Below are 57,245 nucleotides of genomic sequence, written 5' to 3'. Positions count from 1 at the left end.
CGCGCTACAGTAAAGGCTGGAATCGTCCTAAGGAGTAAAAAGCATGTCTGCTAGCCGTAAATCATTGTTAAGCGCCGCGCTGCCCGCTCTGGCCTGCACTGTCGCCGCGCTGAGTTTTTCCGTCCTGGCCGCGCCCGCGGCGCCGGACCAGGGGCCTGCCGCCGCCATGCACCAGGAAGGACCGGGCGCGGGTTATCCGGTGCCGATGCTATTCCAGCCCCCGGGCCGGCTGCCGCCGCATGAGCCGGGCTTCTGCCGCGGCGGGGAACTGTTCTGCGCGGCGGTGCAAACCGATAACCCGGCCGACACCCTGCAAAAGCTTAACGGCATTTTACCGGCGGCCAACGGCGGCCATTATCGGGTGCGGGTTTCGGTGGAGCGCGTACCCGAACATCCTATGGACAAGGGGCCTCATCCGGCCGCGGATACGCCGCCGGCGTCAGCCGGCTAAGCGCCGGCGTTATTCACCGGGTATGCGTATGCGGGACGGGCCGTATTGCAAACTCCACCATGAATAGGCCACGTTAAACAACACCACCAGCGCGGTTACGCAAAATACCGCGCGGTAGCCGTAGCTGGCGGAGACGACGGCGCCGATCAGCGGGCCGCTGACGTTGCCCACATCGCGGAAAGATTGGTTATAGCTGAATATCCGGCCGGCGACCTGATTGGTGCAGTTATAGATAAGCAGGGTCTGTACCGCGGGCAGCAGGGCGCCGTCGGTGGCGCCGAGCAAAAAACGCAGTATTCCCAATTGCAGGGGAGACTGCACGAATGCCATCGGGATCAGCAGTACGATGGAAAGCCCCAGCATGGCGATCAATATCCGCTCCGGACCGATTTTATCACCCAAGCGTCCCAGTCTCGGTGCGCTGATAAGGGCCGCCACGCCAGGTACCGCCGCAATCAGTCCGCTGATAAACGCCAGGTTCTGGATATTGCCCGCCAGTTCGCGGACATACAGCGTCAGGATGGGCGCGATGGAACCCGTGGCCACCTGGATAATCATGGTAGTGACAAACAGGCTCAGCACCAGGCGGGGTTTTTTCAGCGAAGCAAACACCTGCCGGGCGGTAAGCATGTCCTTTTTCAGCACCGGCGTGAAGCGCTCCTGCACATAGATAAGCGTGGTGATAAAGCAGATAAACAAGACCAGCGCAGTGATAAAAAATATCAGCCGCAGGCCGTAATGGTCCGCCAGCAGGCCGCCTATCAGCGGGCCAATCAGCGCGCCGCTGACGGCGCCGGTGGAGAGCGTGCCCAGCGCCCACCCGCTTTTATTGCGCGGCACCTGGGTGGCGATAAGAGCGTTGGCGTTGGGCACAAATCCCCCCAACAGGCCCAGCAGCGCCCGCAGGATCAAAAATTGCCACACATTCTGCGCCATGCCCATCAGCACCATCACGATCGACATGCCCAGCGCCGAACGCAGCAACATCAGCTTACGTCCCCTCCGGTCCGCCAGCGCGCCCCAGAACGGGGACGCGATGGCCGAAAACAGAAAAGTAATGCTGAATACCGCCCCCGACCAGATATTGAGTTCCCGGGCATCGGTTACGCCGAGCATTTCAACATAGAGCGGTAAAAAAGGCATGATCAGGCTAAAGGCGGCGCCGGTGAGAAAACAGCCGAGCCAGGCAATATACAGATTACGTTTCCAGTTGATGGGTTCCGGTACCGGCGTCATAACATCCTAATAACAAAGATAACGGCGGTCAGATACGTTGACAGGGCACGAAGGCGTTCTCGCCGGGAATTGAGCAGTAGCGTGAAAGTATGCGCTCAAACGGGGCATGGGGCAATTTGCGGGGCATGTTTTGCACCATCCGGCGGGGGCAAAACGCCGCGCCCGGCGTCCTTGGCAGCCGCAACGCCCGCGGGTAAAACGGGTGTCCGGACAGCGCCGCCGCTTCGCCGTCAGTATAGCGACGGCTGGCCCGGCGGCCGGGTCTTGAAGCGGCGGTGGAGCCACATATACTGCTCGGGCGCCAGCAGGATGGCCTGCTCCAGCACCTTATTCATGTGGGTCGCCGTGGCCACGTCGCTGTCAACGGGCAGGGCGTCCTCATCAGGCAGGATAAGCAGCTCATAGCCCCGGCCGTTCGGTAAACGCCGCGGCACAAAAGGGATAACCGCCGGTTTGGCGAGTTTGACCAGCACATGGGTGCCCGACGTGGTCGCCGCTTGCTCAATGGCAAACAGCGGCGCGAAGACGCTGCTTTTCGGGCCGTAGTCATGATCCGGCGCGTACCAGATAATTTCGCCGTTTTTCAGGGCGCGGATCATGCCCTTGACATCCGAGCGGTCCAGCATTGATTTATTGGAGCGCATGCGCCCCCAGGTTTGCAGCCAATCAATCAGCTTGTTGTTGTTGGGGCGATAGACGCCGATGCCGGGATTGTAAATGCCGAAGATGCGCGCGCCCAGCTCCAGGGACAAAAAATGCAGGCCGATTAGCAGTACCCCTTTGTTATGCTGGCGGGCCAGATCGATATTTTCCAACCCGGACACGTGAAATAAGCGCTTGACGCGCCAGTCGGGCCAAAACCACCCCATGCCGGTTTCAATCAGGCCCATCCCGACGGATTCAAAATTTTTGATGAGCAGCGCTTCTCTTTCCGTACCTGAAAGATGGGGGAAGCAGAGCTCGAGGTTGCGTCTGGCGATATGGACGCGGCGCTTGAGAAAATGCATCGACAGGCGCCCCAGGCTGGTGCCGAGACGATAAAGCAGCGGATAGGGCAACAATACCACCAGGTATAACAGGCCGATGCCAACCCAGGTTATCCAATAACGGGGATGCAGCAAAGAACGGTTAAAAGTTGGAATATGTGTCATGGGATCTCGGCATCTTAGGTGTAAAAAGCGGAATTACCGGCCAAAGACGATATTTCCGCCATACTACATTTTATTCTGGCATCTTTTTCAAAAAGGGGAAATAAACAGCCCGGCAAACAAAGTTAAATTTTCTCAAGTGAGCACATGTTGCGCCGGGCATACGGCGCTGTGCCGCCGGGTTATTCCTTGAGAAATAAATCCTTCACATAATGCGGCTCGCTGCGCCAGTACTGTTTGGGGCCGTGGACCTTGGCGCCGAGTTTCGCCGCCGCATGCCAGGGCCAGCGGGGATCGTAAAGTACGGCGCGCGCCAGGGCAATCATATCCGCCTCGCCGGTGGCGACAATGGCTTCCGCCTGCTCGGGTTCGGTGATAAGCCCGACCGCGATAGTATTCATGCCGGTGGCTTCTTTAATCTGCCGGGCAAAGGGAATCTGGTAGCCGGGACCGACCGGGATTTTCTGCTGCGGCGACAATCCGCCGCTTGAGACGTGGATGTAGTCGCAGCCCAGGTCTTGCAGCGCCCTGGCCAACGCAATGGATTGCTGGATATCCCATCCGCCGTCCACCCAGTCGGAGCCGGAAATACGCACGCCCACCGGGATATCGGCGGCTACCGCCGCGCGTACCGCCTGGAATACTTCCAGCGTCAGGCGCAGCCGGTTCTCCAGGCTGCCGCCGTATTGATCGGTACGCCGGTTGGCGAGCGGCGAGAGAAATTGATGCAACAGATAGCCATGGGCCGCATGTAGCTCAATCAGGTCAAAGCCGATGCGCTGCGCGCGCAGGGCCGCCGCGACAAAATCGGCTTTCAGCGCCTCGATGTCATCGCCGGTCATGGCCCGCGGTGGAAAGTCGGACGCGGCGAACGAAAGGGCGGATGGCGCCAAGGTTTGCCAGCCACCCGCGTCGGGATGGATATTGTCCCCGCCTTCCCAGGGGACCCGGGTCGACGCCTTACGCCCGGCATGAGCCAGTTGTATCCCCAGCGCGATGGACGAATGCTGCCTGACGGTTTTTACCACGTCCGCCAGCGCCTGTTCGGTACCGTCGTCCCAGAGGCCGAGATCCCGCGGTGATATGCGCCCCGCGGGCGCGACGGCGGTGGCTTCCACGATCAGCAGGGACGCGCCGGACAGCGCCAGGTGCCCCAGGTGAATCTGATGCCAGGAGGTTGCCTTGCCTTCATCGGCGGAATATTGACACATCGGCGCAATAACGATGCGGTTGGCCAGGGTAAGCCGGCCGATGTCATAGCGGGAGAAAAGCTGGCTCATTGCATTGCCTCTATATAGTAACCCTAATAAACATTTGATTAACAATGTTCGCTATAATGGCGATTTGTTATGTCATAACCATGGTATTATGTAACGTTAGCAAGTTAATGTGCTTTTAAACCAACGATAAATGCTTTTTTTCCCCAGCGACAGGAAAGTACACCATGCCAGTGTTACATAACCGCGTATCGAACGACGAGCTCAGGGCGCTGATGCTGGCCGAAACCGAGCCGCGCGTTACTCTCTCTTTTTACAAATATTTTCGTATTGCCGACCCGCGGGCCTTCCGTGATGATTTGTATCAAGTCATGACGGGGTTGCGCGTGTTTGGCCGCGTCTATATCGCCGCTGAAGGGATAAATGCCCAGGTCAGCGTGCCGCAAAATCGCTTTTCCGCCTTTAAAACCGCCCTGTATGCCGCCGATGCGTCGCTGGACGGGCTGCGGCTGAATATTGCCCTGGATGATGACGGCAAATCCTTCTGGGTGCTGCGCATGAAGGTTCGGGAACGCATCGTTGCCGACGGCATCAGCGATCCGACCTTTGACCCATCCAATGTCGGCCATTACCTGAATGCCGAGCAGGTCAACGCCATGGCCGGCGATCCCGAAACGGTATTTGTCGATATGCGCAACCACTATGAATATGAGGTCGGCCATTTCCAGGACGCCATCGAGATCCCCTCGGATACTTTCCGTGAGCAGTTGCCGAGGGCGGTAGAGATGCTGGCAAAGGACAAAGACAAAAATATCGTCATGTATTGCACCGGCGGCATTCGTTGCGAAAAAGCCAGCGCCTATATGCGGCATCATGGTTTTGCCAATGTCTATCATGTGGAGGGCGGCATCATCGAGTACGCCCGGCGGGCCAGGGAGCAGGGCTTGCCGCTGAAATTCACCGGCAAGAATTTTGTCTTCGACGAGCGCCTTGGCGAGCGTATTACGCCTGATGTCATCGCCCATTGCCACCAGTGCGGGGCGCCCTGCGATACCCATGTTAACTGCAGGAACCAGGGGTGCCATCTGTTGTTTATCCAATGCCCGGACTGCGCGCAACGTTATCAAGGCTGCTGCAGCCCCATCTGCCGCGACGAACTGGCGCTGCCGCCGGAAGAACAGCGGGCGCGGCGTGCGGGCCGCGAGAACGGGATGAAAATCTTTAATAAATCGCGGCAGCGTTTATCGTTGACCCGGCCCGAGGATCGGCCTGAGGAAAACGGCGGCCGTTAAAGCCGCACGCGGCGCAAGGCACGGGCTGCCCGCCAGCGGCGGGTAAGCCTTATCCGAAGCGCCGCAGCCGGAAGGGTGAAAGGTCAAAGCCGCTCTCGCGTCCGGCGGCAAACCCGGCGGCGATTTCGCCCAGCACGCTGGCGAATTTAAAGCCGTGGCCGCTCAGGCCGCTGATGATCAGCAGGTCGTCGTTGCCGGGCAGGGTATCGATAATAAAATCCTCATCCGGCGAGAGATCGTAGGTACAGGCTTCGCCGCTCAGGCAAACGCCGACCCCCGGCAAGAAATAGCGTAGAAAACCAAAGGTTTCATTGCCGTCCGCCGCATGGCTGCCGAAAGGCGTGCGCTGTCCCGGCTCGTCGATCATCTGCCCGCCGTCGTGTTTACCCACCTTGAGTTCGTTTTTGATGGCCGGGAAGCCATAATATTGACTGCCGTCCGGCGTCAGGGCGGTAAACGCCGGGAAATGATTGTCCTCGCTGAAGCGCCCGTCGGCCTGATGCCAGGAAAACACCTTACGCACCGGTTGCACCGGCAGCGACGGCAGCAGGGTTTTCACCCACGTGCCGGCCGAGACCAGCAGCTTATGCGCCTGGTAGTGGCTGCCTTCCACCGTGGTGATGTCGAAGGTCATGGCGCCATGGCTGATATCGGTAACGCCGCAGTTAAACAGCTGGGCGCAGCCGGCCTGCTCGGCCAGGCGGATATAAGTGGCCACAGCCAGCTCCGACTTGAGATAACCCGCCTGGGGTTCAAAGACCCCAAGATAATCATCCGGCAGGCTGAACGCCGGCCAGCGGGCGACAACCTGGCCGGCATTGAGTATTTCGCACGGCAGTTTATAGGCGTGGGCGCTGTCGATGGCCCGTTTGATAAACTCCGCCTGGCGCGGTCCCAGATTAAGTACGCCGCTGCGGTGAAACACCGGCGTGCCGCCCCGCGCCGAGAGCTCTTCCCAGAGCGTTTGCGCCCGCAGCGCCAGGGGAACGTATTTTTTCCCTTCGCCATAGGCATGGCGGATAATGCGTGTATCGCCATGATGGCTGCCGCCGCGGTGGGGGGGGAACGCGGCGTCAATCATCAACACATTGAGGCCGGCTTCGGTAGCGTAAAACCCTGCCGCGGAACCCACGGAACCGCTGCCGATAATAATCAGATCGTATACCATGCTCATTTTTCCTGCTGGGCCCCGCTCAAACCCTCAGGTCGAGGATACGGGGAAAAATCTGGAATTAGGAGGGCATTGTCATCTGGCGGAAACATGGCCCCAGCATAATAAAAAAAACACCCGGTGCAAAGCAGCGGGTGCCTGAGGGGTAGTGGTCGAGATTAATGTTTTCGGTGATCAATATCGTGATATTCCGTTGCTTCAATTTTGGCGATGCCCGCTTCAAGGATCGAAATCAATTGCTTCGCGACATCTGTGGTCAGCCATAGGGTTCTGTCCACTTCCGCATCTTCGGTGGCCTGGCTGGGGGAATTGATGTAATGCAGGCGGATCATCATGGCATTGTAGGCGTCTACGGTGCTGATGTCCCAGCCGACCAATGGATGGGTATGGATTATCTCGTTTTTTCTGTCCATAAATACCCCTTTTTCTGACTCGTTTAATAAAACAAAGAGTGTCTTTGAGGCTCAGTGCGGCTCCATTTTAGCGAGCAATTTAAGTATACCCTTGTTTGTCACTTTTTTTGCTAATTGAACGATTTTTTTTAACTTTTGTACTATTTCGTTAAACGCGTCATCAGAAATAGCGCGAGGCCACGACGTATTGGCTACCGTGGGCGGGGTGGGCGTGTGGATGGAATTAGACGGCGGCGGGCGGAATTACCGGGCCGATGCGTTTGGCCAGCTCTTCGGCCAGCTGGGCGAAATATTTTTGCATGATCGCATCGCGGTTTTGGTTTTGGGATTCCAGCATCAGGTTGTGGATGAGTAACTGATTGGCTTTTTCATCCAGGCTGAATGACAGGTAAGAAAACGCGATCTCCAGTACATTAAGCCTGCGCTGCTGCTCGCCAATTAATGCCAGCAGTTCGCCGAACGTCATTGCTTCTTCAGGTTTATTGGCAATCATATAGGCATTCTCCCCGGGACGGTTTGTGCACAATGCGCTGCTTGGGGTGATTACAGCCCAGAAAAACGCATTTGCCAATAGGGGAAGCGCAAAAATTCGCTAAAAGCCTCGTTTAACAGAATTTTTGGCATAAAAAAGCCGGGAATGAATCCCGGCGAAGCGACAGTACAAACTTCTTATTATTGAGAGTCAAACCAATCGTCGGCGCTTTCCCACGTTTCTTGCAGGATATCGGTGATCAGCGCCTTGTCTTCTTTACTGCCTCCCATAACGCTGATGCCGTTGGCGCCCGCATAGCGCACCTGGACATGGGAATCAGTAAACTGTTTATCAATCCGGGCCGTAAATTCCTTGGTCAATGCCTCAAGCGCGCCTGCGGGAAGCGGTGTCGCTTTAGCAAGAGTAATTTCGATACGCATATTTTTTCTCATAGTATCAACGCCTGTTTATTTATACAGTGTCGCCGTCGCCAGTGCAAGCGCCAACAGGCTTTTATTTTACAGCGGATACTGATAAAGCCCATCGGCATCGACTTGCGTCCATCAGGCTTCCACCCACCAGTGCAGCGCCTGTCCGGCCAGAAACGGCACCAGGACGTCGTCGCCCAGCGGAATACTGTCCGGCTGCAGATGGGTATGCCGACGCAGGGTAATGAAATCATCGTTCGGCGGCAGCCCATAAAAGCGTGGGCCGTTCAGCGAACAGAACGCTTCAAAGTGCGCCAAGGCGCCGATTTCCTCAAATACCGTGGCATAAGCGGCGAGAACGTTAGGCGCATTAAACACGCCGGCGCAGCCGCAGTCGCACTCTTTGCGGTCGCGGCTGTGCGGAGCCGAATCGGTGCCCAGGAACAGTCGATCGCAGCCCCCGGCAACGGCGGCGCGCAGCGCTTCCTGATGCGTATTGCGTTTCAGGATCGGCAGGCAGTAGAGATGCGGCCGTACTCCGCCCACCAACATATGATTGCGGTTGAACATCAGGTGCTGCGGGGTGATGGTGGCGGCCAGATGGCTGTCCGCGGCCAGTACATACTGCGCCGCTTCGCGGGTAGTGATATGTTCCAGGACAATTTTCAGCGCCGGAAAGCGCCGGCGTACCGGTTCCAGGATCCGATCGATAAAACACGCCTCGCGATCGAAGATATCAATCTCAGGCGCCGTGACCTCGCCGTGGATCAGCAACGGCATGCCGATTTCTTCCATGGCGCCGAGCAGGGGGTAAATGCCGGGGACACTGGTCACGCCGTGGCTGGAATTGGTGGTGGCGTTGGCCGGATATAATTTCGCGGCGCTGAAAACGCCTTGCTGGAATCCCGTCACTAACTGCGTTTTATCCAGCGTATCGGTAAGGTAGCAGGTCATCAGAGGCTGGAAACGGTGGCCGGCGGGCAATGCCGCCAGTATCCGCCCGCGATACGCAACGGCCTGTTCTATGGACGTAATCGGCGGCGTCAGGTTCGGCATCACGATAGCCCGGCCAAAGACGCGGCTGGTATAAGGCAATACGGTACGCAGCATATCGTCGTCGCGTAAATGCAGATGCCAGTCGTCGGGACGGCGGATATGGAGTTCTGTCGGCTGTGCGGTCATGAATAAGGCTCCGGCTATTGAGTACGGACAAACGGGTCAATATCAGATTAACGGCGGGGTATTAGAATAAGCATATCGGGCGGAAGTTGCATTATAAAAAAACCCGCCGCAGCGGGTTTGGATGGCAATATCAGTCGTCGTCCTTCGGCGTTGGCCGGGTCGCCGGGGCGGCGGCCTGATTTGCGGCCGCGTGGCCGCCCGCCGAACCGCGTCCCTCGAACCGGTACTCCGGACGCTGCCACTGCTTCACAGGCTCGGGGGCCGGGCTGTAAACGGGCGCAGGGGCCTTGGTCATGGGGGCGCTGACATGCTGTTTAAGAATGGGCTGCGCCTTGTCGTCTTCTGGCTGGACTTCCTGCTGTCCGTTCGGGATAGCGGGGGCCGGTTGCGGTTGCCCGTCGGCAACCGGCGTCGGCGCTGCGTGGGCCGATTGCGCCCCGGCGGCGTCCGCCGCCGGGGATGCCAGGGCCGGTTGCGTATCGGCGACGGTAGCGTGCGGTGCCACCGGGGCGCTGACCAGCGGCGCGGCTTCCGCTACTTGGCGTGGCGGCGACAGACGCGATACCTGCAAGGCGGCAATGATATCATCGGAAAGCAGGACAACGGCCGGTTGGCTCGCGACAGCCGGCGGCGTTACGCTTGCCGGCTGTTCCTGTTCCGTCAGATCCGGGGCCAGCGTGGCAAACGACGCGGCGTCGGTATCCGCCACGGACGCGGCCGGTTGGGCTGCGGCCAGGGTGTCCTGCGCCACGCCGCGATCTTGCGCCTGGATGACATCGGGTACCTCATCGGCCGCCGCCAGTTGGGCCGGGGTCGGCTCAAGCGGAACCAGGGTCGCCGCGGGCAATTCCTGCGGCGCCAGGGCGTCGGTGGTGGCGACGCCTGCCGGCCCGGCGACGGTGCTGCTGTCGACAATGCTGTCGAGGGCGCTGGCCACGTCGCGGTCACGGGTGTGCTCGTTGCCGCCGCCCTGGCTGCCGGTAGCATCGGCGACCTGTGACGGCGCGGTGTTTTCCGCCCCCGCCGTGGTCGGTTCAGGCAGCGGCATGACGTTTACCGCGGTCGTCGCGACAGGTTCCGGCAGTTCCGTCACCGTCGACGGGTTTTGTTCAAAACGTTCGACAGGCGTGATGGGATAGCTGATCCAGACCTTGCCGGACGCCATCTCGGGAGAGGCCACCGCGCCGCTGAGCGGCATCGGCGATTGCCCAAGATAACGCTCGTCACGATAACGGCGGCGACGCTGGCCGCTGACCCGCAAATGGCGCGGGGAGCGACGCGAACGGCGGGGCAGGCCCGCTTCGTTGCCGTTGCGGCCTTCCTGCGCGCTGTTGTCCAGCCCTTCGGGCGCCGGAGCGTCCTCGGTTTGGAACATGATGTCAGGGGTCGGCGCGCTGCCGGCCTGGAACCTGATATCCGGCTGCGAGCCGGTGTCTTCGCGGACGCTTTCGCCCGCGGCGGCGACCTGCGTAACGTCGGCCGCGTCATCGGTGACCCGCACTTTCTGGGACAGATTGCGACGCTGGCGGCGCGGAACGATTGGCGTCGGTTTATCGTCATCGTTCACCGGTTCGGCCAGGGCTACGGCTTCGGGCTCGATCATCTCGGGCTCGGCCTCAACCTCAACCGGCAGGGGTTTGGCTTCCTGCGGCTGGCGCTTGTCTTCCTGGCGACGGCGCGGACGATCGGCGCGCGGTTCGCGGCGTTGCGTCTGCTCCTCCTCGGTCTGCGGCTTCTCGGCTATCACGGCGTCAAGCATCTCGGTCTCGACCGGCGCGTTCTGGCGTTTGCCTTTACTACGCGCATCGTCACGGGGTTCGCGGCGTTCGCGCGGTTCACGGGGCTCACGCGCTTCACGCGGCTGGCGTCCTTCCTGCGGCGCGCGCTGCTCACGCTCGCCGCCACGCTCGCCGTTACGATCGCGGCGGACATTCTGGCGGCGCTGGCCGCGGCGATCCTGCTGCTGGCGACGCGGCGCCTCGGCGGGTTCGGCTACGGCAGGGGTCTCTTCCTTCGGCAGGACCGGTTCGGCGGTTTTTACCGAGGTATCTTCCTCAGGATCGCTAAACCAGCTTTTCAGGCGGTTTACCGCGCGGCTGAATAACCCGGCGGAAGCCGGCTCAGCGGATTTTTCGGGCTTGGCGACGGCCTTGACGCTGGTTTCCCGGGCTACCGGCGCGGGTTCCTCAATCACCGGCTCAGGCGACATCGGCGGCGAATCCGGCATAACGAAAGCAGCCAGCGCGGGTTGTTCAGGCAGCTTACGCTCGGCCGCCGGTTCTTCGGACGGCTGGGCCATTTCCGCTTCGTGCAGTTGCGGCAACAGATAGCTCAAGGTTGGCGCTTCTTCGCCCTTGCGCACGCGCAGCACCGCGTAATGCGGGGTTTGCATTTGATCGTGCGGCACGATAATCGCCCGCACGCCGCCCTGGCGGCGCTCGATGGCGTTGACCGAATCACGCTTTTCATTGAGCAGATACGAGGCAATCTGCACCGGCACGATGGCATGCACCTCGTGGGTATTCTCTTTCAGCGCCTCTTCTTCGATAAGGCGCAGGATGGACAGCGACAGCGACTCGTTATCACGAATGGTGCCGGTACCGCCGCAACGCGGGCAGACATGGTGGCTGGATTCACCCAACGACGGGCTCAGGCGCTGGCGCGAGAGTTCCAGCAAACCAAAACGCGAGATGCGGCCGATCTGGATGCGCGCGCGATCCTGGCGCACTGATTCACGCAGGCAATTTTCCACCTCGCGCTGGTGACGCACGGGGGTCATATCGATAAAGTCGATAACGATAAGGCCGCCCAGGTCGCGCAGGCGTAATTGACGGGCTATTTCGTCGGCGGCTTCCAGGTTGGTGTTAAAGGCGGTTTCCTCGATATCGCCCCCGCGGGTGGAGCGGGCGGAGTTGATATCGATGGCGGTCAGCGCTTCGGTGGTGTCGATAACGATGGAACCGCCGGACGGCAGGCGCACTTCGCGCTGGAAGGCGGATTCGATTTGCGATTCAATCTGGTAATGGCTGAACAGCGGAATTTCGCCGCTGTACAATTTAATTTTGCTGCTGAAGTCGGGGCGGCCGAGGGAGGCGATATGTTCTTTCGCTTTTTCGAGCACCTTGGGATTGTCGATCAGGATTTCGCCGATATCCGGACGCAGATAGTCGCGGAAGGCGCGCACGATGACGTTGCTTTCCTGATGAATCAGGAAGGGCGCGGGACGTCCTTCGGCGGCTTTTTTAATCGCTTCCCAATGCTTGATGCGAAACGCCAGATCCCACTGCAGCGCATCGGCGGATTTACCCACGCCGGCGGTACGGACGATAAGGCCCATGCCGTCGGGGAGTTCCAGCGACGACAGCGCTTCCTTCAGCTCAGTGCGATCGTCACCCTCGATACGACGGGAGATGCCGCCGGCGCGGGGATTGTTCGGCATCAGCACCAGATAACTGCCGGCCAGGCTGATAAAGGTGGTGAGCGCGGCGCCTTTATTGCCGCGTTCTTCCTTATCAACCTGGACAATGACTTCCTGCCCTTCACGCAGCACGTCCTTGATATTGGGGCGGCCGTGGGAGGCGTATTGCGCGGGAAAATACTCGCGGGCAATTTCTTTCAGGGGAAGAAATCCGTGTCGCTCGGCGCCGTAATCGACAAACGCCGCTTCAAGACTCGGCTCAATTCGGGTGATTTTACCCTTGTAAATATTAGCTTTTTTCTGTTCATGACCCGGGCTTTCAATATCCAGATCATACAGCTTTTGGCCATCTACCAGAGCAACGCGCAACTCCTCTTGCTGAGTCGCGTTAATTAACATTCTCTTCATCTTAACTTACTCTTTTTTATGCATTGGCATCAGAGCTGCGGGCAAAAAAACGCATGACCGGGCGATAACCGACGGCCCCGTGACTTGTCGCGAGCCGTCAACCTCACGGTTGTCGCTCGCAGAGGGGCGCATTGTTTCGGTAGCCTGTTTTCAGAGAGAAAGACAGCGCATTTACAGCGGGAATAGCGTCTGATAACGGTCGCCAGAACGAATTCCTTTTGCCGGCCAAGCTGCAATCCGCAGCCCGCTAACTGCCTGATTAATCACTACGTCTTACGCCATTGCTGCGTGTATGGTTGATCAGGCAAATTTAAAAATTCCACGATTTCTCGCCTTTAACGGGCGCAGAGTGGAAAGTTTATGCATTATTCCACCGCTGACACCTATATAGCAAGGCGACTTTACCTCTTGGCAACAAGATTCCGACTTATGGTTACATTTCTGCCTGGCCTGCCTGCTGCGCAGCCGAAATCCACCCGAAAAACTTTTTTACCAATTAAAGCACAGTTAAGCACAGAAAAAGGAGTGGCGCTATGCTGGCGGTATATTTAGAATCGCGTCCCATGAATGAAAATAATGCAGGCGTACAGTTTATAACCGTTTCCGCGGATGAAGCAGGCCAGCGGATCGACAACTTTTTGCGTACCCGATTAAAAGGCGTACCGAAGAGCATGATTTATCGTATCGTGCGAAAAGGGGAAGTGCGGGTCAATAAAAAACGGGTCAAGCCCGAATACAAGCTGCTGGACGGCGATGAGCTCAGGATTCCGCCGGTGCGTCAGTCCGCGCCGGATGAAAACACCGTTTCGCCGCTGCTGGACAAAGTGGCGGCGCTGGCGGAAGCGGTGCTGTATGAAGACGATCACCTGCTGATTTTAAACAAGCCTTCCGGTACGGCGGTGCACGGCGGCAGCGGCTTAAGTTTCGGCGTCATTGAAGGGCTGCGCGCGCTGCGCCCCGATGCCCGGTTCCTGGAACTGGTTCACCGCCTGGATCGGGATACGTCGGGTGTGCTGCTGGTGGCCAAAAAACGATCGGCCCTGCGTTTACTGCACGAGCAGCTGCGCATGAAAGGCATGCAGAAGGACTATCTGGCGCTGGTCGCCGGAGAGTGGCCGTCGCAGACCAAGACGGTCAGCGCGCCGTTGTTGAAAAATATCCTCGCCAGCGGCGAGCGCATCGTGCGGGTGGGCAGCGACGGCAAACCCTCGGAAACGCGCTTCAAGGTAGAAGAACGTTTTGTGCACGCCACCCTGGTAAAAGCCAGCCCGGTGACCGGCCGCACGCACCAGATACGCGTCCATGCCCAATATGCCGGCCACCCGATTGCCTTTGACGATCGTTACGGCGACGCGCAATTTGATCAACAGCTCAAGGGATCGGGCCTGCACCGGCTGTTTTTACATGCCGCGGCCCTGCGCTTCGATCATCCCGCCACCGGCGAGACCATGCGCATAGAGGCGCCGCTGGATAAAGGCTTGCGCCATTGCCTGGTTTACCTGCGCGCCAACGATAAATAAGGCGGCGCGCAGGAAATGGGGCGACGGTATCGCCATCCCGCCGGCGATTGCTGCGGCCCTGCTAGCGCAAGCGCGCCTGCGCGTCCGTGAGCAGGGGATTGATGCCCTCGTTGCGCAGCATCCCGCCAAGCGCAATCAGGGGCAGGCCGATCAACGCATTGGGATCGCGCCCTTCCAGCGCGTCGAACAGGCTGATGCCCAGCCCCTCGCTTTTGAAGCTGCCCGCGCTGTGCAGCGGCTGGTCCAGCGCCACATAACCCGCGATTTCCGCCTCGCTCAGGGTGCGAAAAGTGACATGAAAGGGTTCTACCGTACGCTGGATCCTGCCCGTCAGGCTGTTAAGCAGCGCCAGGCCGGTATAAAACGTCACGCGCCGGCCGCTGGCTTGCCGTAGCTGGCCGACGGCGTTTTCGTGCGTATGGGGTTTGCCGGTAATGCGGCCTTCAAGCACGCAGCACTGATCGGAGCCGATAATCAGATGAGCGGGGTATCGGCCGGCCAGCGCGCGGGCTTTGCCCTCGGCCAGGCGCAGCACCATGTGGTCTGCGGATTCGTCCGCAAGCCTGGTTTCGTCGATGTCCGGCGCGACGGCGATAAACGGCAGGGTTAATTTTTCCATTAGCTCCCGGCGAAACGGCGACGATGAAGCCAAGACAATTTTGCACATATTTTTTCATCCAACGATGGCGTATTTCCGTGCGTCATTTTAAACTGTTCGCCGCTTCGGAAGCGAATATTGATAAAGGCAGGTAAATATGGCCTTTTTCTTTGACTCTATGCCGTTACAAAGTTAATATGCGCGCCCTATGCAAAAAGTAAAATTACCCCTGACTATCGATGCGGCCCGTACTGCACAGAAACGCCTGGACTATGCTGGTGTCTATGCGCCTGAGCAGGTAAAGCGTATTGCCGAATCCGTGGTAAGTGTGGATAGTGATGTTCAGGCGTCGTTGTCATTTAATATTGATAATCAGCGCCTGGCGGTGATCGATGGCAGTGCGGACGTAGCGGTGACGCTGCTGTGCCAGCGCTGCAACCAGCCGTTCGCGCATCAGGTGCACACGACATTTTGTTTCAGCCCGGTTGTCACCGACGAACAGGCTGAGGCATTGCCGGAAGCGTATGAGGCGGTTTATGTCGATGGTTTTGGCGAGATAGACCTGCTGGCAATGATTGAAGATGAAGTTATTCTTTCGCTGCCGATCGCACCGGTTCATGATACTGAACACTGTGAAGTGTCCGACGCGGAGCAGGTGTTCGGCAAGCTGCCGTCCGAGGTTGAAAAACCTAACCCGTTTTCCGTATTAGCCAGTTTAAAGCGAAAGTAATTTAAGGAGTAAGGTCCATGGCCGTACAACAGAATAAACCCACCCGTTCTACCCGTGGCATGCGCCGTTCACACGACGCGCTGACCACCTCTACCGTATCAGTGGACAAAGTCTCCGGTGAAACCCACCTGCGTCACCACATCACCGCCGACGGTTTCTACCGCGGTCGCAAAGTTATCGCCAAGTAATTCCAAGGCGATACATTGATACGTCTAACCCTGGCGTTAGATGCTATGGGCGGCGACTTCGGTCCCGCCGTAACAGTGCCTGCTGCATTGCAGGCACTGGCTTCTCATCCGCAATTAGCATTGCTGCTTGTCGGCAGTCCCGCTGCGATAAATCCTTTACTGGCAAAAACTGATTCCGTTCTACTTGAGCGATTGACGGTTGTTCCCGCCGAATCTGTTATTGCCGGTGACGCCAAACCATCCCAGGCCATCAGGGCCAGCCGCGGCACCTCAATGCGCATCATGCTTGAGCTGATCAAGGATGGAAAGGCCCAGGCCTGTGTCAGCGCCGGCAACACCGGGGCGTTGATGGGGTTGGCGATAATGTTGCTTAAACCGCTGGACGGCATCGAGCGTCCGGCGTTGATGACCGTGCTGCCGCACCAGCAGCGGGGCAAGACGGTCGTGCTGGACCTCGGCGCCAATGTGGCATGCGATGGCGAGATGCTGGCCCAGTTCGCCATTATGGGCGCGGTGATGGCGGAGGATATCGTGGGCGTGGCTAACCCGCGGGTGGCGCTGCTTAATATCGGCGAGGAGGAGACCAAGGGTCTCGATAATATCCACCAGGCCGCGGCGATACTGAGAAGTATTCCGTCAATCAACTATATAGGTTATCTTGAAGCCAACGAGTTGCTGACAGGGAAGACCGATGTGCTGGTCTGTGATGGGTTTGTCGGCAACGTCACATTAAAGACCATGGAAGGGGTGATAAGACTTTTTCTGTCTTTGCTTAAATCCTCAGGGGACGGCGGCAGGCAGGGTTGGCTGATGAAACTTGTCAAACGCTGGGTGAAAAAACGCCTCGCGCGCCAATTCGGCCATCTTAATCCTGACCAATATAATGGCGCTTGCCTGTTAGGTTTGCGTGGCACGGTGATCAAAAGCCACGGGGCGGCGAATCAGCGCGCGTTCGCTGTCGCTATCGATCAGGCAATGCAAGCGGTGGAGCGGCGGATTCCCGAGCGGATTGCCGCTCGCCTAGATGCGGTATTACCCAAGAGTGATTAAGCGTACATGTATACAAAGATTCTCGGTACCGGCAGTTATCTGCCGGCACAAATAAGGTCGAATGCGGACCTGGAAAAAATGGTCGATACCTCCGACGAATGGATCGTAACGCGTACCGGTATTCGTGAACGCCGTATCGCCGGGGTGGATGAAACCGTTTCCACCATGGGTTTCATCGCCGCGCAGCGCGCGCTGGAAATGGCGGACGTCGAGGTGGGCAAGATCGGTTTGATCATCGTCGCCACCACCTCGTCGAGCAATGCCTTCCCCAGCTCGGCGTGCGAAATCCAGCATCATCTAGGCCTTCGGGACGCCATCTCTTTCGATATGGCCGCGGCCTGCGCCGGTTTTGCCTACGCCCTGAGCGTGGCGGATCAATATGTTAAACACGGCGCGGTGGATTATGCGCTGGTGATCGGCTCCGATACCCTGAGCCGCACCCTCGATCCCAGCGATCGCGGTACGCTGATCCTGTTTGGCGACGGCGCGGGCGCGGTGCTGCTCGGCCGCTCCGAACAGCCTGGCATTTTATCGACCCATTTACACGCGGACGGGCGCTATGGCGATCTATTGACCCTGCCGTACCACAGCCGCATCGATCCGACGGCCCCTGCGTTCCTGACCATGTCGGGCAATGAAGTGTTCAAGGTGGCGGTGACCGAACTGGCCCATATCGTCGATGAAACCCTGAACGCCAATCAACTGGACCACTCGGCGCTGGACTGGCTGGTGCCGCACCAGGCCAACCTGCGTATCATCACCGCCACGGCAAAACGCCTGAGCATGAGCATGGATAAGGTGGTGGTGACCCTGGATCGGCACGGCAATACCTCCGCCGCCTCCGTACCGCTGGCGTTGGACGAGGCGGTGCGCGACGGCCGTATTAAGCGCGGGCAGCTGGTGATGCTGGAGGCGTTCGGCGGCGGCTTTACCTGGGGCTCGGCATTGATTCGGTTTTGAATTAACAGGAATTAAAAAAAAATGACAATATTGGCAATGGTATTCCCGGGCCAGGGATCCCAGACCGTCGGTATGCTGGCGGAACTGGCGGCACAATTTCCGCTGGTTGAGGCCACCTTCGCAGAAGCGTCCGCCGCTTTAGGTTATGATCTCTGGCAGATGACCCAGCAAGGCCCGGCGGAAGAGCTGAATAAAACCTGGCAGACACAGCCGGCGCTACTGGCGGCCTCGGTGGCCATCTGGCGCGTCTGGCAGCAGCAGGGCGGACAACAGCCGTCATGGCTGGCCGGCCATAGCCTGGGCGAATACTCGGCGCTGGTCTGCGCGGAGGTGCTTGATTTCGCCCAGGCGGTGCGGCTGGTGGAACTGCGCGGCAAACTGATGCAGGAAGCCGTGCCCGCGGGTATCGGCGCCATGTCGGCCATTATCGGCCTCGACAATGCCGCCATTGAGCAGGCCTGCCGCGAGTCGGCGCAGGGACAGGTGGTGTCGCCGGTTAATTTCAATTCTCCCGGACAGGTGGTTATCGCCGGCCATAAAGAGGCGGTCGAGCGCGCGAACGCGGCCTGCAAGGCGGCCGGCGCGAAGCGTGCGCTGCCGCTGCCGGTCAGCGTGCCTTCGCATTGCGCGTTAATGAAACCCGCGGCGGATAAGCTGGCGCTGGCATTGGCGGACATCGCCTTTTCCGCGCCTAGGGTGCCGGTGGTGAATAATGTCGACGTGGTGGCGCAGACGGATCCGGACGCGATACGCCTGGCCCTGGTGCGCCAGCTGTATAATCCGGTACGCTGGACTGAAACGGTGCAATACCTTGCCGCGCAAGGGGTCGACCAGGTGCTGGAAGCGGGGCCGGGCAAAGTGCTCACCGGCTTGACCAAACGCATCGCCGACACCCTTTCCGGCGCGGCGGTAAACGATCCGGCGTCGCTGGCAGCGGCGCTTGGGCAATAATCATGGGGAATGCAATGAGCTTTGAAGGTAAAATCGCCCTGGTCACCGGCGCCAGCCGCGGAATCGGTCGCGCTATCGCTGAATTGCTGGCCGAACGCGGCGCAACAGTCATAGGCACGGCCACCAGCGAGCAGGGCGCCGACGCCATCAGCGCCTATCTGGGCAACCGGGGCAAAGGGCTGCAACTTAATGTCTCTGACATCGCATCCATTGATTCTCTTTTAGAGAAAATGCGCGCAGAATTTGGCGAAGCTGATATTTTAGTGAATAATGCCGGAATCACGCGTGATAATCTTCTGATGCGCATGAAAGAAGACGAATGGCAGTCTATCCTTGATACAAACCTGACATCCGTTTTCCGCATGTCCAAGGCGGTAATGCGCGCGATGATGAAAAAGCGTTACGGCAGAATCATTACTATCGGTTCTGTTGTAGGCTCTATGGGTAACGCCGGGCAAGCGAATTATGCCGCCGCCAAAGCCGGATTGATCGGCTTTAGCAAATCGTTGGCCCGTGAAGTCGCCTCGCGCGGCATTACGGTAAACGTGGTGGCGCCCGGTTTTATTGCGACTGATATGACAGATGCGTTGACAGATGACCACCGTGCGGACATTTTGTCCCGGATTCCGGCAAATCGTCTTGGCGATCCGAAAGAAATTGCCAGTGCTGTTGCTTTTTTCGCCTCTGACGAGGCGGCATACATTACCGGTGAAACGATACATGTCAACGGCGGCATGTATATGCTGTAAAAAGCACGAAAATCATTTGCGTTATTTGTGGTAAACACCGCAAAATAGCATAAAATCGTGGTTTGACCAGCCGGGATTTAGTTGCATCTTTTTCAACATTTTATACACTACGAAAACCATCGCGAAAGCGAGTTTTGATAGGAAATTTAAGAGTATGAGCACTATCGAAGAAAGCGTTAAGGCAATCATCGCTGAGCAACTGGGTGTTAAGAAAGAAGAAGTCGTAAACAATGCTTCTTTTGTCGATGACCTCGGCGCTGATTCTCTCGACACCGTTGAGCTGGTAATGGCGCTGGAAGAAGAATTTGATACAGAAATTCCGGACGAAGAAGCTGAAAAAATCACTACTGTCCAGGCAGCTATTGATTTTATTCAGGCAAGCCAGCAGTAAGCGAACATCCCTAGGCGGTCATTCGACCGCCTAAGTTTTTTGTCCCACACAGTGTCTTTTTTCCCTCCTTGGAGGACAAGCGTGTCTAAGCGTCGAGTAGTTGTGACCGGACTTGGCATGTTGTCTCCTGTCGGCAATACCGTAGAATCTACGTGGAGCGCGCTCCTAGCCGGACAGAGTGGCATCGGCCCGATCGACCATTTTGATACTACTGCCTATGCAACACGTTTTGCTGGCTTAGTGAAAAATTTTAATTGTGAAGATTATCTGTCGCGCAAAGATGCGCGCAAGATGGATATTTTCATACAGTACGGCATTGCGGCCGGCATCCAGGCCATGCAGGATTCCGGCTTGGTGGTCACCGAGGAAAACGCGCCGCGTATCGGTGCGGCAATCGGCTCGGGCATCGGCGGGTTGGGATTGATTGAAGAAAATCATACCGCCCTGGTGAATGGCGGACCGCGCAAAATCAGTCCTTTTTTTGTGCCTTCCACCATCGTCAACATGATAGCCGGGCACCTGACCATCATGTGCGGACTGCGCGGACCAAGTATCTGCGTGGCGACGGCCTGTACCACGGGTGTGCACAATATCGGCCATGCCGCCAGGATAATCGCCTATAACGATGCGGATGTCATGTTGGCCGGTGGCGCTGAAAAAGGCAGCACGCCCTTGGGCGTCGGCGGTTTCGGCGCCGCGCGCGCGCTGTCTACCCGTAATGATAACCCGCAGGCGGCCAGCCGCCCCTGGGATCGTGACCGTGACGGCTTTGTGCTGGGCGACGGCGCCGGCGTCATGGTGCTGGAAGAGTACGAGCATGCTAAAAAGCGCGGTGCGAAAATTTACGCCGAAGTGGTGGGTTTTGGTATGAGCAGCGATGCCTATCATATGACCTCGCCGCCGGAAGACGGCGCGGGTGCGGCGCTGGCCATGGTCAACGCCCTGCGTGACGCGGGCATCACCCCGTCGCAGGTCGGCTATATCAACGCGCACGGCACGTCCACGCCGGTGGGTGATAAAGCTGAAACCTACGCGGTGAAATCCGTGTTCGCCCAGGATGCGTACAAGGTCATGATCAGCTCCACGAAATCGATGACCGGGCATTTGCTGGGCGCCGCCGGGGCGATAGAGTCTATTTTCAGCATACTGGCGCTGCGCGATCGGGCTATTCCGCCCACCATTAATCTGGACAACCCTGACGCCGAGTGCGATTTGGATTTTGTGCCCCATGAAGCTCGTCAGGTGCCTGGAATGGAATATGCGTTATGCAACTCATTCGGTTTCGGCGGCACCAACGGGTCACTGGTATTCCGCCGGATATAATCGTAGAGTGATGCCTAATGGCCCGTTTATCGGGCCATTTTTTTATCATTGCCGCATCGGCGACCGCTTACCAGGTGAACTATGTATTGGATCAACGGAAAACCCCGGCGCCAATTGCCCGTAAACGATCGCGCCACCCAATTCGGCGACGGTTTTTTTACCACCGCGCGCATACGCGCGGGTGCGATCGATTTACTGCCCTACCATCTGGACCGGCTGGCCGAGGCCGGCGAGCGGTTGTTGTTTGCGCCGCTGGACCGCGGGTTATTAACCAGCGAAATGCGCCGGGTGGCGGAACTCCGACAGCAAGGCGTGCTCAAAGTACTCATCAGCCGCGGCAGCGGCGGCCGGGGGTATAGCGCGGCCGGTTGCGATGCGCCGTTACGTATTATGTCCCATACGGCCGCGCCGGCGCATTATGTCGCCTGGCGCGAAAGCGGCGTCAGCCTTGCCCTGAGTCCAGTCAGATTGGCCCGCGGTCCGCTATTGGCCGGCATAAAGCACCTTAACCGCCTGGAGCAGGTATTAATCCGCGCTCACCTGGACCGGGATGCCGTCGCCGAGGAGGCGCTGGTGCTTGATACGCAGGGTTTTATCGTTGAATGCTGCGCGGCGAATATTTTCTGGCGCACCGGGGATCGGGTTTATACACCGGCGCTGACCCATGCCGGCGTGGCGGGGGTTATGCGGCGTCATATCATGCGCCTGCTTGCGGCCTCGCCGTTCAGCCTGCAACAGGTCGAGGCGCCGGCCGCCGCGCTCGATGACGCCGAGGAAGTGATCATTTGCAATGCGCTGATGCCGGTATTGCCGGTCAACCGTATCGCGCAGCGCCGCTATCCCGCCAGGGCCCTGTTCGACTTCGTCAGCCCGCACTGTTAACTGAGTTATTGCATGAAAAAAACGTTTTTTATCGCCATTATCCTCCTGCTGGCCGCCGGCATCGCGTTTTGCCTGTACCAGGTCAAGCATTTCGCCGCGTCGCCGCTGGTCATTAAACAAGAGACTATTTTTACCTTGCCCGCCGGCACCGGGCGCGAGGGGCTGAAAACCGCGCTGCGCCAGCAGCATATCGTCAAGCGTACCCGCTGGCTGCCGGCGCTGTGGCAACTGGAGCCGGAGCTGGCCAGCTTCAAGGCGGGCACTTACCGGTTTATACCCGGCATGACGGTGCGCCAGATGCTGGCGTTATTAGCCAGCGGCCGGGAAGCCCAGTTTTCCATCCGTTTTGTCGAGGGGTCCACGTTTAAGGAGTGGCTGGCCATTATCGCCAAGGCGCCTTACCTGAAACATACCCTGGACGGGGTGGCGGCGGATCAGGTAGCCGGCCTGCTGGGCCGGGAGCCATCGTCCACGCTGGAAGGGCGCTTTTATCCCGATACCTATCTGTATACCGCGCAAACCCCCGATATCGCTTTGTTAAAGCGCGCGGGACAGCGGATGGATAAAACGCTGGATGAAGTCTGGCGGGACAGGGCGCCGGGACTGCCGTACAAGACGCCGCTGGATTTGCTGACCATGGCCTCGATTGTGGAAAAAGAGACCGGTGTGGCGGACGAACGCCCCAAGGTGGCCTCGGTATTCATCAACCGCCTGCGCCTGAGCATGCGCCTGCAAACCGATCCCACGGTGATCTACGGCATGGGCGAGAGCTATAAAGGTATCATCAGCAAGCAAGACCTGGCGACGCCAACGCCGTATAATACCTATTTGATTACCGGACTGCCCCCCGCGCCGATCGCCATGCCGGGACAGGCGTCGCTTGAGGCCGCCGCGCATCCTGCCAAGACGTCGTATCTTTATTTTGTCGCCGACGGCAAGGGCGGCCATATTTTCAGCACCAACCTGGCAAGCCATAATCAAGCCGTACAGCAATATCGTGAAAGCGTAAAGGAAAACCATGGACAGTAAATTCATCGTGATTGAAGGGCTTGAGGGCGCCGGGAAAACCAGCGCCATCGCCGTGCTGGTGGAGACGCTCAGGGCCCGTGGCATCACTGATGTGGTTTTTACCCGCGAGCCGGGCGGAACCCCGCTGGCGGAAGCGTTGCGCCGCTTAATCAAGGACGGTATCGACAACGAGCCGGTAACCGATAAAGCGGAACTGCTGATGCTGTACGCCGCGCGCGTCCAGTTGGTGGAGAATGTGATCAAACCCGCGCTGGCGCGTGGCGCGTGGGTAATCGGCGATCGCCACGATCTCTCATCCCAGGCTTACCAGGGCGGCGGCCGCGGCGTGGATCCGCAACTGCTGACGGCGCTGCGCGACCTGGTGCTGGGGGATTTCCGCCCCGATTTAACCCTGTACCTGGATCTCCCCCCGGCCATTGGCCTTCAGCGCGCGCGGGCGCGCGGCGAGCTTGATCGCATCGAGCAGGAGTCGCTGGCCTTTTTTGACCGCATCCGGGCGCGTTACCAGGCCCTGGCCGCGGCGGATGCGCGCATCGTTACCATTGACGCCAGCCGTTCGCTGGCGCAGGTTAGCGACGCGCTGCGCGCCAGCCTGAACCGCTGGCTGGACGCGCCGGAGTCCCGGCCGTGAAATGGTATCCGTGGCTGAATACGCCCTACCGGCAGATTCTCGCCCGCTATCAGGAGGGCAAGGGCCATCACGCTTTGCTTATCCATGCGCTCAAGGGCAGCGGCGTGTCATCGCTGTTCTATGCCCTGAGCCGCTGGCTCATTTGCCAGCGGCCGGACGGCATCAAAAGCTGCGGCCATTGCCACAGTTGCCGCCTGATGCTGGCCGGCACCCACCCCGATTTTTATCAGCCCGAACCGGAGAAAGGGCGGTTGAGCCTGGGGGTGGATAATATCCGCCAGATTATCGACCCGCTCTACCATCATGCGCAGCAGGGCGGGGCCAAGGTGGTCTGGTTGCCCCACAGTGAAATACTGACCGAGCCGGCGGCCAACGCATTGCTCAAGACCCTGGAAGAACCGCCTGACCGCACCTTTTTCCTGCTCGGCTGCCGCGAACCGTCGCACCTGTTGCCCACCCTGCGCAGCCGCTGTCTGTACTGGCACCTGCCGTCGCCGGAAGAGCCGGCCGGCCTGCGGTGGCTCCAGCAGCAGGGCATCACGGCGCAAGAGCAGGCGCGCACGGCGCTGCGGCTTACCAGCGGTGCGCCGGTCGGCGCCCTGGAGCTTCTGCAGCCGGGCCGCTGGGCGGAACGTGCGGCGCTGTGCGACGGGCTGGGCCGCGCGCTTGCCGACGGCGATTTTCTGAGGCTATTGCCGCTGTTAAACAAGGACAAGGATGACGAACCGGTATACTGGCTGCTCAGCCTGCTCACGGACGCCCTGAAATGGCAACAGGGCGCCGCCGGGTTTATGCTCAACCAGGATCAGCTGGCGCTGGTGGGCGAGCTGGCCGCGCGATTCCAGCCCGGCGCCCTGCATCATCAATTGCAGCAGTGGCTCCAGTGCCGGCGGCAGTGGCGGGAGATTGCCGGTGTTAACCGCGAATTGTTGCTGACCAATCAATTGCTTAACTGGGAAAACGGCGCGCCGGACGGGCGCACCCATCCCTGGACTCTATAAAAAGGTAATGTCATGTTTTTAGTCGATTCCCACTGCCATCTTGACGGGTTGAATTACGAGACCCTGCATCGCGATGTTGCCGACGTGGTGGCCAAGGCCAAGGCGCGCGATGTTCATCTGATGCTGGCTGTGGCCACCACCCTGGCGGGTTTTAGCAAGATGAGCGAACTGATCGGCCAGCGCGACGAGGTGCTGATGTCGTGCGGCGTCCATCCGCTGAATCTGGATGAGCCCTATGATTTTGCCGAACTCAGGCGCCTGGCCGCGGGCGACAACGTGGTGGCCCTGGGCGAGACCGGGCTGGATTATTTTTACCAGCAGGATAATAAGGCCGAACAGCAGGCGGCGCTGCGCGAGCATATCCGCATCGGCCGGGCCGTGAACAAGCCGGTAATCGTGCATACCCGTTCGGCGCGGGAAGACACGCTGGCTATCCTGCATGAAGAACGGGCGGGGGAGTGCGGCGGCGTGCTGCATTGCTTTACCGAAGATATCGCCACCGCCAAGACCCTGCTGGACCTGGGTTTTTATATTTCGTTTTCCGGCATCGTCACCTTTCGCAACGCCGAGGCGCTGCGCGAGGCGGCGCGCTATGTTCCGCTCGACCGGCTGCTGGTGGAGACCGATTCGCCTTATCTGGCGCCGGTGCCGTATCGCGGCAAGGAAAACCAGCCGGCCTATGTGCGGGACGTGGCCGATTTTATGGCCGGCCTGAAAGGCGTGACGGTGGAACAACTGGCGCAGGCCACCACCGCGAATTTCGGCCGGTTGTTTCATGTTGATCCCGCGCGCCTCGCCGCGCATAGTTGAGTCCGGCGGTATTTCCAGCGCGTAATGGGGTGAAATAAACGCGCGCCGGGGCGGGTTGCGGATGTTTTAATCACCTCGCGCGTCATGGCCATGGGCGCCGGTGTCATGGCGCGTTTGGCCGGCGTCAGTGAAACGTGATTATCATCAAACACCCGGCCGGCGATTTATTTTACACTGCGTAATAAATACAACCCCAGCGGTTCATAAGACAAAAAGCCAGCGCAATTTGAGCTCGCGCCCTGGCGCGGGCGGATCCGGCATTATTACTAGGAGCATTCATCATTATGTTTAAGAACGCATTCGCCAACCTGCAAAAAGTAGGTAAATCGCTAATGCTACCGGTATCCGTATTACCGATTGCCGGCATCCTGCTCGGCGTCGGTTCCGCTGAATTCAGCTGGATACCCGCCGTTGTTTCCCATGTCATGGCGGAGGCCGGCGGTTCGGTTTTTGCCAATATGCCGTTGATTTTCGCCATCGGCGTGGCGCTGGGGTTCACCAATAATGACGGCGTTTCCGCCCTGGCGGCGGTAGTGGCCTACGGCATCATGGTGAAAACCATGGCGGTAGTGGCGCCACTGGTTCTCGGCCTGCCGGCGCAGGAAATCGCCGCTAAGCATCTGGCCGACACCGGCGTATTGGGCGGCATTATTTCGGGTGCCATCGCCGCTTATATGTTCAATCGGTTTTACCGCATCAAGCTGCCGGAATACCTGGGCTTTTTTGCCGGTAAACGTTTCGTGCCGATTATTTCCGGCCTGATCGCCATCCTGCTCGGCGTCGTTTTATCCTTTATCTGGCCCCCGATCGGGTCGGCCATCCAGGACTTCTCCCAATGGGCGGCATACCAGAACCCGGTGGTGGCCTTCGGCATCTACGGCCTGGTGGAACGCGCGCTGGTGCCTTTCGGCCTGCATCATATCTGGAACGTGCCGTTCCAGATGCAGGTGGGCGAGTTCACCAACGCCGCGGGCCAGGTGTTCCATGGCGATATACCGCGTTATATGGCGGGCGACCCCACCGCAGGCAAGCTGTCCGGCGGCTTCCTGTTCAAGATGTACGGACTGCCGGCCGCCGCGATTGCCATCTGGCATTCGGCTAAACCGGAAAACCGCGCCAAAGTGGGCGGCATCATGATTTCCGGCGCGCTGACCGCATTCCTGACCGGCATTACCGAACCGATTGAATTCGCTTTTATCTTTGTGGCCCCCATTCTTTACGTGATCCACGCCATCCTGGCGGGCCTGGCGTTTCCTATATGTATCCTGCTCGGCATGCGTGACGGCACCAGCTTTTCCCACGGCCTGATCGACTTTGTGGTGCTGAGCGGCAACAGCAGCCGCATTTGGCTGTTCCCGGTGGTGGGTATCCTCTACGGCCTGGTTTACTACACCCTTTTCCGGGTATTGATTGTCAAACTGGATTTGAAAACGCCCGGCCGTGAAGCGACAGGCAGCCAGCAGATCGCCCAGGGCGGCACGGAAATGGCGGGAGCGCTGGTCAAGGCGTTCGGCGGCCGGGACAATATCACCAACCTGGATGCCTGCATTACCCGTTTACGCATCAGCGTGGCGGATATTTCCAAGGTGGACCAGCCAGGGCTGAAATTGCTCGGCGCGGCCGGCGTGGTCGTGGCCGGCTCCGGGGTACAGGCGATATTCGGCACCAAGTCGGATAACCTGAAAACCGATATGGATGAATATATGCGCCATAGCGTGTCATGATGGCGCTATAACGCGTGCGGCAGTACCACAGGGGGGCGAAGGCCTCCCTTATAGTCTGCCGATAACATGTGCACGCCATTGATGCTTTTGCCCACCGTACCCGCGCGTACCGTCCCTCGCTGTAATAAAACCATCCCAAGGTTGAAATAATGGGGGTAAGTCGCTCATACTCCATGCACTAACCTGTTTTGATACAAGGAAAGATGTCATGGCTGAAGAAACTATTTTCAGTAAAATTATTCGCCGGGAAATACCCTCGGAAATCGTTTACCAAGACGAACTGGTTACTGCCTTTCGTGATATTACCCCCAAGGCGCCAAGCCATATCCTGATCGTACCCAATATCCTGATCCCAACCGTAAACGACGTTACCGCCGAACACGAGGCGGCGCTGGGCCGCATGTTTACCGCCGCCGCCAAAATTGCCCGGCAGGAAGGCATCGCCGAAGACGGCTTTCGCCTGATAGTCAATTGCAACCGCCACGGCGGCCAGGAAGTCTATCATCTGCATATGCATCTTCTCGGCGGCAGGGCGCTCGGTCCGCTGGTGAATTTTTGAGCGGCCGCAGGGCGATGGGACACACAAGCAATCGGGGAGGCCTATGCGTTTTACGCCGCCGTTTTTAGCCATGCTGCTGCTTATCACGGGTTGTACCGCCAGTCATAACAAGACGCTGATGATTAACGATCGGCAGACGCTGATTATGGATCCGTCGGTAATGACGGCCGGGATTACCGCCGAAGCGCCCACCATCGGCGACGACCAGGGCCGCCGCCGTGCGCACGCCACGATCGGCAACGGACAGGATCATGCCGTTACCGTCAATTACCGGTTTTATTGGTACGACCCGCAGGGTCTGGACGTACTGCCTTTCCCCGCTACCCGTACACTGGTGATCCCGCCGGGCGCCGATGTCACCGTTGAATCCATCACCGGTAATCTCGAGGCCAGGCGCGTTCGCCTCTATCTGTTTTTGTAACCTATGTTTGAGTGATGGATGATGAAAAAGTATCTCTTTGTCGCATTAGCCGCGCTGGTGCTGACCGGATGTCCGACGCGCGCGCCGGAACCGGAGCAGCCGCCCGCCACTATTGAACCGGCCCAGCCGGTGCCGGCGCCTGAGCCGGTTCCGTCGCAGCCACAGCCGCAGCCGGTACCGCAGCCGCCTAAGCTCAGGACTCTGGATTGGCCGGCAAGCGTCGCGCCGCTGGTCAAGCAAATGCTTGGCGCCCAGGGGATCGCGCCTGGCAGCGTACTGTTGATCAATAGCATGAAAAACAATACCAATGGCAGCATACAGACCGGCAAAGCTACCGCCGCAATCTACAGCGCCCTGGCGGCGGATAAGACCTTTACCATCATCAGCCAGGACCAGATGGCGTCGGCCAAGCAGACCCTGGGACTGTCGGTGGACGATAGTCTGGAGTCGCGCAGCAAGGCGGTAGGGTTGGCGCGCTATCTCAATGCGCAATATGTGCTTTACAGCGACGCCAATGGCGATGCAAAACTGCCCGACATCGAGATGCAGTTAATGCTGGTGCAATCCGGCGAGATTGTCTGGTCGGGTAAAGGGCTTGCGCAAGAGTAGCGTCTCCCTTGATGTTCTGTTGACGCAGGTGCCGGCGATGAATGTCGCCGGCCGGAGGGTGGCGCCGGTGCATGGCCTGACCGGCGCCAGCTGGCGGGTCAGCGCCGCGGGTGGGGATCTCATCGCGCGGGAAGCGACGCCGTCTGAACGGCTGCTGGGCGTGGACCGGCGGCGGGAATATCGCCTGCTGCGGCGCTTGCCCGCCGGCACCCCGGCGCCAAAGCCGCTGGCCGGTACGGCGCAATGGCTGCTGTTGGAGTGGCTTGCCGGGGAATGCCTGACGCCGGCCGGGTGGCAGGCGGCGGTTGCCGGAGGCCAGCTTGCCGCCGTGCTGGCGCAATTGCATCGCGGGCCGCGCCACGGTTATCCTATTGCCCTGCGGGCCCGGTACGCCGCCTACTGGCAGGCCAGCGATCCGGCGCGCCGCTGTCCGGCCTGGCTGCGGCTGCAGCAGCGGTTTATGCGCGCCAAAATGCCCGCGCCGCTGTGCTGCGCGCCGTTGCATATGGATATCCACCCCGGCAATGTGCTGCGCGCGCCTGACGGCGGGCTGCGGCTGATTGACTGGGAATACGCCGGCGACGGCGATATCGCCCTGGAACTGGCGGCGCTGTTTCGCGGCAACGGGCTGGACGAAGGTCTGCAGGCGGATTTCCTGCGCGCCTACCAGGCCGGCTCAAGCTCCCCTGGCTATGCCACGGCCGTTCTCCGGCGGCGCATTGCCGCCTGGGCGCCGTGGGTCGATTACCTGATGTTGATGTGGTACGAAGTCCGCTGGCGGCAAACGCGCCAACGGCATTTTTTGCGGCATGCGGCGCCGCTGCGCCGCCATTTGGGTTTACCGTTTTGAACGAGGTTGTCGTGGGTCCATTGATGTTAGATGTCGCCAGCTATGAGTTGGATAACGAAGAGCGTGAAATATTGCAGCACCCGATGGTGGGCGGCGTGATTATTTTTACCCGCAACTATCACGATCCCGATCAGCTGGCAGCGCTGGTAGCGCAAATTCGCCGCGCGTCGCGCCAGCGGCTGGTGGTGGCGGTGGACCAGGAAGGGGGCCGGGTACAGCGTTTTCGTGAAGGATTTACCCTCCTGCCCGCCGCCCAGGCGTATGCGGCGCTGCGCCCCATGGCGCAGGCGACGGCCCTGGCCCGCGACGCCGGCTGGCTGATGGCGGCGGAAATGACCGCCATGGATATCGATATCAGTTTTGCGCCGGTACTGGATATCGGGCATGGCAGCCTGGCTATCGGCGAACGCGCCTTTCACCATCAGGCGGAGCCGGCCATCGAGCTGGCGGAAAATTTTATCGCCGGCATGCATCAGGCCGGCATGAAGGCCACGGGCAAGCATTTCCCCGGCCACGGGGCGGTGACCGCCGACTCGCATAAGGAAACGCCCGTCGACGGCCGTCCCCTGGACGAGATTCGCGCCCATGATATGCACGTCTTTACCACGCTTGTCGCGCGCGGCGCGCTGGACGCCATTATGCCCGCCCATGTGGTTTATACCGAGGCGGACCCCCTGCCGGCCAGCGCTTCCGCTTTTTGGCTGAAGACGGTTCTGCGCCGCGAGCTGGGCTTTGCCGGTATTATTTTTTCCGATGATCTCTCCATGGAAGGCGCGGCGGTGATGGGGGGCTATGCCGAGCGGGCGCAGGCTTCGCTGGATGCCGGCTGCGATATGATTTTGGTGTGCAATAACCGCGCCGGGGCCATCAAGGTGCTGGATAATCTGTCACCGATCAAAGTCGACGTTCTCGAGACGTTATACCATCGGGGAGTGATTTCCCGTAAGGAACTGCTCGGCTCCACGCGCTGGCGGCAGGTGCATCAACAGCTTACGCTGCTGGGAGCGCAGTGGGCCGAGGAAAAACAGCGGCGGATAGAATTCCCGGACCACTGACGTTCAGCGTCCGGACTTATTGAGCGACGAGGATAGTGATGATTATCTATTTGCATGGTTTTGATTCCAACAGTCCCGGTAATCATGAAAAAGTGCTGCAGCTTCAGTTTATCGACCCCGATGTGCGGCTGATAAGCTACAGCACCCGTCATCCACGCCACGATATGCAGCATCTGTTAAAAGAAGTGGACAAGATGCAGCAACTGACCGATGACGAGCGTCCGCTGATTTGCGGCGTCGGACTGGGCGGGTTCTGGGCGGAGCGCATCGGGTTCCTGTGCGACATGCGCCAGGTGATCGTTAATCCGAATTTATTTCCGGATGAGAATATGCCGGGCAAAATCGATCGTCCGGAAGAGTACGTGGATATCGCCACCAAATGCGTGGAGAACTTCCGCGAGAAAAACCGCGACCGCTGCCTGGTGTTGCTTTCGCGCAATGATGAAGCCCTGGACAGTCGCCGCAGCGCGGCGCTGCTGGCGCCGTTTTACGAGATTATCTGGGATGAGGAGCAAAGCCATAAATTCAAAAATATCGCCCCCCATGTGCTGAGGATCCAGAGTTTCAAGGCGCTGGGTTAAGCGCCCCGGCCAACCGGCATCAGGGCGCCTGTGCGCAGGTGCCCGGTTGCGTTTTTATTCTCTGCCTTATTAGGCCAAAATTGATTTATATCAATTTTGGTATGACCAAATGACCCTTCATGGTAATCTTGCAGCAACAACAGTTTATTTGAAGGTAACCACGTGTTTTATAAGGGTATTTATTTTTACTCTTAGTTAACGATTGGTTTACATTTGGAGGTTATTTTGTCATTACCCCTGAAGCAGATTGTTATCGTTGGCGGCGGCGCCGGCGGCCTGGAACTCGCCACCCGTTTGGGATCCGCCTTGGGCCGCAGTAAAAAGGCGGACATCACCCTGGTGGATCGCAATCACAGCCATTTATGGAAACCTTTGCTGCACGAGGTGGCCACCGGTTCGTTGGATGAAGGCGTAGATGCCATCAGCTACCTGGCCCATGCCCGCAATCATCACTTTTTTTTCCAGATGGGCAGCCTGAGCAATATTAACCGCGACGATAAAACGCTGCAGCTGGATGAAATCCGCGATGCCCACGGCGATCTGCTGGTGCCGGTGCGCCAGCTGCCTTATGACATCCTGGTGATGGCGCTCGGCAGCGTATCCAACGACTTCGGCACCGCCGGGGTGAAGGAAAATTGTATTTTCCTCGACAATCCCGCGCAGGCCCAGCGGTTCCATAATGAAATGCTCAATCTGTTCCTGAAGTTTTCCACCCAGCCGCACGGCCCGGATGAGCGCGTGAATATCGCCATCGTCGGCGGCGGCGCCACCGGCGTGGAACTGTCGGCCGAACTGCATAACGCGGTTCAGGAATTGCACAGCTACGGGTTTAAAGGCCTCGATAACCAGGCGCTGAACGTGACGCTGGTCGAGGCGGGCGAGCGTATCCTGCCGGCGTTGCCCGCGCGTATTTCCGCCTCGGCTCACCATGAGCTGGGGAAAATGGGCGTCCGGGTCCTGACCAAGACGCTGGTGACCAGTGCCGGGCCCGGCGGGCTGACCACCAAGGACGGCGAGTTTATTCCGGCGGAACTGATGGTTTGGGCGGCCGGCATCAAAGCGCCGGATTTCTTGAAGGATATCGCCGGGCTGGAAACCAATCGCACCAATCAACTGGTGGTGACGCCCACCCTGCAAACTACCCGCGATCCCGCGATTTTCGCCATCGGCGACTGCGCGTCCTGTCCGCAACCCGCCGGCGGGTTTGTGCCGCCGCGCGCCCAGGCCGCGCACCAAATGGCGAGCCGGGCGTACGCTAATATCCTGGCGTTGTTAAAAGACCGGGAACTGAAACCCTATGTCTATAAGGATCACGGCTCCCTGGTATCGCTATCCCGGTTCAGCACCGTGGGCAGCCTGATGGGCAATCTGATGCGCGGCTCCATGATGATAGAGGGCCGTATCGCCCGCGCGGTGTATATTTCTCTGTACCGCATGCATCAAGTGGCCCTGCACGGCCTGTTCAAAACCGGGCTTATCGTGCTGGTGGGGCGGATTAACCGTGTGATCCGGCCGCATTTAAAACTGCATTAATTGCAGGCAGTCATTCCCTCTGATACGGCTGCGCCGGGTTCGGCGCCAGCCTGCCGCCGGGCAGGAAAATCTGCCCGGCTAATGCCTCTGCGCCCCCTTTCCCTGCAATATGCCCAAGCTGACGCGGCAATCACACGGTTTGCGGCGCTAACATATTGTATTAGCAATGCTTACCCTTAGCATAAAACGCCGATAATGGCGCTTAAACCCCTAGGAATTATCCCAAACTGGCTTAGGCGCATGCATAAATGCCCTATTTTGGCTAATAGTCTTATTGCCGCTGTCGCCTGCTTTGTGCAGACTTCGGTTCATCCGGTGGGCGAATCACGCACGCCGTGCCGGAGGAGTCCATGAGTTCCGTTTTGCGCTAGCGTCCGGAGAGGGCCGGCAGTCATTAACCCAGGCGTAGTTAGCGTAATCGACTGCCTCTGGGATCCGGTTGCTGCCAGTGAATGCGTGGGTTATTACTTCAGGAGGATTTCCCATGAATAAATCAATGTTGGCCGGTGTCGGTATCGGGATCGCCGCGGCGTCAGGGATTGCGGCGGTTGCCGGACTGGATGTGTTCTCCTCTGGTCCGCGATATGCGCAGGTAGTCACGGCAACGCCAATCAATGAAACCATTAAAACCCCCCGCCAGGAATGCCGGAATGTCGCCGTTACCCATCGCCGTCCGGTGCAGGACGAAAATAAAATCGCCGGTTCTTTGCTCGGCGCGGTGGCGGGCGGCGTCTTAGGGCATCAGTTCGGCGGCGGGCGCGGCAAGGACGTGGCGACGGTGGCGGGGGCGCTGGCGGGCGGATACACCGGCAACCAGGTGCAGGGCAATCTGCAAAATCGCGACACCTATACCACCACCCAGCAGCGCTGCCAGACGGTTTATGATAAATCGCAGAAGCTGTTGGGTTACGATGTTACCTACAAGATCGGCGATGAACAGGGGAAAATCCGCATGGATCATGATCCAGGCACGCAGATTCCCCTGGATGGCAAAGGCCGTCTGGATTTGAACAAACAGGTCTAGTACCGCAATCGCCACAGCGCCGGTGGCCGTCATCCGCATCGAGCCGCTGCGTGACTGCCCGGGACTAGCCGGTCCGGGCAGTCACGGACTCAGGCGGGAACCTGATGTTGAGCCAGTCCCGCCAGCAATTGATCCACATACTGCAGTCGTTCCAGCCGTTCCGTCAGGGGCTTGATGAATTTCAGCCGCGTCGGGCCGTCGAGACGGAAGGTCTTGGGATCGCGCTGCAGCAGGCCGATAAGATAGACCGGATCCACGGTGTTTTTCTCGCTAAATTCAATAAACCCGCCTTTTTCATTGCCCTCGATGCGTTTGATACCCAGTTTGCGCGCCCGTTGCCGCAGGCCGGCGATATCCAGCAGATGACGCGCCGGATCGGGCAACAGCCCAAAGCGGTCGATCAATTCCACCTTCAGCTCTTCAATTTCCCGGGTATCGGGCGCGCTGGCGATGCGTTTATAGAAAGATAAACGGGTATTGACGTCGGGAATATAGTCTTCCGGCAACAGGGCGGGCATGCGCAGCTCCACATCCGTGAGCTGGCTGGTTAAATCCTCCAGCGAGGGTTCGCGCCCGGCCTTGAGCGCGTCCACCGCGCTCTCCAGCAGTTCCATATATAATGAAAACCCAATGGTTTGCAACTGGCCGCTCTGGTCTTCTCCCAGCAGTTCGCCGGCGCCGCGAATTTCCAGATCGTGGGTGGCCAGGGCGAAACCCGCGCCCAGATCCTCCAGCGACGCAATGGCCTCCAGGCGTTTTAACGCATCCTGGCTCAGGGCCTTGGGCGGCGGGGTCAGCAGGTAGGCGTAGGCCTGGTGATGGGAGCGCCCCACACGGCCGCGCAGCTGGTGCAATTGCGCCAGCCCGAAATGGTCGGCGCGCTCGATGATAATGGTATTGGCATTGGCGATATCAATACCGGTCTCAATAATGGTGGTGCAGACCAGGACATTGAAGCGCTGGTGATGGAAATCATTCATCACCCGCTCCAGATCCCGTTCCCGCATCTGGCCGTGGCCGATGGCGATACGTGCTTCCGGCACCAGTTCCTGCAGGCGATGGGTGGCTTTTTCAATATTTTCTACATCGTTGTACAGATAATAAACCTGCCCGCCGCGCAGCACTTCGCGCAGGATAGCCTCGCGCACCACCAGGCTGTCGTATTCGCGCACAAAGGTTTTTACCGCCAGCCGGCGGGCGGGCGGCGTGGCGATGATGGACAGATCGCGCATACCGCTCATGGCCATATTCAGGGTACGCGGGATGGGCGTGGCGGTCAGGGTCAGGATATCCACATCGGCGCGCATCGCCTTGATGCGTTCTTTATGGCGCACCCCGAAGCGATGTTCCTCGTCGACAATCAGCAGGCCCAGATCGCGCCATTTAATCTCGTTTTGCAGCAGCTTGTGGGTCCCTATCAGGATATCCACCTTGCCGTCGGCGGTCTGCTCCAGGACCTGGGCCTGATCCCTGGCGCTGCGAAACCGGGAAATCATCTCAATGCGCACCGGCCAGTTGGCGAAACGATCGCGGAAATTATCGAAATGCTGCTGGGCGAGCAGGGTGGTCGGCACCAGCACGGCCACCTGCTTATGATTCTCAATGGCCAGGAACGCGGCGCGCATCGCCACTTCGGTTTTGCCGAACCCCACATCGCCGCACACCAGGCGGTCCATGGCCAGAGGCTGGCACATATCGCTTAACACCGCGTTAATCGCCTGTGCCTGGTCGGGCGTGGGCTCAAAGGGGAAACCCTCGCAAAACAGCTGGTAATTCTCGCGGTTTTGCCGGAAAGCAAAGCCCACCTTCGCCGCCCGTTGCGCATAGATATCCAGCAGTTCGGCCGCCACGTCGCGCACCCGTTCCGCCGCTTTCTGCCGCGCGCGCGACCAGACGTCGCCGCCGAGCTTATGCAGGGGCGCGTTCTCCTGGGCGCCGCCGGAATAGCGGCTGATCAGATGCAGCGAGGAAACCGGCACATACAGCTTATCGTGGCCGGCATAGGTCAGGATCAGGTACTCGGCCTTGATGCCGCCGGCTTCCAGGGTGGTCATGCCGCCGTAGCGGCCGACGCCGTGTTCCAGGTGCACCACCGGCTGGCCCGGATGCAATTCCGCCAGGTTGCGGATCAGGGTATCGGCATTAATGGCGCGGCGGTTATCCTGACGCCGCCTGCTTACCCTTTCCCCCAGCAGGTCCCCTTCGCATATCAGGGCGCGCCCGCGGAACTGATCGATGAAACCGCGTTCGCTGGCGCCGATAATCAGGTAATTGCCGGGGCCTTGGGCATCATCGAGCCGGGCGATTAATTTGGGGTTGATCTTGATGCGCGCCAGCAGTTCCTGCAGCGTTTCGCGCCGTCCCTCGCTTTCCACCGAAAAAATCACGCAGCCGTCGAACTGCTCGCAGAACCGGCGTAATTTATCCATCGGCGCTTTGTTTTGCGCCTCCACCGCCAGGTCCGGCAGCGGCTGATATTCCATATTGATATTGGCGGCTTTCGCGTCCAGCCGCTCGCCGATCAACTGTACCCGCGGCCAGTTTTTCAGCTCGCTGAACAGCCCGTCGACCCGTAGCCACAGCATTTCGGGCGCCACCAACGGCCGCATCGGGTCCACCCGGCGGTTTTCATAACGCGCCACGGCATCCGCCCAGAACCGCCCGGCCCCGGCTTCCAGATCGCCGGTATTGACCAGCAGGGTATTGGCGGGCAGGTAGCTGAACAATGCCGGCAGCGGTTCGCTGAAAAACAGGGGTTGCCAATATTCGATGCCCGGAGGCAAGGTGCCCTTGCTCACCTGCTGGTAGATATGCTCGGCGTCGCGCCGGACCTCGAACTGTTCGCGCCATTGGCTGCGGAACAGCTCAATGGCCGTTTTGTCGGTGGGAAACTCATGGGCCGGCAACAGGTTTATCTGATCCACTTCGTGCAGGGTGCGCTGGCTGTCGACATCAAAAATGCGCAGGCTGTCGATTTCATCATCGAAAAAATCGATCCGGTACGGTTCTTCGCTGCCCATGGGATAAAGATCGAGCAGGGCGCCGCGCGTGGCGTACTCTCCGTGCTCCATGACCTGATCCACGCTGCGGTAGCCGGCCTGCTCCAGCTGCGCGCGCAGCTTGTCCCTGGAGAGGCGCTGGCCTTTTTTCATCACCAGCGCGTGGCCGTGCAGGAATGAATGGGGGCATATCCGTTGCATAAGGGTATTGATCGGCAGGATAATGACCCCGCGATCCATGGCCGGCAGTTGATATAATGTCGACAATCGATCGGATATGATTTCCTGGTGCGGGGAAAAATTGTCGTAAGGCAGGGTTTCCCAGTCGGGCAGGGTAATCACCGGATGGCGCGTAAACTGCCGGATTTCGTCGTGCAGGCGCAGGGCGTTTTGCATATCCGGCGCCACCAGCATCACGGGACCGGGGTAGCGATCGACAATAGCGGCGCATTCGACGGCGCAGGCGGCGCCGGTGAGTTGACCCAATAAACGTTGTTCACCGGGTTTAGTGGGTAAGGTATAACGATATTGTTCGGACATAAACAGTGGTCAGATCTCTTCTCTTGCGCCGGGGCCAATACGATATGGACTATGGCGAAACGTGCGTGCATTGAGCATGATGGCTTATGTTAGGCAGCCTAACAAGAATAAAAGCCGGCGGTAGCGGCGGTTAGTAGTTCCATAATAGGGTACGACCCTTTATTATCCTTGATCACTTTGCTTTGGCAACCGGCATCCAAACGGAATTCAATGTATCAACCTGTCGCATTATATATTGGCCTGCGCTACATGCGCGGGCGGGCATCAGACCGCTTCGGGCGCTTTGTCTCCTGGCTATCCACCATCGGCATTACCCTCGGCGTCATGGCGCTGGTCACCGTATTATCGGTGATGAACGGCTTCGAGCGCGAGCTGGAAGGTAACATTCTCGGCGTCATGCCCCAGGCATTGATTACCACCCCCGGCGGCTCGCTTGATCCTAAACGCATTCCGCCCTCGGCGCTAGGTGCGCTTAAGGGCGTCAGCCGTATCGTGCCGCTGACCACCGGCGACGTGGTGCTGCAAAGCGCGCGCAGCGTAGCCGTCGGGGTCATGCTGGGCGTCAATCCGCAGGATCCCGAACCGCTGGCCCGCTACCTGGTCAACATCCATATGGATGCGCTCCAGCCCGGGAGTTACCAGGTTATCCTCGGCGAACAGCTGGCGGGACAACTCGGCGTGAAACGCGGCGATCAGCTGCGGTTAATGGTGCCAGGCTCAAGCCAGTTTACGCCGATGGGCCGCATTCCCAGCCAACGCCTGTTTACCGTGGCCGGCACCTTTGCCGCCAACAGCGAGGTGGACCAATACCAGCTGTTGACCAACCAGCAGGACGCCTCGCGCCTGATGCGCTACCCGGCCGGCAATATCACCGGCTGGCGCCTGTGGCTGCAAAAGCCCCTGGACGTCGAGGCGGTCAGCCGCCAGCGGCTTCCCGAAGGCACCCAATGGAAGGACTGGCGCGAGCGCAAAGGCGAGCTGTTCCAGGCGGTGCGCATGGAAAAGAACATGATGGGCCTGCTGCTGAGCCTGATAGTGGCGGTGGCGGCGTTCAACATTATCACCTCGCTCGGCCTGCTGGTAATGGAAAAACAGGGTGAGGTGGCCATTCTGCAGACCCTCGGCCTGACCCGGCGCCAGGTGATGCTGGTGTTTATGGTGCAGGGCGCCGGCGCCGGCATTATCGGCGCCCTTCTGGGCACCGGCCTGGGCGTGCTGCTGGCCAGCCAACTGAATAATTTAATGCCGGTGATCGGCGCTTTCCTCGATGGCGCGGAGCTGCCGGTCGATATCGACTCACTGCAGGTTGCCACCATCGCCGTGCTGGCGATGGTCGTGGCGCTACTGTCCACGCTTTATCCTTCCTGGCGCGCGGCCGCCGTTCATCCCGCTGAGGCTTTACGTTATGAATAATGCTCCTTTGTTGCAGTGTAACAATTTGAGTAAGCGTTACCAGGAAGGCAAGTTGTTTACCGATGTACTGCGCGACGTGTCCTTTTCGATGCTGCCGGGCGAGATGATGGCCATCGTCGGCAGTTCGGGCTCGGGTAAAAGTACCCTGCTGCATTTGCTCGGCGGCCTGGACGAGCCGACCTCCGGCGAGGTGATTTTTGAAGGCCAGCAGCTGACGGCCTTATCCTCCCAGGCGCGCGCGGAGATCCGTAACCGCCGGCTGGGGTTTATCTATCAGTTCCATCATTTGCTGCCGGATTTCACCGCGCTGGAAAATGTCGCCATGCCGCTGCTTATCGGCGGCACCACGCCGCAGCAGGCAAAGGCTACCGCGCGGGAAATGCTGGCGTCGGTCGGGCTGGATAAACGCGGCCATCACCGTCCTGCCGAGTTATCCGGCGGCGAGCGGCAGCGGGTGGCGATAGCGCGCGCCCTGGTCAACCATCCGGCGCTGGTGCTGGCCGACGAGCCTACCGGCAACCTGGATCAGCGCACCGCCGACAGTATTTTTGAACTGCTGGGCGAACTGAATATGCGCCAGGGCACCGCATTTTTAGTCGTCACCCACGATCTTCACCTGGCGCGGCGCCTGAACCGTCAGTTGGAAATGCGCGACGGCCAGCTGCGGCGGGACGGCGACCTGCTGGGGGCGCAGGAATGAGGGGATTTCCGCTTTCGTTGCAAATTGCGCTGCGTTTTAGCCGCGGCCGGCGTCGCGGCGGCATGGTGTCGCTGATTTCGATTATCTCCACCGTCGGCATCGCGCTCGGCGTGGCGGTACTGATTATCGGCCTGAGCGCCATGAACGGCTTTGAGCGTGAATTGAATAACCGTATTTTAGCGGTAGTGCCGCATGGCGAAATCGAGCCGGTTAACCCGCCTTTTACCGACTGGCCGGCGATATTAACCCGGATTGAAAAAGTGCCGGGCATCGCCGCGGCGGCGCCCTACATCACTTTCACCGGCCTGGTGGAGCGGGGTGTTAAGCTCAAGGCCATCCAGATCAAAGGCGTCGACCCGCGGCAAGAGTCCAACCTGAGCGCGCTGCCGCGCTATGTCCAGGATAATGCCTGGCAGGCGTTCAGCGCCGGTAAGCAGCAGATCATTATCGGCCAGGGGGTGGCGCAAGCCCTGGATGTCAAGCAGGGCGACTGGCTGACCGTGATGATCCCCAACAGCGATCCGCAGATGAAATTGCTGGAGCCAAAGCGTATCCGCCTGCAGGTGAGCGGTATCCTGGCGCTCAGCGGCCAGCTGGATCACAGCTTTGCCATGGTGCCGCTGGCGGATGCCCAGCAGTACCTGGATAAAGGCCAGGACGTCAGCGGCATCGCCATTAAGGTGAATAATCCCTTCATCGCCAATAAGCTGGTGCGGGACGCGGGCGAGGTGACGAAAACGTATGTGTATATCCGCAGCTGGATGGGCACCTACGGTTATATGTACCGGGATATCCAGATGATCCGCGCCATCATGTACCTGGCCATGGTGCTGGTGATTGGCGTGGCGTGCTTTAACATTGTTTCCACGCTGGTGATGGCGGTTAAGGATAAAAGCACCGATATTGCGATATTGCGTACCCTGGGCGCCAAAGACCGCTTAACCCGTGCTATTTTTATTTGGTATGGCCTGCTTGCCGGCCTTACGGGCAGCCTGAGCGGCGTGGTGGCCGGCGTGCTTGTGGCGCTTAACCTCACGGATGTGATTAAAGGGATCGAACGTTTGCTGGGGCATAATTTATTATCCGGTGATATTTATTATATCGATTTCCTGCCAACCGAACTGCATTGGCTTGACGTGGCGATCGTGCTGGGCACGGCGCTGCTGCTTAGCCTGCTGGCCAGTTGGTATCCGGCGCGGCGGGCCAGCCGTATCGACCCGGCAAGAGTGCTCAGCGGTTTATAAACGCCTTGCGGCCTATCCGTGCCATGCATTAAGGAATCAGCAGCATGCGTATTCATCGCCGGTTAATCCGGTTTCGTAAAAGTAAACGGCTCAGGCAGCAGCGATTGCGCTCACGTATTTTTCACCGTGACACCATGGCGGTAACCAAGATGAAAAAACCTTTTGTAGTGGTGCTTACCGGCGCCGGGATCTCGGCTGAATCGGGTATTCGTACTTTTCGCGCCGCCGATGGCCTGTGGGAAGAGCATCGGGTCGAGGATGTCGCCACTCCTGAGGGCTTCCAGCGTAACCCGCAGCTGGTGCAGGCGTTTTATAACGCCCGACGCCGCCAGCTGCAGCAGCCGGAAATCAAGCCCAACGCCGCCCACGTGGCGCTGGCAGAGCTGGAGCAGATGCTGGGCGATAATTTTCTTTTGGTCACGCAGAATATCGATAACCTGCACGAACGGGCCGGCAGCCGGCGCGTGATCCATATGCATGGCGAACTGCTCAAGGTGCGCTGCGTCAGCAGCGGCCAGATTATCGAGTGGACCGACGATATTACGGAAACCGACCGTTGTCATTGCTGCCAATTCCCGGCGGTGCTGCGTCCGCACGTGGTCTGGTTTGGCGAAATGCCGCTGGGCATGGATGCCATATACGACGCCCTTGGCAAAGCGGATTATTTCCTGGCGATCGGCACCTCCGGCCATGTTTATCCGGCCGCGGGGTTTGTCCATGAGGCGCGAATAAGCGGGGCCAGGACGGTGGAGCTCAACCTCGAGCCCAGCCAGGTGGAGAGCCAGTTCGAGGAGCGGATTTACGGTCCGGCGAGCGAATGCGTGCCGGCATATGTGGCGCGGTTTATTGAGGGCTTTGTGGAGCAGCGGGGATAAATCGGGACGCTGTAGCGCGTTGAGGAGAACTGCCGCTGCCAGGGATTGGGACGCGCGGCGAGGGTAAGGTTTGCTTTGGGCTTGGTCGGGATCTGGTCGTTCGGCGAGGGTTTCGCTTGCCATGACTGCGCCAAGGGCAAAACCTGTCCCGCGTCACAATGCTTATTGAAGCGCCCGGTCTGAGGTTTTATTCGTATCGGTCTTCTCGATGGCGCCAGGATTAAACGCCATTTCATTACAAAAAAGCGATATATTACGACGGCAATATTACTGTCGCCTACGGTGAAAAATTATAAAAAGCCTATTAATTAAAATATAATGCTTAATTAAAATGGTCCCAGAAGACTCTCCCTACATCAATAACTGCGAGCCGCACCATTGCCTGTCCTGCGCATTATCTCATCCAGCCTGCGCAATCAATTATTGACATTCCTCACATTTTCTTTACAAACCCAGAATGTTTTATTGCTTAGATATCAATAGGTAAAGCATTATTTTTTAAATTGTGAAGATAAATTGTTGGATATTAATTAATTTCATGTTACAAAAATTTATGATTCGTTTGGCTCGTTTGTTTTTTTTTACTATAGGAATATCTGGAGATAAAAATGAAAAAGGCTGCTTTTGGCTTGATGATGGTACTCGCGCTTACAGCTTGCTCGGGTGGAATGATGGGAGGGGAAGATAAGTTCAGCACATCTTACGTTGAGTCTCATATTATCAAGGGTAAAACCACGCAACAGCAAGTTCAAAGTTTGTATGGCGTACCGGATTCAAATGAGAAATCATCCAATGGCGTCACCTGGGTTTATCATAAAAACGGCGCGCTAAGCGATGCATCCAGTTTAACCGGTTTTATTCCTGGTACCGGCGCGATTTCCAGTGCCCTAGGATTGGCTGGTACAGCCAGCTCAGCCTCTTCTCAAGCTAACAAGGTATCAGGGAAAATGAGCGGCAATACTGAAATCCACGGCAATCGTTTCTATGTCACCTTTGATAATAATAATATTGTGGACTACTGGAGTCTAAATTAACTGTTATATCAGTGGGTAAATACGTGCAGGCGGTGCGAAAGTCTGGTCCTGCAAGACAGTATTTCCACAGACTTGCCTAAGGTCATCAATCTGATTTTATTTTTGATGTTGATGTTAATGTTGACCTTGACCTTGACCTTGACCTTGACCTTGACCTTGACCCGGCATCAAGCGCGCTGACGGCAGGGCGGACGACCGGACGAGCCGCAGGGAGGCGGCGAGAGCACGGTTCGCGCCGGGAGCGCGTACCGTGCGGTCCCAGGGGCGGCAGCCGGGACGGAAGGCACCGCGCAGCGGCGCGCGATCTGCCGGAAGCCCGGGATTCGAAAGGGCCGGGGCGACTGCCGGCCCTTCGTCGATTGCCCGCACGGGCCGACATACGCCGCCCCGCTGACGGCAAGCGAAACCTCCCCCAGCCAACACACGCCACCCCGCTGACGGCAAGCGCAACATCCCCCAGCCAACATATGCCGCCCCGCTGACGGCAAGCGCAACCTCCCCCAGCCAACATACGCCACCCCGCTGACGGCAAGCGCAACATCCCCCAGCCAACACACGCCACCCCGCTGACGGCAAGCGAAACCTCCCCCAGCCCACATATGCCGCCCGCTGACGGCAAGCGAAACCTCCCCCAGCCCACATACGCCGCCCGCTGACGGCAAGCGAAACCTCCCCCAGCCAACACACGCCACCCCGCTGACGGCAAGCAAAACCTCCCCCAGCCAACACACGCCACCCCGCTGACGGCAAGCAAAACCTCCCCCAGCCAACACACGCCGCCCCGCTGACGGCAAGCAAAACCTCCCCCAGCCAACACACGCCACCCCGCTGACGGCAAGCACAACATCCCCCAGCCAACATACGCCGCCCCGCTGACGGCAAGCGCAACCGCCGATCCCAGCCTACACACTATATGCCCCCCGCAGGCTGCCAATGGCATTCTCCGGCAACACCCCTTTCCCGCTAGGATATAAAATCATGCTTCAGGTCAAACCCCGCCGGTTTAGGTTCTGCCGGCAAACGGAATACGCTATGCTTAGGCAATTATGCTTTTTTGCAGGTCAAAACCATGAAAACTGACCTGACACAATATTTGCAAAATCATCGCTACCCATAATAGGTGCCAGTGATGCGACAGGCGGAAAAAATGGACAAATTACTCGATCGTTTTCTACATTACGTTTCCATCGATACCCAATCAAAACCGGGGGTTAAACAAGTCCCCAGCACCGAAGGGCAATGGAAACTGGCTCATGTGCTGCAGGAAGAGCTGTCCGCCCTGGGATTTGAACAGGTGACATTAAGCGATCATGGCTGCCTGATGGCGACGTTGCCTGCCAATGTCGCCTGGCCGGTGCCGGTTATCGGCTTTATTTCCCATATGGACACCGCCCCGGATTTTACCGGCAAACATGTCAATCCGCAGATCGTCGAGAATTATCGCGGTGGTGATATCGCCTTGGGCAACGGTGATGAAATACTCTCGCCGGTAATGTTTCCTGTTTTGCATCAGCTGATGGGCCATACCCTGATCACTACCGACGGCAAAACGTTGCTTGGGGCCGACGATAAGGCAGGCATAGCGGAAATCATTACCGCTATGGTGCGCATCAAGGAGAAACAGCTGCCCCATGGCGATATCCGTATCGGCTTTACCCCCGATGAGGAAGTCGGCAAAGGCGCGCAGTTTTTTGATGTCGAGCGTTTTGGCGCCCAGTGGGCCTACACCATGGACGGCGGCGGCATCGGTGAGCTGGAATATGAAAACTTCAACGCCGCGTCGGTGCTGGTAAAAATTGTCGGTAACAACGTGCATCCCGGCACCGCCAAAGGGGTAATGGTGAATGCCTTGACGCTGGCCACGCGCTTTCACCAGCGCATGCCCGCCGACGAAACGCCCGAGGCTACTGAAGGCTACGCAGGTTTTTATCACCTGAACAGTATGAAAGGCAGCGTCGACCGGGCGGAAATGCATTATATCGTGCGTGATTTCGACCGTCAGCGTTTTGAAGACCGCAAGCAGTTTATGATCACCACCGCCGAAGAACTGGGGAAGGGGCTACACCCGGATTGCTATATCGAACTGACTATTGAAGACAGTTATTACAATATGCATGAGCAGGTGGCGCAGCATCCGCATATCATCGAGCTGGCGCAGCAGGCCCTGCGCGAGTGCGGTCTGGAACCGATAATGAAACCGATCCGCGGCGGCACCGACGGCGCTCAGCTGTCGTTTCGCGGGCTGCCGTGTCCGAATTTATTTACCGGCGGGTATAACTACCATGGCAAACATGAATTTGCCTCGCAGGACGGCATGGAAAAAGCGGTGCGGGTGATTATGCGCATCGCCGAGCTGACCGCGTTGCGCGCGAAAGGCCTGCCGCATAAGGCATAAAGAAAAAGCCCGGTGGAAACCGGGCCTGGTGTACGTCGGCCTGCAGCGGGTTTGACAGCAACCCGCGCTAGAGGCTGCAATCCATTGTTTTAGTTCTTGAAATACCAATAGCCGCTATTGATCAGCGCCGTCAGCAATGCCAGGAACGAAGGATCATCCAGCGCCGCGCCAAACTGCGCGCCGCTAATGACATAAGCGCCGGCCAATACGGCCAGCGCCTGTTTATGCTGGGTGACAATCTGTTCGCCGTTGACATAACACTCTTCGCCAACTTTTAATACGCGCAGGCCGCCGAGACGGTGCAATTGGTCGCCCTGTTGCAGCAGATCGTATATTTCGCCGGCCTGGTAAGGCGGTTCCGGCGGGGCGATATCCAGCTCATGGCGCGACTGGGAAATAAACTCGCCAAACCAATGATTAAATCTGTCCGGCTGCTGAACCAGATCCATCATCATGGCGCGCAGCGCATCGATCTCCTCCGGCAGAACGGCGGACGGGTCGGCGCGCGGTGTCAGGGTGGGATCGCTATAGCGTTGGCTGCCCAGTTCCTGCGCCAGGACATAATCGGCAAAACCGCTGACCAGCTCACGGCCGCTGGGGGCGCGAAAGCCTACCGAATAGTTAAGCGCATTTTCCAGCGAATACCCTTCGTGCGGATAACCGGGCGGAATATACAGCATGTCGCCCGGCTCCATTTCTTCATCAATAATGGCGTCGAAAGGTTCTACCTGCAGCAGATCCGGATGTGGGCTGTGCTGTTTCAGCGCCTTTTTATCGCCAACCCGCCAGTGACGACGGCCCTGTCCCTGGATAATAAACACGTCGTACTGATCAAAATGAGGGCCGACGCCGCCACCGGGCACGGCGAAAGAGATCATCAGATCATCGATCCGCCAATCGGGCAATTGGCGGAAAGGGCGCATCAGCGCGGCGGAAGGTTCATGCCAATGGTCGACGGCCTGGACCAGCAGGGACCAGTTGGTCTCGCTCAGTTTATCAAAACTCTCAAAAGGCCCATGGCTGACCTGCCAGCGCCCGTCCTCATGGCTGACCAGGCGGCTGTCGACCTCGGTTTCCATTGCCAGGCCCGCCAGTTCATCCGGCGTTAAGGGATCGATAAAATTCTTGAAAGCGCGTTTAATGATGACCGGCCGCTTTTGCCAGTAGCGCTGTAAAAAGTCATTCCAGTCAAGATCGAGTTGATAATCCATAGCCTATTCCACCGTGAGGGACCCTGTCTGGATTATAACGGAAGCCGGTAGGCTACGGGGGTTAAATTATCCGACATGCCGCAAAATACCGCTATAAAATAGGCCAAGGACGCGCTTCTTTATCAAAATATAGGCCGCTTGCGTAGATCAGTCGTCGTCCTGGTAACCCTGCTGGCGCTTGAAGATCACTTCCACCAGGGCGCCCCCCAGCGCGCTTTCGCCGACGATGATATCGCCCTCATATTGCTCCAGGATTTCCGCCGCAACCGAGAGACCCAGGCCCTGTCCCGGGCGCAGGGTATCGGCGCGCTGACCGCGCTTGAAGATCAGGGTGCGTTTAGAAGCGGGAATGCCAGGTCCGTCGTCTTCGATAAGCAGGTGCAGCTCTTTTTCGTTCGCGCGCGCGCTGATCTCGACAAATTCCAAACAATATTTACAGGCATTGTCGAGGATATTGCCCATCACCTCCATGAAGTCGTTCTTTTCGCCGATAAAGGTCAGTTCAGGGGAGATGTCCAGTGAAATGGAGACCCCCTTGCGCTGATACACTTTGTTGAGCGCCGAGCACAGGCTGTCCAACAGCGCCGGTACGGAATGCAGTTCGCGGCTGAGCACGTTATGATCGGAATGCACGCTGGCACGGTGCAGGTAATAGCCGATTTGCTGCGAGATACGACTGATTTGCTCCAGCATGATCGGTTCCACCAGCTCGATATTGGTTTCCCTCCCGGTGCGCAGGGAGCGCAGCGTCGTCTGCAGCACCGCCAGCGGCGTTTTCAGACTATGGGTGAGATCCGACAGGGTGGAGCGGTATTTTTGGTAACGCTGGCGCTCATTGTTCAGCAGAATATTCAGGTTGCGCACCAGAATGCCCAGTTCGCGCGGCGGATTTTCATCCAGCCGGTCCCGTTCGCCGCCCTCCAGTTCGCGGACCTGCTGCACCAGGTCCTTGATCGGGCGCAGGCTCCAATGCGCCGCCAGCCACAGCAGCGGCACCACCAGCAGCAGGTTGGCCAGCAACACATAGCTGAACCACTCCCAGACCAGGTCGGTGCGCTGCAGTTCATGGGGAATGGTATCCACCACCACGATGGTCAGCGGGGGCAGCCGCCCGGTCGCCGGGTAACGATTCACCGCCACCGAGTGCGTCAGCGCGTTGCTGTCGCTGCTGTCGAAATCTTTCAGTTTGTCCTGCGCGGTGGGATTGTCGCCCAGCACCGCGCTGCTGGTGCGGGTATCGGTATCCAGCTCGAAATAGCCGGTTTTTGCCAGCCACTCGGGTTTCAGCCGTGTTTCCAGGGCCGGCACATAGCGCTGGCGCCAAAGGATTTGGCCTTTATCGTCATAGATGAGCACCAGGGCGGCAAAGTTAATGTCGATGTTGGGGGGAACGGCGATAGTCAGCTGGTTGTCTTTCCACTGCGCCAGGCTGAAGAACAGATTGCTTTCACCGCGCAGAAGGCGAAACGAGGTTTTGTCAAAGCTGACGCTGTAGCCGATGACCGCCACCATGCCGTAGCATAAGGAAAGCGCCAGAACCACGCAGGCGGTAGCCAGCAGGAATCTGACGCGAAGCGAGAAGGGCTTCTTATGTTGATAAGGGAAGTGGGCCATAGATCTTAATTAACATCAAAACGATAACCCTGCCCACGAACCGTTGTGATCACTTCATACGGATAATCGGCCTGCATTTTTTTTCGCAATCGCCCCATCAGGACATCGATAGTGTGACTTTCGCGCAATTCCGCGTCGGGATAAAGCTGCAGCATCAGGGAGTCCTTGCTGACTACTTTGCCGGCGTTGCGGATAAGCGTCTCGATGATGGTGTATTCAAACGCGGTCAATTTGATATGTTCGTTATTGATCATCAGTTCGCGGCGCGACAGATCAATCTGGAACGGCGGCAGGGTAATGACCTGCGAAGCCAGTCCGCTGTTACGGCGCATCAAGGCCTGCATGCGCGCCACCACTTCTTCCAGATGGAAAGGCTTGGTCACATAATCGTCCGCGCCCGCTTCCAGCACGGTGACTTTATCTTGCCAGCCCTCGCGCGCGGTGAGTACCAGAATGGGGATTTTTACCTGATGGGTGCGCCAGCGGCGTATCAGGCTCAAGCCGTCTTCATCGGGCAGGCCGAGGTCGACAATGGCGATATCAGGTGGGTGTTCATGCAAAAAATAATCCGCCTCTCTGGCATCGGCGGCGGCATCGACCTGATGACCCATTTCACGCATTTGTACTGTCAGGTGATGTCGAAGAAGAGAATTATCTTCTATAACCAGAACTCGCATCGCAACTCCTAAGTTAAAGCACCAGTAACGAGCCTGAATCACCCGTCTCTGCCAATCTGTAAAAACAATCCCCTGGGCTGATGGACGTCTTTTGGGAGAGTATCCCAGAGGATGGCTAAACTTATGTTCAACGGAGCTTTAACCGGAGCGTTCGCTAGGGCATTTCACACGCCGGGCATTATTTCAGCTCATCGACCATGGCAACGGCGCGTCCGATATAGTTGGCCGGCGTCAGCGTCTTCAGCCGGGTCTTTTCCTCTTCCGGCAGCGGCAGGCCGTCGATAAAGGCCTGGATGCCGGCGGCGTCAACGCGTTTGCCCCGCGTTAACTCCTTAAGTTTTTCGTAGGGTTTTTCAATGCCATAGCGGCGCATCACCGTTTGGATCGGCTCCGCCAGCACTTCCCAGTTCTGATCCAGCTCCGCCAGCAAACGATCGCCGTTGACTTCAAGTTTGCCGACGCCCTTGAGCGTGGACTGGTAGGCGATTAAGGCATAACCGATGCCGACGCCCAGGTTACGCAGCACCGTGGAGTCGGTCAGGTCGCGCTGCCAGCGTGAAATCGGCAGTTTGCCCGCCAGATGGCCCATGATGGCGTTAGCCATCCCCAGATTACCTTCGGAGTTCTCAAAATCGATCGGATTCACCTTGTGCGGCATGGTGGAAGAGCCGATTTCACCGGCCACGGTGCGCTGTTTAAAGTGGTTCAGGGCAATATAACCCCAGATATCGCGGTCGAAATCAATCAGGATGGTATTAAACCGCGCCATGCAGTCGAACAGTTCGGCTATATAGTCATGAGGCTCGATCTGGGTGGTATAGGGATTCCAGTGAATACCCAGCGAGGTGACGAATTCCTCACTGAACCGGTGCCAGTCCACCTGCGGATACGCCACGATATGGGCATTGTAGTTGCCCACGGCGCCGTTGATTTTACCGAGGATTTCCACCTGCGACAACTGCCGGTACTGACGCTCCATACGATAAGCCACGTTCGCCATTTCCTTGCCGACCGTGGACGGGGTGGCGGGCTGTCCGTGAGTACGCGACAACAACGGAATATCCCGGTACAAATGCGCCAGCGCCTTGATGCCGTCGATGATTTTACGCCAATAGGGCAGGATCACGTCCCGGCGGGCGGTTTGCAGCATCAGCGCATGCGACAGGTTGTTGATGTCTTCCGACGTGCAGGCGAAATGGATAAATTCGCTGACCGCGTGCAACGCCGGTACCGACGCCACCCGTTCCTTGAGGAAATACTCCACCGCCTTCACATCGTGATTCGTGGTGCGTTCGATGGTTTTGATGCGCGCGGCATCCTGTTCGCTGAAGTTGGCGGCCAAATCATCAAGGTAAGCGATTGCGTGGTTGTCAAATGCCGGGACTTCGCTGATATCGGCGCATGCCGCCAGTTTTTGCAGCCAGCGCACTTCCACCTGGACGCGGAATTTCAGCAAGCCATATTCACTGAAAATAGCGCGCAAGGCGTCGACTTTGTCGCCGTAGCGGCCGTCAACGGGGGAAACGGCGGTCAGTGAGGATAATTCCATCGATTGCGACTCCTGGGATAAGATTTCAACATTGTGCAAGGATTTGCCGGGCCTGTTCAAACAGGCGATTGCGGGCGAACATCAGTTGCAAACGGCCGCCGCCCACCTGTTGCCACAGCACGGCGGAACGAATGCCGGCCAGTAACGCTGCGCGCACCTTGGCCTGTACCTGCAGGTTCTGCAGCATGGCCGGGGCGCCGGTCACCTGGATACGTGGACCCAGCGGGCTGATGACGTCGACATAAATTGACGCCATGGCGCTTATCAGGGTCTCTGACATTAATTCGAAATGAGACAGCTGGCGGTCAAGCTGGCCGATGCGCTTCGCCAGTTCGTCCAGGGCGCCTTTATTGGCATGCAGTTTACGCTCCAGCACCATCAGGCTCAGGGTATAACGCGTTATCTCCGCTCCCACGCCTTCGCGCGAGGCGTTAAGCATGCCCGCCATGGCTTCCAGCCCGGGCTTGAGATTCGCCGGCCGGTCGCCGTATACCCTAAGCGTCGTGGGCGGGTTAAGATCAAGCAGGCTGCGCAGCGAGACTTCGAGCGCGTCGTCGTCGCACACGCCCTTATTGGCCAATTGCCGGACTAATAACGCGCTTTGGCAGATCCCGGCCAATGCCAGCGTAATATCATAATAATTCTTAGCCAAGGTTACTCCTGTACACTTCCCTGATGATGCGGCGGCGTTTAATCACGCATGGGGGCATTCAGCCGCCGGCCGGACTTATCCCGGCGATAAAATGGTTGTCGTGTCTTTGCCGCCGATCATGCCACAAATCGCGTGGTAAACCCAGATCAGGATCACTCCTGCAGCGGCAACCGGGCCTCGATAACGCCGCCGCCCAGGCACAGTTCACCCAGATAGAACACCGCCGACTGTCCGGGCGTGACCGCGGCCACCGGCGCGTCGAACAGCACGTTGATCCGCCCGTCCGCCAGCGGCTCTACCAGGCAGGGCACATCCTGCTGGCGGTAGCGGGTTTTCACCACGCAGCGCAGGGGACCGGCCAGGGGCCGCCTGTCCACCCAGTTCAGTTGCCCGGCGACCAGGCCCACCGACATCAGACGCGGATGCTCATGGCCTTGGGCCACCACCAGGATGTTATCATCCATCAGCTTGTCCACCACATACCAGGGCTCGTCATTGCCGTCACGGGTGCCGCCGATGCCCAGCCCCTTACGCTGGCCCAGGGTGTGGTACATCAGCCCCTGGTGCTCGCCGACCCGCTGTCCGTCCACCGTCAGGATCGGGCCGGGCTGGGCCGGCAGGTAGCGGCCGAGAAATTCGCGGAACCGGCGCTCGCCGATAAAGCAGATGCCGGTGGAATCTTTCTTGGCCGCGGTGATAAGTCCCAGCTCCGCGGCGATGCGCCTGACCTCCGGCTTGGCCAGTTCGCCCACCGGGAACAGGCACTGCGCCAGCTGGCTGTGGCCGAGGGTATATAAAAAATAACTCTGGTCTTTATTGTCGTCGAGACCGCGCAGCAGCTGGCTTTTACCCGCCTCATCCCGGCGGCGCACATAGTGGCCGGTGGCGATGAAATCAGCGCCCAGGTCCTCGGCGGCGAACTCCAGGAAGGCTTTGAACTTAATTTCTTTATTGCACAGCACATCGGGATTGGGCGTGCGCCCGGCCTTATATTCGGCCAGGAACAGTTCAAACACGTTATCCCAGTATTCGGCGGCGAAGTTCACCGTGTGCAGGGGAATGGACAATTTATCGCAGACCGCCTGCGCATCGGCCAGATCGCTTGCCGCGGTGCAGTATTCCTCATTGTCGTCCTCCTCCCAGTTTTTCATAAACAGTCCCTCCACCTGATAACCCTGCTGTTGCAACAGGTAGGCGGAAACGGAGGAATCAACACCGCCGGACATACCGACGATCACTTTAAGCTGACTGTTTTCTGACATGGGATTCTCACAAACGGGCGCGCGCGCCTTGATGTCACATTGCGCGCTGATGATACGAGGGGGCGGATTTTACCACGCCAGGCACCCCGCGCGCCACCGCGCCGGGGTGACGGAAAGAGCGTTAGAGCGCGAAGGGCCATTGAAACGCGGTGAGCATCTCCAGCGGATAGCGTTTATCCTGTTGATAGCACAGGATGCTTTGCGCCACCAGCGGCGAGCGCAGCAAATCCGAGGCCAGGATTTCATCCGCCGGCAGCCACAGGCAACGATCGATATCGTCGTCTTGGGGAATGGCGGTCATGCGCTCTGGTAAATCAATGGCGAATAAAAAGCGCAGAAACGGTGTCTTATCGGGCGCGATCCATTGATGGATGCGCAGCAGGGCCTGGGGCTGGGCGTGGATGCCCGCTTCCTCGTACAATTCGCGCCGCGCGGCCTGGATGATGGTTTCGTCCGCCTCCAGATGGCCCGCCGGCTGGTTCCAGCGGGGATTGCCATGAATGGTTTCCTCGACGATAAGGAAATGATTTTCCGCCTGGACTACACAGGCAACGGTGACATGCGGCTTGAACATGCGCGCTCCTTAACGCTTGCGGATTGCGGGATGCCCTGGTCGGGCATCCGTGATGGTACTTTTGCTTACAACTGCACTTCGCGCCATTCGCCCGGCGCCAGGTCCGCCAGGGTCTGATCCGCCATTTGATAGCGGATAAGCCGCAGGGTAGGGTGGCCGATATGGGCGGTCATGCGCCGGACCTGACGGTTACGGCCTTCATATAAAGTGATTTTAAGCCAGCAGGTAGGGATGGCCTTGCGCTCGCGGATAGGCGGCGTGCGCGCCCAGAGCCAGGCCGGCTCCTTCACGCGCTGCGCGCCGGCGGGCAGCGTGGGGCCATCGCTTAAAGTGACGCCGGTACGCAAGAGTTTTAACGCGGCGTCTTCCGGCTCGCCCTCCACCTGCACGTAATAAATCTTAGCCGTTTTTTCCGCCGGCTGCGTCAGCCGGGTCTTTAATTTGGCGTCGTTGGTCAGGATCATCAGTCCTTCGCTGTCGCGATCCAGGCGCCCGGCGGCGTAGATATCCGGTACCGGGATATAGTGTTTCAGCGTCAGGCGTCCGGCGTCGTCGGTAAACTGCGGCAGGACGTCGTAAGGTTTGTTGAATAAAATGACGCGCCTTGGCCCCCGCATCGGGGCGGGAGGACGGCGCGGACTGAATCGGGAAAGGCTATTATTTTTGATAAAAAGCTCGCCATAAGTGTGGGGTGGAGGGGATTGGCGGCATTATACTGCAAAACGGCCAGAATGCGGTTAGCTTTGGCGGGGCTAGCGAATGTCAATCTTATGCATCCCCTCAACGCCCAGCAACTGGCGATAGACTTCCACCGGTTTATAGCGGGTGCGCATCATGACTTCCAGCGTCATTTTGCAGTCTTTGGCGTCGTTCTCGTTACGTACTACCGACGACCGCACCACACGGATATGCAGTTTTCTCAAGGCCTGCATGGCGAGTTCAATGCTGGCGGGGGACAGCGACAGCATGATCATATAGCGCCGCCCGATAAGCCGGTTGCTTAATTGGCGAATGCCCTCGAGCACCAACAGTGTCATCAGGGTGCCGAAAATGCCGATGGCGTACATGCCGCTGCCGACAATCAGTCCGATGGCGGCGGTGACCCATAGCCCGGCCGCCGTGGTCAGGCCGCGGACGAACTGCTTATTGAGCATAATGGTGCCGGCGCCGAGAAATCCGATGCCGCTCACCACCTGGGCGGAGATCCGGCTAGGGTCGAGGGTGATATTATGGCTGTCCGCCAGAAGGTCGGCAAAACCGTATTTGGAGACAATCATAAACATCGCGCTGCCGATACATACCAGGATATGGGTACGCAACCCCGCCTCCTTGGCCCGAAGCTGGCGTTCCACCCCGATCAATGCGCCTAACCCGCCGGCCAGGGCGATACGCAGCAATAATTCGGTATCCATGTTATCTCCTTAAACATTGATATTGCACACCCGTCAATTTTATGCGGATACAGGCTAAGTATCGGATTTACCGGCGGGTTCATCAATAAAGGAATATGTTGAAATTTGTTACCAAACCGCTTGCGGCGGTCAGGGGCGTTCTCGGCGGGAAATGGGACACGGCCTTGTCATTAATATAATGCCGATTATAAATACCATTGTAATATTCAAACCATCTGTGAGCCAATGTATCTTATTAAGGTAAATATTTGTCAACGCTGTATAACGCTGACATGAACCCTTCTCGGTGAGAATGGGCATAGATTTAAAATATGATGATTTTCAATAGTAAAAAAAAGAGAGGCCCGCTTGGCTGTAAATTAAAGGGGGAAAGGAGACGTATAAACTTTGTTAATATATGGCCACCGTTAAATTAAGTTACATTCACCCGATATCAGTGGATGCCGTCCTGGCCTACTCTTATTTTTACCGCTATACCGTTCTGGTGTAACGCTGTTATTACCAAGCCTCGATGATCGCACCGCGCCGGCACCAGAAAACGGCGCGGGGGCCGATGATCCCGTCTCACTGAGGACCTGATTATGAAACTATTACCCTATCTATTTACCGCCATCGTCGCCGGTATCTCTTTTTCCAGTCAGGCTGCGCAGGAAATCAACCAGCAGCAGGCGGCCGGGCATCAAAGCATCGGCACGGTGTCAGTGTCCGGGCTGGCCGGTTCCACCGACGACGCGGTGCACGCGCTGCGGCAAAAGGCCAGGGAGGAAAATGCCCCTTACTACCGTATTATCGGCGTGGATAACCCGGGTGATTCCAGCACGTGGTCGGGCGATGCCGAATTGTATCGCTGAATATTTCGTGACGACGCGCCCCGCGCCTGCGCGGGGATACGCGCCGGTGATCCCGGCCGGTAGACCCGCGGCAGCGTGGCTGTCCCCGGCCGGCATTATCAACACGCTTCCTGTCTTTTATATCCCGGCGTGATTTACTGCGGCGCCGCCGTCTTTTCCTGCAATCCTGGCTCCAGTACCTTTATCTGCGGGAATTCCCTTTCGGTAAATAAAATATTTTGCGTGGGTATCGCCAGCTTGATATCCATTTTTGCCAGTTCCTCCATCAGGCGAATATTGATTTCCTGCTGGATATCCATGTATTTATTATAATCGGCGCTGGCGACGATATGCACCACTTCATAGGTCAGGCGGAAATTATCGAATGACAGGAAATGCGCGCGGTCAAAACGGGTTTCCTCAATCTCTTCGATAATGCGTTTAATCATCGGCCCCACCAGGCGCAGCTTATCCGGGGGCGTGGAATAGGCCAGGCCGAAGGTGAACACGATGCGGCGTGTCTGCATGCGCTTATAGTTATGGATGGTCTGCTGCAGCAGTATGGCGTTGGCGCAGACAATCTGTTCGCCGCTCAGGCTGCGGATACGGGTGGTTTTCAGCCCGATATGCTCGATGGTGCCGGCGATATCATTGAACACCACGAAGTCGCCAATAACAAAGGGCTTGTCAAAACCGATGGCCAGCGAGGCGAACACATCGCTCAGCACGGTCTGGATCGCCAGCGCAATGGCGATACCGCCGACGCCGAGGCTTGCCACCAGCGCGGTGATATTGACGCCCACATTGCCGAGGATGGACAGCAGCATCAGCGCCCATATCAACAAACGAATCATTACCCCCAGGATCACCATGGTCACGGTATTGCGCACCGCGCCGGGCTGATTGACCACCTTTTGCGACCAGACATGGGCGGCGCTGTCCAGCCACAGGGCAATCTGGATGGCGAATACCAGGAACCAGCCGTGCGCCAGGGCGCTGTGCCATGTGCCGGGCAGCTCGATAAAACGCATGCTGATCAAAAACGCGGTGCACAGAATCAGCAACCGCTTGGTATTGTCCAGCATCTCAACCGCAATTTGGTACAAGGCGCTGTGCCGCCCGGTGCTCCACTGCTTCACCCGGCGACCCACCAGTTGGATCGTGCGCGAGATAATCCAGTGGATGATCAGGGTGGCGGCGATAATAATGGCGATGTTCAGCCAAAAATCGCCGGAGGTGATAAGGCGGAAAAAATTCAGGTTCCTCAACATCTCCATTCGGTGTCTCCCAAGTTGACCATCAAAAATACAAACCCATTATAAAAATTATAGTGATGACAAAGTGGCACATCATCAGCGAGGCGGCAAATGGGGGCTGGGCACGCGGTCAGCCGTACAACCGCTGATGATGTTTTTTGCGTTGCTGGTAATCCTCATCCGCGCGCAGCAGATCCCAATAGTGTTTAAATACCGCGGCGGCATCGGCTTTTTGCCTGTCAACGATGTAAGGCAGCACGGTGCCGTCGGCGGCGTATTTTTTGCCGCCCTGATGATTGGCGTAACGCCGGGCGCGGGTATAGCCCATCTGGATAAATTTGCGCGCCATATCCATGCCGACAAAATCATCCTGGCGGCGGTATTGCTCGAAAAGAGCATGGATTTTTTCCGCCGACGTCCTGGCGATAGCGGCGTTTTTAAAACGCCAGTGCGGCAGAATCTCGCTTTTATAAGGCTCGACCAGCAGTACGCCCTGCTCGCCGCGGCCTACCTGATACCGTTCGGGATGGCGGCGGAAATCCGTATTGGCAAAATCCTGTTGGTAATTAAAGGGGCACATAACGTAGTACGTTTTCTGAGGTTTTTCTAAGGATAGCCAAAGGGTAAAAAAATGTCTCTCCAGCCGCCGCCCAGACGTCCCGCCGCGTTCCGGAAGATTCCGGCTGAAAGGCTATACTTTTGAAACCGACAATTGTCCTGAAACGATAAAGATATTCGCGTCGGTTTATCAGAGGAGAGCACCATGACTCAGTCTGCAAGCAACGTCGCCGTGGTCACGGCATCGGACTCGGGGATCGGCAAAGCCTGTGCCATCGCCTTGGCAAAACAGGGTTTTGATATCGGCATTACCTGGCATTCAGACCAGCGTGGGGCTGAGGATACCGCCGGTGAAGTGTTAAAACTTGGCCGCAAGGCCCAGGTATTGCAGCTGGATCTGACCCAGTTGCCCGCCGCGGCGGAGGTTATTGACCAGTTCAGCCGG

Annotated in this window: 55 protein-coding genes (1 of these 55 running past the window's edge); 33 read left to right on the top strand and 22 right to left on the bottom strand. The window is 58.3% G+C overall.

Annotated elements, in window-relative coordinates:
- Positions 1-43 precede the first annotated feature (43 nt).
- Positions 44-451, top strand: coding sequence for a hypothetical protein (locus ACL2XG_RS07875; protein WP_413722424.1), 408 nt, complete (start codon positions 44-46; stop codon positions 449-451).
- A 9-nt stretch (positions 452-460) separates the two neighbouring features.
- Here ACL2XG_RS07875 and mdtG read toward each other — a convergent pair whose 3' ends face one another.
- The 3 genes from mdtG to ACL2XG_RS07860 form a co-directional block, all read right to left on the bottom strand.
- Positions 461-1,687, bottom strand: a complete 1,227-nt coding sequence (gene mdtG / locus ACL2XG_RS07870) for a multidrug efflux MFS transporter MdtG (RefSeq protein ID WP_410015767.1) — start codon at positions 1,685-1,687, stop codon at positions 461-463.
- Positions 1,688-1,917: 230 nt separating this feature from the next.
- Positions 1,918-2,838, bottom strand: a complete 921-nt coding sequence (locus ACL2XG_RS07865; protein WP_410015766.1) for a Kdo(2)-lipid IV(A) acyltransferase — start codon at positions 2,836-2,838, stop codon at positions 1,918-1,920.
- 179 nt (positions 2,839-3,017) lie between these two features.
- Positions 3,018-4,115 carry an NADH:flavin oxidoreductase/NADH oxidase gene (locus tag ACL2XG_RS07860; RefSeq protein ID WP_413722425.1) on the bottom strand — a complete coding sequence of 366 codons (1,098 nt, stop codon included), beginning with the start codon at positions 4,113-4,115 and terminating at the stop codon, positions 3,018-3,020.
- A gap of 164 nt (positions 4,116-4,279) precedes the next feature.
- On the opposite strand from ACL2XG_RS07860, the gene ACL2XG_RS07855 reads away from it, so the two are divergent.
- Entirely contained in the window at positions 4,280-5,344 is a 1,065-nt protein-coding gene (locus ACL2XG_RS07855; protein WP_410015764.1) for a rhodanese-related sulfurtransferase, read from the top strand.
- A 49-nt stretch (positions 5,345-5,393) separates the two neighbouring features.
- Here the strand turns inward: ACL2XG_RS07855 and solA are convergent, their stop codons facing one another.
- From solA to rne, 6 genes are all read right to left on the bottom strand, one after another.
- Positions 5,394-6,512, bottom strand: a complete 1,119-nt coding sequence (solA, locus tag ACL2XG_RS07850) for an N-methyl-L-tryptophan oxidase (protein WP_410016582.1) — start codon at positions 6,510-6,512, stop codon at positions 5,394-5,396.
- A 161-nt stretch (positions 6,513-6,673) separates the two neighbouring features.
- Entirely contained in the window at positions 6,674-6,928 is a 255-nt protein-coding gene (gene bssS / locus ACL2XG_RS07845) for a biofilm formation regulator BssS (protein ID WP_410015763.1), read from the bottom strand.
- Positions 6,929-7,151: 223 nt separating this feature from the next.
- A complete protein-coding gene (locus ACL2XG_RS07840; RefSeq protein WP_410015762.1) occupies positions 7,152-7,421 on the bottom strand; it encodes a hypothetical protein in 270 nt (89 codons plus the stop codon).
- 179 nt (positions 7,422-7,600) lie between these two features.
- Positions 7,601-7,840: a DNA damage-inducible protein I gene (dinI, locus tag ACL2XG_RS07835; RefSeq protein WP_410016581.1), complete on the bottom strand. Its 240-nt coding sequence runs from the start codon at positions 7,838-7,840 to the stop codon at positions 7,601-7,603.
- A gap of 123 nt (positions 7,841-7,963) precedes the next feature.
- Positions 7,964-9,010: a dihydroorotase gene (pyrC, locus tag ACL2XG_RS07830; protein WP_413722426.1), complete on the bottom strand. Its 1,047-nt coding sequence runs from the start codon at positions 9,008-9,010 to the stop codon at positions 7,964-7,966.
- A 130-nt stretch (positions 9,011-9,140) separates the two neighbouring features.
- Positions 9,141-12,836, bottom strand: a complete 3,696-nt coding sequence (gene rne / locus ACL2XG_RS07825) for a ribonuclease E (RefSeq protein WP_413722427.1) — start codon at positions 12,834-12,836, stop codon at positions 9,141-9,143.
- Positions 12,837-13,399: 563 nt separating this feature from the next.
- On the opposite strand from rne, the gene rluC reads away from it, so the two are divergent.
- Positions 13,400-14,356 carry a 23S rRNA pseudouridine(955/2504/2580) synthase RluC gene (gene rluC / locus ACL2XG_RS07820; RefSeq protein WP_410015759.1) on the top strand — a complete coding sequence of 319 codons (957 nt, stop codon included), beginning with the start codon at positions 13,400-13,402 and terminating at the stop codon, positions 14,354-14,356.
- 61 nt (positions 14,357-14,417) lie between these two features.
- Here the strand turns inward: rluC and ACL2XG_RS07815 are convergent, their stop codons facing one another.
- Positions 14,418-15,023, bottom strand: a complete 606-nt coding sequence (locus ACL2XG_RS07815) for a Maf family protein (protein ID WP_413722428.1) — start codon at positions 15,021-15,023, stop codon at positions 14,418-14,420.
- Between the two features lie 139 nt (positions 15,024-15,162).
- Here ACL2XG_RS07815 and yceD point away from each other — a divergent pair, with 139 nt between their 5' ends.
- The 22 genes from yceD (at position 15,163) to ACL2XG_RS07705 (ending at position 34,005) form a co-directional block, all read left to right on the top strand.
- Positions 15,163-15,684 carry a 23S rRNA accumulation protein YceD gene (yceD, locus tag ACL2XG_RS07810; protein ID WP_331122489.1) on the top strand — a complete coding sequence of 174 codons (522 nt, stop codon included), beginning with the start codon at positions 15,163-15,165 and terminating at the stop codon, positions 15,682-15,684.
- Between the two features lie 17 nt (positions 15,685-15,701).
- Positions 15,702-15,872: a 50S ribosomal protein L32 gene (rpmF, locus tag ACL2XG_RS07805; RefSeq protein WP_162364591.1), complete on the top strand. Its 171-nt coding sequence runs from the start codon at positions 15,702-15,704 to the stop codon at positions 15,870-15,872.
- Positions 15,873-15,887: 15 nt separating this feature from the next.
- Positions 15,888-16,922 (top strand): phosphate acyltransferase PlsX, encoded by a 1,035-nt coding sequence (plsX, locus tag ACL2XG_RS07800; protein ID WP_413722429.1) that lies wholly within the window; start codon positions 15,888-15,890, stop codon positions 16,920-16,922.
- A gap of 6 nt (positions 16,923-16,928) precedes the next feature.
- A complete protein-coding gene (locus tag ACL2XG_RS07795) occupies positions 16,929-17,882 on the top strand; it encodes a beta-ketoacyl-ACP synthase III (protein WP_410015756.1) in 954 nt (317 codons plus the stop codon).
- Positions 17,883-17,903: 21 nt separating this feature from the next.
- Entirely contained in the window at positions 17,904-18,833 is a 930-nt protein-coding gene (gene fabD / locus ACL2XG_RS07790) for an ACP S-malonyltransferase (RefSeq protein WP_410015755.1), read from the top strand.
- A 14-nt stretch (positions 18,834-18,847) separates the two neighbouring features.
- Positions 18,848-19,582, top strand: coding sequence for a 3-oxoacyl-ACP reductase FabG (gene fabG / locus ACL2XG_RS07785; protein ID WP_410015754.1), 735 nt, complete (start codon positions 18,848-18,850; stop codon positions 19,580-19,582).
- 154 nt (positions 19,583-19,736) lie between these two features.
- Entirely contained in the window at positions 19,737-19,973 is a 237-nt protein-coding gene (gene acpP / locus ACL2XG_RS07780; RefSeq protein WP_011410921.1) for an acyl carrier protein, read from the top strand.
- An 81-nt stretch (positions 19,974-20,054) separates the two neighbouring features.
- The gene (gene fabF / locus ACL2XG_RS07775) at positions 20,055-21,296 is read left to right on the top strand and encodes a beta-ketoacyl-ACP synthase II (RefSeq protein ID WP_410015753.1); all 1,242 of its coding nucleotides are present in this window, start codon (positions 20,055-20,057) and stop codon (positions 21,294-21,296) included.
- Positions 21,297-21,377: 81 nt separating this feature from the next.
- Entirely contained in the window at positions 21,378-22,178 is an 801-nt protein-coding gene (gene pabC, locus ACL2XG_RS07770) for an aminodeoxychorismate lyase (protein ID WP_413722430.1), read from the top strand.
- 12 nt (positions 22,179-22,190) lie between these two features.
- Positions 22,191-23,207 carry an endolytic transglycosylase MltG gene (gene mltG, locus ACL2XG_RS07765; protein WP_413722431.1) on the top strand — a complete coding sequence of 339 codons (1,017 nt, stop codon included), beginning with the start codon at positions 22,191-22,193 and terminating at the stop codon, positions 23,205-23,207.
- A complete protein-coding gene (tmk, locus tag ACL2XG_RS07760) occupies positions 23,197-23,838 on the top strand; it encodes a dTMP kinase (RefSeq protein WP_410015750.1) in 642 nt (213 codons plus the stop codon). Before mltG ends, tmk begins: the two co-directional genes overlap by 11 nt.
- Positions 23,835-24,839 (top strand): DNA polymerase III subunit delta', encoded by a 1,005-nt coding sequence (gene holB, locus ACL2XG_RS07755; RefSeq protein ID WP_410015749.1) that lies wholly within the window; start codon positions 23,835-23,837, stop codon positions 24,837-24,839. Before tmk ends, holB begins: the two co-directional genes overlap by 4 nt.
- Positions 24,840-24,851: 12 nt before the next feature.
- Positions 24,852-25,649 (top strand): metal-dependent hydrolase, encoded by a 798-nt coding sequence (locus tag ACL2XG_RS07750; protein ID WP_413722432.1) that lies wholly within the window; start codon positions 24,852-24,854, stop codon positions 25,647-25,649.
- A 284-nt stretch (positions 25,650-25,933) separates the two neighbouring features.
- Positions 25,934-27,373, top strand: a complete 1,440-nt coding sequence (gene ptsG / locus ACL2XG_RS07745; RefSeq protein WP_410015747.1) for a PTS glucose transporter subunit IIBC — start codon at positions 25,934-25,936, stop codon at positions 27,371-27,373.
- Positions 27,374-27,581: 208 nt separating this feature from the next.
- On the top strand, positions 27,582-27,932 hold the full coding sequence (gene hinT / locus ACL2XG_RS07740) for a purine nucleoside phosphoramidase (RefSeq protein WP_410015746.1): 351 nt from the start codon (positions 27,582-27,584) through the stop codon (positions 27,930-27,932).
- 43 nt (positions 27,933-27,975) lie between these two features.
- Positions 27,976-28,353 carry a YcfL family protein gene (locus tag ACL2XG_RS07735; RefSeq protein WP_410015745.1) on the top strand — a complete coding sequence of 126 codons (378 nt, stop codon included), beginning with the start codon at positions 27,976-27,978 and terminating at the stop codon, positions 28,351-28,353.
- 21 nt (positions 28,354-28,374) lie between these two features.
- Complete coding sequence (gene lpoB / locus ACL2XG_RS07730; protein WP_410016580.1) at positions 28,375-28,962, top strand: penicillin-binding protein activator LpoB; 588 nt, start codon at positions 28,375-28,377, stop codon at positions 28,960-28,962.
- Entirely contained in the window at positions 28,949-29,812 is an 864-nt protein-coding gene (locus tag ACL2XG_RS07725; protein WP_413722433.1) for a phosphotransferase, read from the top strand. The genes lpoB and ACL2XG_RS07725 overlap by 14 nt, the downstream gene beginning before the upstream one ends.
- A gap of 11 nt (positions 29,813-29,823) precedes the next feature.
- Positions 29,824-30,867, top strand: a complete 1,044-nt coding sequence (gene nagZ / locus ACL2XG_RS07720; protein ID WP_410015743.1) for a beta-N-acetylhexosaminidase — start codon at positions 29,824-29,826, stop codon at positions 30,865-30,867.
- A gap of 38 nt (positions 30,868-30,905) precedes the next feature.
- Complete coding sequence (gene ycfP, locus ACL2XG_RS07715; RefSeq protein WP_410015742.1) at positions 30,906-31,448, top strand: alpha/beta hydrolase YcfP; 543 nt, start codon at positions 30,906-30,908, stop codon at positions 31,446-31,448.
- 225 nt (positions 31,449-31,673) lie between these two features.
- Positions 31,674-32,981, top strand: a complete 1,308-nt coding sequence (locus ACL2XG_RS07710) for an NAD(P)/FAD-dependent oxidoreductase (protein ID WP_410015741.1) — start codon at positions 31,674-31,676, stop codon at positions 32,979-32,981.
- A 484-nt stretch (positions 32,982-33,465) separates the two neighbouring features.
- Positions 33,466-34,005 (top strand): glycine zipper 2TM domain-containing protein, encoded by a 540-nt coding sequence (locus tag ACL2XG_RS07705; protein ID WP_410015740.1) that lies wholly within the window; start codon positions 33,466-33,468, stop codon positions 34,003-34,005.
- 89 nt (positions 34,006-34,094) lie between these two features.
- On the opposite strand, the gene mfd is transcribed toward ACL2XG_RS07705, so the two are convergent.
- Entirely contained in the window at positions 34,095-37,544 is a 3,450-nt protein-coding gene (gene mfd / locus ACL2XG_RS07700) for a transcription-repair coupling factor (RefSeq protein ID WP_413722434.1), read from the bottom strand.
- A 210-nt stretch (positions 37,545-37,754) separates the two neighbouring features.
- Here mfd and lolC point away from each other — a divergent pair, with 210 nt between their 5' ends.
- The 6 genes from lolC (at position 37,755) to pepT (ending at position 45,205) form a co-directional block, all read left to right on the top strand.
- A complete protein-coding gene (gene lolC, locus ACL2XG_RS07695; protein ID WP_410015738.1) occupies positions 37,755-38,957 on the top strand; it encodes a lipoprotein-releasing ABC transporter permease subunit LolC in 1,203 nt (400 codons plus the stop codon).
- Positions 38,950-39,657, top strand: a complete 708-nt coding sequence (gene lolD / locus ACL2XG_RS07690) for a lipoprotein-releasing ABC transporter ATP-binding protein LolD (RefSeq protein WP_410015737.1) — start codon at positions 38,950-38,952, stop codon at positions 39,655-39,657. The genes lolC and lolD overlap by 8 nt, the downstream gene beginning before the upstream one ends.
- A complete protein-coding gene (gene lolE / locus ACL2XG_RS07685) occupies positions 39,654-40,901 on the top strand; it encodes a lipoprotein-releasing ABC transporter permease subunit LolE (RefSeq protein WP_410015736.1) in 1,248 nt (415 codons plus the stop codon). The genes lolD and lolE overlap by 4 nt, the downstream gene beginning before the upstream one ends.
- Positions 40,902-40,945: 44 nt before the next feature.
- Entirely contained in the window at positions 40,946-41,776 is an 831-nt protein-coding gene (gene cobB / locus ACL2XG_RS07680; protein ID WP_410015735.1) for a Sir2 family NAD+-dependent deacetylase, read from the top strand.
- A 608-nt stretch (positions 41,777-42,384) separates the two neighbouring features.
- Positions 42,385-42,810, top strand: a complete 426-nt coding sequence (locus ACL2XG_RS07675; protein ID WP_413722435.1) for a hypothetical protein — start codon at positions 42,385-42,387, stop codon at positions 42,808-42,810.
- A gap of 1,147 nt (positions 42,811-43,957) precedes the next feature.
- Entirely contained in the window at positions 43,958-45,205 is a 1,248-nt protein-coding gene (pepT, locus tag ACL2XG_RS07670) for a peptidase T (RefSeq protein ID WP_413722436.1), read from the top strand.
- Between the two features lie 89 nt (positions 45,206-45,294).
- Here the strand turns inward: pepT and ACL2XG_RS07665 are convergent, their stop codons facing one another.
- The 9 genes from ACL2XG_RS07665 to ACL2XG_RS07625 all read right to left on the bottom strand — a co-directional run bounded on the left by ACL2XG_RS07665 (position 45,295) and on the right by ACL2XG_RS07625 (position 54,156).
- Positions 45,295-46,416 carry a JmjC domain-containing protein gene (locus ACL2XG_RS07665; RefSeq protein ID WP_410015732.1) on the bottom strand — a complete coding sequence of 374 codons (1,122 nt, stop codon included), beginning with the start codon at positions 46,414-46,416 and terminating at the stop codon, positions 45,295-45,297.
- A gap of 147 nt (positions 46,417-46,563) precedes the next feature.
- On the bottom strand, positions 46,564-48,030 hold the full coding sequence (gene phoQ / locus ACL2XG_RS07660) for a two-component system sensor histidine kinase PhoQ (RefSeq protein WP_410015731.1): 1,467 nt from the start codon (positions 48,028-48,030) through the stop codon (positions 46,564-46,566).
- A 5-nt stretch (positions 48,031-48,035) separates the two neighbouring features.
- Positions 48,036-48,707 carry a two-component system response regulator PhoP gene (gene phoP, locus ACL2XG_RS07655; protein WP_162364562.1) on the bottom strand — a complete coding sequence of 224 codons (672 nt, stop codon included), beginning with the start codon at positions 48,705-48,707 and terminating at the stop codon, positions 48,036-48,038.
- 178 nt (positions 48,708-48,885) lie between these two features.
- Positions 48,886-50,256, bottom strand: coding sequence for an adenylosuccinate lyase (gene purB, locus ACL2XG_RS07650; RefSeq protein ID WP_413722438.1), 1,371 nt, complete (start codon positions 50,254-50,256; stop codon positions 48,886-48,888).
- Between the two features lie 25 nt (positions 50,257-50,281).
- On the bottom strand, positions 50,282-50,908 hold the full coding sequence (gene hflD, locus ACL2XG_RS07645) for a high frequency lysogenization protein HflD (RefSeq protein WP_410015729.1): 627 nt from the start codon (positions 50,906-50,908) through the stop codon (positions 50,282-50,284).
- 152 nt (positions 50,909-51,060) lie between these two features.
- Positions 51,061-52,170, bottom strand: a complete 1,110-nt coding sequence (mnmA, locus tag ACL2XG_RS07640) for a tRNA 2-thiouridine(34) synthase MnmA (protein WP_410015728.1) — start codon at positions 52,168-52,170, stop codon at positions 51,061-51,063.
- A 121-nt stretch (positions 52,171-52,291) separates the two neighbouring features.
- Positions 52,292-52,744: an NUDIX domain-containing protein gene (locus ACL2XG_RS07635; protein WP_413722439.1), complete on the bottom strand. Its 453-nt coding sequence runs from the start codon at positions 52,742-52,744 to the stop codon at positions 52,292-52,294.
- Positions 52,745-52,809: 65 nt separating this feature from the next.
- The gene (rluE, locus tag ACL2XG_RS07630) at positions 52,810-53,412 is read right to left on the bottom strand and encodes a 23S rRNA pseudouridine(2457) synthase RluE (protein WP_410016579.1); all 603 of its coding nucleotides are present in this window, start codon (positions 53,410-53,412) and stop codon (positions 52,810-52,812) included.
- Between the two features lie 84 nt (positions 53,413-53,496).
- Positions 53,497-54,156, bottom strand: a complete 660-nt coding sequence (locus ACL2XG_RS07625) for an MgtC/SapB family protein (RefSeq protein WP_410015726.1) — start codon at positions 54,154-54,156, stop codon at positions 53,497-53,499.
- A 581-nt stretch (positions 54,157-54,737) separates the two neighbouring features.
- Between ACL2XG_RS07625 and ACL2XG_RS07620 the strand changes: the two genes are divergently transcribed.
- Positions 54,738-55,007 carry a DUF1471 domain-containing protein gene (locus ACL2XG_RS07620; protein ID WP_410015725.1) on the top strand — a complete coding sequence of 90 codons (270 nt, stop codon included), beginning with the start codon at positions 54,738-54,740 and terminating at the stop codon, positions 55,005-55,007.
- Positions 55,008-55,141: 134 nt separating this feature from the next.
- Here the strand turns inward: ACL2XG_RS07620 and ACL2XG_RS07615 are convergent, their stop codons facing one another.
- Complete coding sequence (locus ACL2XG_RS07615) at positions 55,142-56,263, bottom strand: mechanosensitive ion channel family protein (protein WP_410015724.1); 1,122 nt, start codon at positions 56,261-56,263, stop codon at positions 55,142-55,144.
- Positions 56,264-56,372: 109 nt separating this feature from the next.
- Positions 56,373-56,822, bottom strand: coding sequence for a DUF4385 domain-containing protein (locus tag ACL2XG_RS07610; protein ID WP_410015723.1), 450 nt, complete (start codon positions 56,820-56,822; stop codon positions 56,373-56,375).
- 183 nt (positions 56,823-57,005) lie between these two features.
- Here ACL2XG_RS07610 and ACL2XG_RS07605 point away from each other — a divergent pair, with 183 nt between their 5' ends.
- Positions 57,006-57,245, top strand: partial view of an SDR family oxidoreductase gene (locus tag ACL2XG_RS07605; protein WP_413722440.1) — the 5' portion only. It continues 552 nt past the right edge of the window; the window shows 240 of its 792 coding nt (coding positions 1-240); it begins with the start codon at positions 57,006-57,008; its stop codon lies beyond the right edge, outside the window.

The organism is Sodalis sp. RH24 (assembly GCF_047324145.1).
Taxonomy (GTDB): domain Bacteria; phylum Pseudomonadota; class Gammaproteobacteria; order Enterobacterales; family Enterobacteriaceae; genus Acerihabitans.
The sequence above is the reverse complement of the archived record's forward strand: the minus strand, read 5'-3'. Positions and strand labels throughout refer to the sequence as shown.

Excerpts from the sequence above, each read along its gene's own strand:
- ACL2XG_RS07875 (WP_413722424.1), top strand. The coding sequence starts at position 44 with ATGTCTGCTAGCCGTAAATCATTGTTAAGCGCCGCGCTGCCCGCTCTG.
- mdtG (WP_410015767.1), bottom strand. The coding sequence starts at position 1,687 with ATGACGCCGGTACCGGAACCCATCAACTGGAAACGTAATCTGTATATT.
- ACL2XG_RS07865 (WP_410015766.1), bottom strand. The coding sequence starts at position 2,838 with ATGACACATATTCCAACTTTTAACCGTTCTTTGCTGCATCCCCGTTAT.
- ACL2XG_RS07860 (WP_413722425.1), bottom strand. The coding sequence starts at position 4,115 with ATGAGCCAGCTTTTCTCCCGCTATGACATCGGCCGGCTTACCCTGGCC.
- ACL2XG_RS07855 (WP_410015764.1), top strand. The coding sequence starts at position 4,280 with ATGCCAGTGTTACATAACCGCGTATCGAACGACGAGCTCAGGGCGCTG.
- solA (WP_410016582.1), bottom strand. The coding sequence starts at position 6,512 with ATGGTATACGATCTGATTATTATCGGCAGCGGTTCCGTGGGTTCCGCG.
- bssS (WP_410015763.1), bottom strand. The coding sequence starts at position 6,928 with ATGGACAGAAAAAACGAGATAATCCATACCCATCCATTGGTCGGCTGG.
- ACL2XG_RS07840 (WP_410015762.1), bottom strand. The coding sequence starts at position 7,421 with ATGATTGCCAATAAACCTGAAGAAGCAATGACGTTCGGCGAACTGCTG.
- dinI (WP_410016581.1), bottom strand. The coding sequence starts at position 7,840 with ATGCGTATCGAAATTACTCTTGCTAAAGCGACACCGCTTCCCGCAGGC.
- pyrC (WP_413722426.1), bottom strand. The coding sequence starts at position 9,010 with ATGACCGCACAGCCGACAGAACTCCATATCCGCCGTCCCGACGACTGG.
- rne (WP_413722427.1), bottom strand. The coding sequence starts at position 12,836 with ATGAAGAGAATGTTAATTAACGCGACTCAGCAAGAGGAGTTGCGCGTT.
- rluC (WP_410015759.1), top strand. The coding sequence starts at position 13,400 with ATGAATGAAAATAATGCAGGCGTACAGTTTATAACCGTTTCCGCGGAT.
- ACL2XG_RS07815 (WP_413722428.1), bottom strand. The coding sequence starts at position 15,023 with ATGTGCAAAATTGTCTTGGCTTCATCGTCGCCGTTTCGCCGGGAGCTA.
- yceD (WP_331122489.1), top strand. The coding sequence starts at position 15,163 with ATGCAAAAAGTAAAATTACCCCTGACTATCGATGCGGCCCGTACTGCA.
- rpmF (WP_162364591.1), top strand. The coding sequence starts at position 15,702 with ATGGCCGTACAACAGAATAAACCCACCCGTTCTACCCGTGGCATGCGC.
- ACL2XG_RS07795 (WP_410015756.1), top strand. The coding sequence starts at position 16,929 with ATGTATACAAAGATTCTCGGTACCGGCAGTTATCTGCCGGCACAAATA.
- fabD (WP_410015755.1), top strand. The coding sequence starts at position 17,904 with ATGACAATATTGGCAATGGTATTCCCGGGCCAGGGATCCCAGACCGTC.
- fabG (WP_410015754.1), top strand. The coding sequence starts at position 18,848 with ATGAGCTTTGAAGGTAAAATCGCCCTGGTCACCGGCGCCAGCCGCGGA.
- acpP (WP_011410921.1), top strand. The coding sequence starts at position 19,737 with ATGAGCACTATCGAAGAAAGCGTTAAGGCAATCATCGCTGAGCAACTG.
- pabC (WP_413722430.1), top strand. The coding sequence starts at position 21,378 with ATGTATTGGATCAACGGAAAACCCCGGCGCCAATTGCCCGTAAACGAT.
- mltG (WP_413722431.1), top strand. The coding sequence starts at position 22,191 with ATGAAAAAAACGTTTTTTATCGCCATTATCCTCCTGCTGGCCGCCGGC.
- tmk (WP_410015750.1), top strand. The coding sequence starts at position 23,197 with ATGGACAGTAAATTCATCGTGATTGAAGGGCTTGAGGGCGCCGGGAAA.
- ACL2XG_RS07750 (WP_413722432.1), top strand. The coding sequence starts at position 24,852 with ATGTTTTTAGTCGATTCCCACTGCCATCTTGACGGGTTGAATTACGAG.
- ptsG (WP_410015747.1), top strand. The coding sequence starts at position 25,934 with ATGTTTAAGAACGCATTCGCCAACCTGCAAAAAGTAGGTAAATCGCTA.
- hinT (WP_410015746.1), top strand. The coding sequence starts at position 27,582 with ATGGCTGAAGAAACTATTTTCAGTAAAATTATTCGCCGGGAAATACCC.
- ACL2XG_RS07735 (WP_410015745.1), top strand. The coding sequence starts at position 27,976 with ATGCGTTTTACGCCGCCGTTTTTAGCCATGCTGCTGCTTATCACGGGT.
- lpoB (WP_410016580.1), top strand. The coding sequence starts at position 28,375 with ATGAAAAAGTATCTCTTTGTCGCATTAGCCGCGCTGGTGCTGACCGGA.
- ycfP (WP_410015742.1), top strand. The coding sequence starts at position 30,906 with ATGATTATCTATTTGCATGGTTTTGATTCCAACAGTCCCGGTAATCAT.
- ACL2XG_RS07705 (WP_410015740.1), top strand. The coding sequence starts at position 33,466 with ATGAATAAATCAATGTTGGCCGGTGTCGGTATCGGGATCGCCGCGGCG.
- mfd (WP_413722434.1), bottom strand. The coding sequence starts at position 37,544 with ATGTCCGAACAATATCGTTATACCTTACCCACTAAACCCGGTGAACAA.
- lolC (WP_410015738.1), top strand. The coding sequence starts at position 37,755 with ATGTATCAACCTGTCGCATTATATATTGGCCTGCGCTACATGCGCGGG.
- lolD (WP_410015737.1), top strand. The coding sequence starts at position 38,950 with ATGAATAATGCTCCTTTGTTGCAGTGTAACAATTTGAGTAAGCGTTAC.
- lolE (WP_410015736.1), top strand. The coding sequence starts at position 39,654 with ATGAGGGGATTTCCGCTTTCGTTGCAAATTGCGCTGCGTTTTAGCCGC.
- cobB (WP_410015735.1), top strand. The coding sequence starts at position 40,946 with ATGCGTATTCATCGCCGGTTAATCCGGTTTCGTAAAAGTAAACGGCTC.
- ACL2XG_RS07675 (WP_413722435.1), top strand. The coding sequence starts at position 42,385 with ATGAAAAAGGCTGCTTTTGGCTTGATGATGGTACTCGCGCTTACAGCT.
- pepT (WP_413722436.1), top strand. The coding sequence starts at position 43,958 with ATGGACAAATTACTCGATCGTTTTCTACATTACGTTTCCATCGATACC.
- ACL2XG_RS07665 (WP_410015732.1), bottom strand. The coding sequence starts at position 46,416 with ATGGATTATCAACTCGATCTTGACTGGAATGACTTTTTACAGCGCTAC.
- phoQ (WP_410015731.1), bottom strand. The coding sequence starts at position 48,030 with ATGGCCCACTTCCCTTATCAACATAAGAAGCCCTTCTCGCTTCGCGTC.
- phoP (WP_162364562.1), bottom strand. The coding sequence starts at position 48,707 with ATGCGAGTTCTGGTTATAGAAGATAATTCTCTTCTTCGACATCACCTG.
- purB (WP_413722438.1), bottom strand. The coding sequence starts at position 50,256 with ATGGAATTATCCTCACTGACCGCCGTTTCCCCCGTTGACGGCCGCTAC.
- mnmA (WP_410015728.1), bottom strand. The coding sequence starts at position 52,170 with ATGTCAGAAAACAGTCAGCTTAAAGTGATCGTCGGTATGTCCGGCGGT.
- ACL2XG_RS07635 (WP_413722439.1), bottom strand. The coding sequence starts at position 52,744 with ATGTTCAAGCCGCATGTCACCGTTGCCTGTGTAGTCCAGGCGGAAAAT.
- ACL2XG_RS07625 (WP_410015726.1), bottom strand. The coding sequence starts at position 54,156 with ATGGATACCGAATTATTGCTGCGTATCGCCCTGGCCGGCGGGTTAGGC.
- ACL2XG_RS07620 (WP_410015725.1), top strand. The coding sequence starts at position 54,738 with ATGAAACTATTACCCTATCTATTTACCGCCATCGTCGCCGGTATCTCT.
- ACL2XG_RS07615 (WP_410015724.1), bottom strand. The coding sequence starts at position 56,263 with ATGGAGATGTTGAGGAACCTGAATTTTTTCCGCCTTATCACCTCCGGC.
- ACL2XG_RS07610 (WP_410015723.1), bottom strand. The coding sequence starts at position 56,822 with ATGTGCCCCTTTAATTACCAACAGGATTTTGCCAATACGGATTTCCGC.